The sequence below is a fragment of the Amycolatopsis sp. NPDC088138 genome (assembly GCF_044741685.1).
Classification (GTDB): Bacteria; Actinomycetota; Actinomycetes; order Mycobacteriales; family Pseudonocardiaceae; genus Amycolatopsis.
Genome location: NZ_JBIUTB010000002.1, coordinates 57,560 through 112,450 on the forward strand (window position 1 = coordinate 57,560; position 54,891 = coordinate 112,450).

Below are 54,891 nucleotides of genomic sequence, written 5' to 3' on the forward strand. Positions count from 1 at the left end.
GCCGGGGCGCGCGAGTGGTCCGTTCGCTTCGGATCGGGCGCGAGTGGCCCTTTCGTGCTGCCTCTGGGCCTCGGCGCGAGTGGCCCGCTGGTGTCTTATCTGGCGCGAACGGTCCGTTCGTGCCGCTGCGACCCCAGCGCGAGTGGTCCGTTCGTGCCTCGCCGGGGCGCGCGAGTGGTCCGTTCGCTTCGGATCGGGCGCGAGTGGCCCTTTCGTGCTGCCTCTGGGCCTCGGCGCGAGTGGCCCGCTGGTGTCTCATCGGGCGCGAGTGGTCCGTTCGTGCCGCTGCGACCCCAGCGCGAGCGGTCCCTTCCTGCCCGGTCAGGCGCGAGTGGCCCGCCGGTGTCTCCTCCGGCGCGAACGGTCCGTTCGTGCCTCTCCGACCCCAGCGCGAGCGGTCCGTTCGCGCCCCCGTCAGGCCCGAACGGCCCGTTCGCGCCACCCCGACCCCGGCACGAACGGCCCGTTCGCGCCGCCCCAGCCGCAGTCCCAACCCCAAGCGACCCAGCCCCGACATCACCGATCCGTGGACCACCACCCCGGCGCGCCGCCTTGCAAGATCGCTCATGGTTTCCCGTGGAACCACAAAAACGCTGTCATACAAGGAAAATGCACGAAAGTCGACCATCCGGTAGCCCCCGCCCGGGTGAATGATCAGCCGACGTCTTATTGACAAGTTGTCTAACATGACGGAATGCCTCACACGTGGGTGACAGCCAGCGACGGTGTCCGCCTCTCGGTCGAGATCGACGGCCGCGATGACGGCCCCACGGTCGTGCTCGTGCACGGCTATCCCGACAACAGCTCGATGTGGGACGGCGTCAAAGCCGAGCTGCGCGGCAAACACCGTGTCGTCACCTACGACGTTCGCGGGGCCGGACAGTCGGGCAAGCCGTCAGGACGCTCGTCCTATCGGCTGGACCAGCTGGCCGATGACCTCAAGGCGGTCGTCGACGAGGTCCAGCCGGCCGGCAAGGTGCACCTGCTCGCCCACGACTGGGGCTCCATCCAGACCTGGCACGCCGTCACCGGCGATGGCCTGCGCGGGCGCGTCGCGTCCTTCACGTCGATCTCCGGGCCGAGCCTCGACCACGCCGGGGCCTGGTTCCGAGCGCAGCTGACCCGCCCGTCGCCGAAAAAAATCAAGAACGCGCTCACCCAGTTCCTGCACTCCTGGTACATCCTCGCGTTCCAGCTCCCGTTCCTCCCGCCGCTGCTCTGGCGCACCGGGATCATGCCCGCGCAGATCGCCCGGATGGACCCCGGCGCCGCGAAGCCGAGCACCAAGGACGGCGTCAACGGCCTCGAGCTGTACCGCGCGAACATGTTCACCCGGCTGAGCCGCCCGGCCCCCCGCGGAGCCGACGTCCCGGTGCAGGTGCTGGCCCCGACCGGCGACGCCTTCGTCACGACGCCGCTGCAGACCGAGATCGCCGAATGGGTCCCCGACCTGCGGGTTCGCCGGATCGTCGGGACGCACTGGGTGACCCGGGCCAAGCCCAAGGTCGTCGCCGACGCCGCCGCCGAGCTGATCGAGTACACCGAGGGCGGCGCGGAGAGCCGCGCCCTCCGGAGGGCGAAAGCCGGAAACCGAAGGTTCGCGCACCAGCTGGTCGTCGTCACCGGCGCGGGCAGCGGCATCGGCCGCGCCACCGCGCTCGCCTTCGCCGACGAAGGCGCCGACGTCGTCATCACCGACATCGATCCGGACGCGGCCGCGGAGACCGTCAAACTCCTGCAGGAAAAGGGGGTCGACGCCGCCGAGTACACAGTGGACTCCAGTGACGGCCCCGCCGTGCACCGGTTCGCCGAGCAGGTCAAGGCCGAGCACGGTGTGCCGGACATCGTCGTCAACAACGCCGGGATCGGCATGTCCGGGTCGTTCCTCGACACGTCCGTCGAGGACTGGGAACGCGTCATCGACGTCAACCTCTGGGGTGTCATCCACGGCTGCCGCGCGTTCGCGCCGATGCTCATCGAACGGGCCGAAGGCGGGCAGATCGTCAACCTGGCGTCCGCCGCGGCCTACCTGCCGTCGAAGATCCTTTCCGCTTACGCCACAACGAAATCCGCTGTGCTGACACTGAGCGTCTGCCTGCGTGCCGAGCTGGCCGCGGACCACATCGGCGTCACGGCCGTGTGCCCGGGCATCGTCAAGACCAACATCACCAACACCACGCGGTTCGTCGGAGTGTCCGAAGAGGAGCAACAGCGGCGGCAGAAGGAAAGCTCGAAGCTCTACGCGCGCCGCGGCTTCGGGCCGGAGGGCGTCGCGAAGGACATCCTTCGGGCGGTGGAGAAGGACACGGCGATCGCACCGTCCACTCCGGAGTCGAAGGTCGCACTGGTCCTTTCGCGACTGACGCCGGGCTTGCTGCGAGCGGCGGCGAAGCTGGACGTCACCCCTTGACCGTCCGCCGGCCGCGGCGGATGTCGCCGCAGGCCCGCCGCGACGACCTGATCCGCGCCGCGCTCGACCTCTTCGGGTCACGGCCGCCGGAACTGGTGACAGTGGACGACATCGTCGCGGCGGCCGAGGTGTCGCGGCCGTTGTTCTACCGGTACTTCCCCAACCTGCGCGAGCTGCAGGTCGAGGCGCTGCGCACGGTCACCGACGGCTTGATCGACGGCCTCGCCGGGCTCGACGAGGGCCCGCCGGAGGTGCGGCTGCGCGCGGCCGTCCGCGGCCTGATCGACGTCGCGGACAACTACCGCGCGGGCTACATCGCGTTGCTGCGCAGTGGATCCGTGATCGCGACGTCCGAAACGGACGCCGCGGTCGACGCCGTCCGCAACCGCGCGGTCGCCCTGATCCTCGACGCGCTCGACGTCACGGATCCGTCGCCGTTGCTGCTGCTGACCCTGCGCTGCTGGACGGCCGTCGTCGAAGGCGCACTGCTGAGCTGGCTGCAGGAACGCACCGTCGCCCGCGAAGACCTCGACGGCTGGCTCGTCGACCAGCTCACCGCGATGCTCGCCGCCACCGCTGCCCACGAAGGGAGCGGCACTTTCACGTGAAAGTGCCGCCCCCAGGTGGTCGTTAAAGTGACGCGTCAGTGCTTGGTGACCAGTTCCCAGCCTTCGACGTCTTCCGGCGTGCGCGGCGCCGGGCCGACGTACTTGGCCGACGGCCGCACCAGGCGTCCGGTCCGCTTCTGCTCCAGGATGTGCGCGGCCCAGCCGGCGGTGCGCGCCGAGCTGAACATCGACGGCATCATGTGCGGCGGGACCTGCGCGAAGTCCAGGATCACGGCGGCCCAGAACTCGACGTTCGTCTCGATCGGGTGATCCGGGCGCCGCTCGCGCAGCTCCTTCAGCGCGGCCAGCTCCAGCGCCGCGGCGACCTCGTAGCGCTCGGCACCCAGCTCCTGGCAGGTGCGCCGCAGCACGCGGGCCCGCGGGTCCTCCGCGCGGTAGACGCGGTGGCCGAAGCCCATCAGCCGTTCCTTGCGGTCGAGGATGCCCTTGACCAGGCCGGCGGCGTCACCGGTCCGTTCGACCTCTTCGATCATCGGCAGCACGCGGGCCGGGGCGCCGCCGTGCAGCGGGCCGGACATCGCGCCGATGGCGCCCGACATGGCCGCCGCGACGTCGGCACCGGTCGAGGCGATGACGCGGGCGGTGAAGGTCGACGCGTTGAGGCCGTGCTCGGCGGCCGACACCCAGTAGGCGTCCAGCGCCCGGACGTGGGCCGGGTCCGGCTCGCCGCGCCAGCGGACCAGGAAGCGCTCGGTGATCGACCGGGCCTCGTCGACGCGGGCCTGCGGGACGGCGGGCTGGCCGATGCCGCGAGCCGACTGCGCGACGTACGACAGCGCCATCACGGAGGCGCGGGCCAGCTGCTCACGGGCCTCTTCGTCGGTGATGTCGAGCAGCGGGCGGTAGCCCCAGATCGGCGCCAGCATGGCCAGCGCGGCCTGGACGTCGACCCGGACGTCACCGGTGTGCACCGGCAGCGGGAACGGCTCGGCGGGCGGGAGGCCGTGGCCGAACCGGCCGTCCACGAGAAGGCCCCACACGTCCCCGAAGGTCACCTTTCCGGCGAGGTCTTCGATGTCGACGCCGCGGTAGCGCAGCGCACCGCCGTCCCGGTCGGGTTCGGCGATTTCGGTGTGGAAGGCGACAACGCCCTCCAGACCCGGTCGGAAGCCGTCGTCGGGTTGGCCGGACGGCTGTGGCTTGCTGATCGTGGAGGTAGTCACTGTTTCGCGAAACCTTTCGGTGCGCTTTTTTCCCCGGCTGGTCGCGCTGACGGGATACGCACGGAAAGCGCGCGCACCATCGCACGGATGGATAGACCTTGCTCCCTCGATCGCCGGGGGGCAATCGAAAGATGTGGTGGTTTCGGTCACGATTACGAGAACGATTCAGTCACGCAGGACGTCCGGCCGGAGAATTTTCGCCACCGACTGTGACGAAGCCCAGGTAAATCCTGTGTTTCCGAACCGGGCGCCGCCGTGGTCCGGGTGATAGACCTAGCTGATGCACCTCAGCCCTCAGGAGCGCGACAAGCTGCTGATCCACGTGGCGGCGGACGTCGCGCGGAAGCGGCTGGACCGCGGGGTCCGGCTCAACTACCCGGAGGCGGTCGCGCTGATCACCGATCACGTCCTCGAAGGCGCCCGCGACGGCCGCACGGTCAGCGAGCTCGTCGCCAGCGGCCGGACCGTGCTCGGCCGGGCCCAGGTCCTCGACGGCGTGCCCGAGATGGTCGACTCCGTGCAGGTCGAGGCCACTTTCCCGGACGGCACGAAGCTCGTCACCGTGCACGACCCGATCGTCTGAGGGGGAGCTCGATGCGTCCAGGCGAGATCATCCCCGGCGACGAGCCGGTGGAGCTGAACCCGGGCCGCGAACGCGTCCGGCTGCTCGTGCGCAACCTCGGCGACCGGCCGGTGCAGGTCGGCTCGCACTACCACTTCGCGGCCGTGAACCCGGGCCTCGAGTTCGACCGTGACGCCGCCCGCGGGCACCGCCTGGACGTCCCGGCCGGCACGTCGGTGCGGTTCGAGCCGGGCGTCGAACGTGAGGTCGATCTCGTTCCGCTCGCCGGGGCCCGCCGCGTGCCGGGCCTGCGGTCCGAATTTTCGGGAGAGTTCTGAATGCCGCAGATCGACCGCGAGCGCTACGCGGAACTGTTCGGGCCGACCACCGGTGACCGGATCCGGCTCGCCGACACCGACCTGTTGATCGAGGTCACCGAAGACCGCTCGATGGGCCCGGGTGGCTCCGGCGACGAGGTCCTCTTCGGCGGTGGCAAGGTCATCCGCGAGTCGATGGGCCAGGGGATGGCGACGCGCGCCGAGGGCGCGCCGGACCTGATCATCACCGGCGCCGTCATCCTCGATCACTGGGGCGTCGTCAAGGCGGACGTCGGCGTGCGTGACGGCCGGATCGTCGGGATCGGCAAGGCCGGCAACCCGGACACGATGGACGGCGTCGACCCGGCGCTCGTCATCGGCCCGGCGACGGAAGTGCTGTCCGGCAACGGGAAGATCCTCACCGCGGGCGGCATCGACTGCCACGTCCACTTCATTTGCCCGCAGCTCGTCGACACGGCGCTGGCGGCCGGACTGACCACTTTGGTCGGTGGCGGCACCGGGCCGAACGAGGGCACGAAGGCCACGACCGTGACGCCCGGCGCGTGGAACCTCGGCCGGATGCTGTCCGCCATGGACGGTTACCCGGTCAACGTCCTGTTGCTGGGCAAGGGGAACACCGTCCGGCACGAGGCGCTGCGCGAGCAGCTGGCCGCCGGTGCCGGTGGGTTCAAGCTGCACGAGGACTGGGGTACGACACCGGCCGCGATTGACGCCTGCCTGACCGTGGCCGACGAATCCGGCGTCCAGGTGGCCATCCACACGGACACCCTGAACGAGGCCGGCTTCCTGGAGTCCACTGTGGACGCCATCGGTGGACGTTCGATCAACGCGTACCACACCGAAGGTGCCGGTGGCGGACACGCGCCGGACATCATCCAGGTCGTCTCGCTGCCGAACATCCTGCCGTCGTCGACCAACCCGACCCGCCCGCACACCGCGAACACCCTCGACGAGCACCTCGACATGCTGGTGGTCTGCCACCACCTCAACCCGTCGGTGCCCGAGGACCTCGCGTTCGCCGAGAGCCGGATCCGGCCGACGACCATCGCGGCCGAGGACGTCCTGCACGACCTGGGCGCGATCTCGATGATGAGCTCGGACTCGCAGGCGATGGGCCGGATCGGCGAGGTGATCATCCGGACCTGGCAGACCGCGCACGTGATGAAACGGCGCCGCGGCGCCCTTCCCGGCGACGGCGCGGCCGACAACCTGCGCGCCCGTCGTTATGTCGCCAAGTACACGATCAACCCGGCCATCGCGCACGGCATGGAAACCGAGATCGGCTCGGTCGAGGTCGGCAAGCTGGCCGACCTGGTGCTGTGGGAGCCGAAGTTCTTCGGGGTCCGGCCGCACGTGGTCCTGAAGGGCGGTTTCCCGGCGTGGGCGGCGATGGGTGACGCGAACGCGTCCATCCCGACGCCGCAGCCGGTCATGGCCCGGCCGATGTTCGGCGCCAACATCGGTGCCGCGCTGAGCCTGCACTTCGTCGCACCTTCCGCTTTGGACAGTGGGTTGCGGGAGACCTTCCGCATCACGCGACCTCTGGTTGCCGTGTCGAACACGCGCGCGCGGACCAAGGCGGACATGGTGCTCAACGACGCCACGCCGGACGTCCGGGTCGAGCCGGACAGCTTCGCGGTGCACGTCGACGGCGAGCTGGTCGAGCCGCAGCCGGTGACCGAACTGCCGATGGCCCAACGGTACTTCTTGTTCTGATGGACCTCTCGGCACTCATCCTCGCGGACTCGCGCTTCCCCGGCGGCGGGCACGTCCACAGTGGCGGGCTCGAAGAAGCCGTCTCGCGTCGCCTCATCACTTCCGAGCGCGACCTGCCGGGATTCCTTTCCGGACGGTTGCGTACAGCGGGCTTGCTGGCGGCGGTTTTCGCGGCGGCGTCGGCACATGCGGCCGCGCGGTCCGTCGCGAGTGGACACTGGTCCCGGTTGGACGCTGAACTGGACGCGCGGACGCCGTCGCTCGCGCAGCGCGAGGCGTCGCGGGCGCAGGGCCGGGGGACCGCGCGGGCCGGGAAAATCTCCTGGCCGTCACCGGTGCTTTCCTTGCTGCTGAAGGAAACTCCTCGGCCGCATCATCCGATCGTGCTGGGTGCGCTGGTCGGCGTCGCGGGTGGTTCGCCGCACGACGCCGCGATGGCTGTCGCCTACCTGGCGGTGAGTGGGCCGGCCAGCGCAGCGGTGCGGTTGCTGGGGCTGGACCCGTTCGCCGTCAACGCCGTCGTCGCGCGGCTCGACCTGCGGTCGGTGTGCGAGACCGCGGCCGCGGTCGCCGGCGACGATCCCGCGTCGCTGCCGTCACCCGGATCGCCCGGGTTGGATCTGTTCGCCGAGGCGCACGCCCGGCATCACCAGGAAGAGGTGCGTCTCTTTGCCAGCTGAAGGTCACGGCCACGGGCACTTTCACGAAGTCAACTTCGACCCGACGGCCGCCGAGCCCGACCACTACGACGCCGCGCCGACGGCCGGGCGCGCGTACCGGATCGGCATCGGCGGCCCGGTCGGCTCGGGCAAGACGGCGCTGACCGCGGCGCTGTGCCGCGCGCTGGGTGACGAGGTCAACCTCGCCGTCGTCACCAACGACATCTACACGACCGAGGACGCGGATTTCCTGCGCCGCGCGGGTGTTCTCGACCCGGAGCGGATCGAGGCGGTGCAGACCGGCGCGTGCCCGCACACGGCGATCCGCGACGACATCACCGCGAACCTCGACGCCGTCGAGCGCCTGGAAGAGAAGTTCCCCGGGCTGGACCTGGTGATCATCGAAAGCGGCGGCGACAACCTGACCGCGGTGTTCAGCCGCGGCCTGGCCGACAGCCAGGTGTTCGTGGTCGACGTCGCCGGCGGCGACAAGGTGCCGCGCAAGGGTGGCCCCGGCGTCACGACGGCGGACCTGCTGGTGATCAACAAGATCGACATCGCCCACCTGGTCGGCGCGGACATGGACGTGATGACGTCGGACGCCCACCGGATGCGCGGCGAGCTGCCGGTGATCACGCAGTCCCTTGTGGACACTCCGGACGCGCCGGCGGTGGCGGACTGGGTCCGGTCGCTGCTGCCGGTCCGCGCCGGGTGAAGGCCCACGCCCGGCTGACCGCGTGCTTCGACGGCTCGCGCACGGTGTTGCGGGAGCTGCGCTCGATGGCCCCGCTGACGCTGTTCCCGCGCCGTGGCGGCGGCCGGACGGCGGTGGTCCACCTGGTCAACTCGGCGACGTCCCCCCTGGGCGGCGACGACCTCCTGCTGACGATCCACGTCGGCCCGGGAGCGTCGCTGCGCCTCTCGGGTGTCGCGGCTACTTTGGCGCTGCCCGGCCTACATGGCGAAGGTTCGTTGTCCACAGTGGACATATCGGTAGCGGAGGGCGGTTCGCTGGAGTACCTCCCGGAGCCGACGGTCATCACGGCCCGGGCCCGGCACACGGCCGTCTTCCGGGCGTCGCTGGCGGACGACGCCTACCTGCACACGCGCGAGGTCCTGGTGCTGGGCCGCGCGAACGAGAAGCCGGGCACGCTCACGACGTCCCAGCAGGTCACGCGCGGCGCGGTGCCGGTACTGCGCCAGACGCTGACGATCGGCGACCCGGCGCTGGACGCCGGCCTGGCCCACCTGGCGGGCCGCCGGGTCCTGGCCACGGACCTGGTGATCGGCGGCCCGGCCCTCCCGGCGGCCTCGGGTGAGTGGTGGTCCCGCACGCCCCTCGCCGCGGGCGGCACGCTCACGACTTCACTGGCTCCGGACGTGGTCACGGCGATGGCGCCCCTGTCGTGAGGGGCACCCTCAGGGACTTAAAGGCCATGAGGGTGCCCCTCACGGCTTTCGGAGACTCGGGTGCCGCGTGTCGGGCCCCCTGCGGGCCCGGCGATCGCCAGCGTGGAGCCTGCGGTGCGGAAGTTCTTGGGCGCGGCGGGCCTCGGCTGTGGTTGCGCCGGTCGTGAGGGGCACCTTCAGGGACTTAAAAGCCATGAGGGTGCCCCTCACGACCAGCAGAACCCCGGTTGCCGCCGTGCTGGGGTCCGGGTGGACGCGTCGATCGCGAGCGTGGAGCCTGCGGTGCGGAAGTTCCTGGGTGCGGCGGGCCTCGGCAGTGGTCGCCGCTGTCGTGAGGGGCACCTTCAGGGACTTAAAAGCCATGAGGGTGCCCCTCACGACCGGTGGAAGTCGACGTGCCGCCGCTCGCCGGGGAAGGCCCCCTGCGCCGTCCCCGGCGAGCGGAAGTTGTCGAACGTCAACACGCGAAAGCGTTTGCGTGAGCGGGATGCGCTTGTTCTCGATACCGTGCGCCGGCGGGTTCGACGAGCGAATCCCGCGGAGCCTCTGGTAATGAAGATTTTCACAATTTACTCACCCGGGTAGGATCTGGCAATCCCTCGGAAGGAGGAGAGAATCGGTGGCTCGCACGTACGGCGGGGTCGCGCCCGAGCAACGTCGTGCCGACCGTCGCCAGCGGCTGCTCATGGCCGGCCTCGAGCTGTTCACCTCCACCGGTTTCCGGCACACCAAGATCACCGAGATGTGCGCGCGGGCGGGGGTGTCGACGCGGAACTTCTACGAAGAGTTCACGAGCAAGGAGGACGTGCTCCGCACCCTCCACGACCAGATCAACAGCCTGGCGCTCGCGCACGTCACGGCGGAGCTCGACAAGGTCGCCGACGCCGACGCGCTCACCCGCATCTCGACGCTGCTCGACGTCTTCATCGCGACGGTCACCGTGGATCCCCGGATGCCGCGCCTCAACTACGTCGAGGCGGTCGGCGTCAGCCCCGAACTGGAGGAGCAGCACCAGGTCTGGGTCGATCGCTGGGCGAACTTCATCGCCGCCGAGGCGAGCCGCGCGGCGGAGCACGGCGTCGCGCCCGTGCGGGACTACCGGCTGACGGCGATCGCGCTGGTCGGGGCGGGTACCGGGCTGCTGCGCGAATGGCAGGCGCACGACCCGCCGCTGCCGGTCGAGCAGATCGGCGCGGAGTTCCGCGCGATGATGTGGTCGGCCATCATGCGGCCGGAAAAGATCTTGGACATCGAGGGCAACCGCGGCGCGACGTCCGACGTTGAAGAGTCGAGCCGGGAGGGGGGTCCGGGGGGAACCCGGCCAACGTGAAGGCCCGCTCACCGCTGCGGACGCGGTGAGCGGGCCTTCTCGGACCTTACGCCTGGCGCGGCGTCGGCATCCCCAGCGAAACGGGGCCCGTCTCCTGGCACAGGTCGTGGCAGCTGTTGTCGAGAGTGCAGCACAGCGAACAGATCGGCCCGCTCTGCTTGGCGCAGTCGGCGACGTCCGGCAGTTCGTACGGATCGCCGCAGACCGAGCAGGTGTAGGTCGCCAGCAGGTCGACGTCCTGATCCGGGCCGGCCACGGTGTTCGGCCGGGCCAGGTAGTACTTCCCGTGCGTCACCACCGCCAGCGTCGGCACCAGCACGATCGCGATGACCAGCGCCAGCAACGGGCTGAACGCGGCCAGGAACTGCCCGAGGGCCCCGAAGTACGCCGCGATCGACACCACCGAGGCGACGAGCATCGAGCCGAACCCGACCGGGTTGATCTTGTGCAGGTAGGCCCGCTTGAACTCGATGTACTTCGGCGAGAGCCCGAGCGGCTTCGCGATCACCAGGTCCGCGCACACCGCGCCGATCCAGGCGATCGCGACGTTCGAGTAGAAGCCCAGGATCTTGTTCAGGAACCCGAACGCGCCGAACTCCATCAGCGCGAGCGCGATCCCGCAGTTCACCAGCACGTACCAGACGCGGCCCGGATGCTTGTGCAGCACGCGGGAGAAGAAGTTCGCGAACGACAGCGAGCCCGAGTACGCGTTGGTCGTGTTGATCTTGATCTGTGAGACGACGACGAACAGCGCGGCGAACGTCAGTGCGACCGGGCCGAGGGCCGGTTTCACCGCCTCGACGTACGGCGCGATCGGTTCCAGCGCGGCCGTCTTGCCGACGACGCCGAGCGCGAGGAACGCCAGCAGCGCCCCGCCGATCTGCTTCGCGGCCCCGAGGATCACCCAGCCGGGCCCGGCGGCGAGCACCGCGGTCCACCAGGACCGCTTGTTCTCCGCCGTTTTCTCCGGCATGAACCGCAGGTAGTCGGCCTGCTCGCCGATCTGCCCGATCAGCGACAGCGCGACTCCCATGCCGAAGCCGAACCCGATCGCGGAGAATCCGGATCCGGCGCCTTCCGTGCCGCCGAAGGCCGCGAAGTCGGCGAAGCGGCCCGGCTCGCGGACGAGCACGACGATGAACGGCAGCACTAGCCCGGCGAGCCACAGGGGCTGCGTCCAGGTCTGCATCTTGGCCACCGCGCCCATGCCGTAGAGCGCGAACGGCAGGACGATCAGCGTGGCCAGGAGGTAGCCGACGGCCAGCGGGATGCCGAGGGCGAGCTCGAAGGCCTGGCCCATGATCGAGCCTTCGAGCGAGAAGAAGATGACCGTGAAGCTCGCGTAGACGAGCGAGGTGAGCGTCGACCCGAAGTAGCCGAAGCCGGCTCCGCGGGTCAGGAGGTCCATGTCCACTCCGGACTTCGCGCAGGCGGCCGCGATGGGCACGCCGGTCGTGAAGATGACGACGGCGGCGGCGAGGATCGCCAGCACCCCGGAGGTGAAGCCGTAGGAGAGCACGATGCTGGCGCCGATCGCGAAGTCGGCGAGGTAGGCGATGCCGCCCAGCGCCGTCGTCGCGACCACGAACGGTGACCATTTCCGGAACGAATGAGCGGCGAAGCGCAGTGAGTAGTCCTCGCGGTTCTCGTTCGCCGCGAGTGGTGCGTACTGGCGTTGCGGTGGGACCGTTTCTTCGGCGTTCGACAGGATCTCGGTCATGCCTGCCTCCGGGGGTGGTGGGGAACGGGCCGAAAGATAGACGCGTCCTTTATCGATCCCGGTCCGGGAGGTAACGCGGGCGTAAACGCTTGCTGACGGGCGGTTACGTGACGATGGCGGCGAAGTCGTGTCGGGAGTCACCGTTCAGTGGGTTCCGCTGCAGCTCGCGAGGCCCTAACGTCACCTGGACCCAAGTGTCAGGGCCCCGACCGGGTACGGAGGTTTGGCGATGATGCCGGAGATCGAGGACAAGGTGGAAGACGCCGTAGTACGCCTGCCCGGGATGCGCGTCGCCTACGACGGCGCCGCGTTCGACGAGTCGGCGCTGGCGGCCACGTGGACCGACCAGTTGCAGGGCTGGCTGAACCAGGCCGTCGCCGCCGGGATCGCCGAACCCAACGCGATGGTGCTCGCGACCGCGGACGCCGAAGGCCGCCCGTCGTCGCGCACCGTGCTGTGCAAGGGCCTCGACGAGCGGGGTGTCGTGTTCTACACGAACTACACCTCGTCGAAGAGCCACGACCTGACGGCGACGCGCTACGCGTCGGTGACGTTCCCCTGGTACGCGCTGCACCGCCAGGTGCACGTCCGCGGCGAGGTCGAGAAGGTCGGCGTCAAGGAGACGGCGGAGTACTGGGCGCAGCGGCCGCGCGGCTCGCAGCTCGGCGCCTGGGCGTCACCGCAGTCCCGCGTCGTCGACGGGCGCCGCGCCCTGGACACCGCGCTGAACGGCATCGAGCGGCGCTTCGCCGACGTCGAGCAGATCCCGGCCCCGCCGCACTGGGGCGGCTGGCGGATCCGGCCCGACCTCGTCGAGTTCTGGCAGGGCCGTGAGGACCGCATGCACGACCGCCTCCGCTACATGCGCCACGAGGACGGCTGGAACATCGAGCGCGTCGCCCCCTGACCGGGTTGTCCACAGCCGGGCCGTGATGTGGACAACGCGGCCCGGCTGTGGTCTTTCCGGACTTCCGGTCGGCCGGCCCCGATAAACTGGGTGCGGGGCCGAACCCCCGGAGAGGGCGGGGGGTGCTCGCCGGCCGCGGCGACGAAAATCACGCGCCCCGGGATAGTTAGCCGAGCTAAGCTCGTTGGTTGTGAGTGATCAACCGGGGACGTTGCCGCCCCGCACGGGCATCCGCGGGCTCCTCGGTCGCATCATCGTCGATACCCGGCCGCTGAAGATCCCGGCCTTCCGCCGGCTCTGGCTGTCCACTGTGGTCACCGCGGTCGGCACCCAGCTGACCGCCGTGGCCGTGCCCAAGCAGGTCTTCGACATCACGGGCTCGTCGGCGTACGTCGGCCTCAGCGGCCTCGTCGCGCTCGTCCCGCTGCTGGTCTTCGGGCTCTGGGGCGGCGCCATCGCCGACGCCGTCGACCGGCGGAAACTCCTGTTCGTCACGAACGTCGGGGTCGCGATCACGTCCGCGCTGCTCTGGCTGCAGGCGTTCATGAACTTCGGCTCGGTGTGGCTGGTGCTCGGCCTGCTGGCCGTCAACCAGGCGTTCTTCGCGATCAACATGCCGACGCGCGGTGCCGTCGTCGCCCGGCTCGTGCCGGCCGAGCTGCTGCCGTCGGCGAACGCGCTGAGCACCACGATGTCGACGTTCGGTGCCGTGTTCGGCCCGCTGCTGGCCGGGGCGCTGATCCCCGTCCTCGGCCTCTCGACGCTCTACCTGATCGACGTCGTCGCCCTGACGATCACGCTCTTCGCGGTCTGGCGGCTGCCGTCGATCCCGCCGCTGAACGGGCCGTCGCGGCGCGCCGGCGTCCGCGACGTCGTCGACGGCTTCCGGTACCTCGCCGGGCAGAAGATCCTGCTGGCCTCGTTCGTCGCCGACATCATCGCGATGGTCTTCGGGATGCCGCGGGCGCTGATCCCGGAGATGGCCGAGCGCACGTTCGGCGACCCGCCGGGCGGCGGCCCCGCGCTCGGCTGGCTCTACGCCGCGCTGCCCGCGGGCGCGATGCTGATCGGGCTGTTCTCCGGCTGGCTGACGCGCATCCACCGCCAGGGCGTCGCGGTCGTCATCTCGATCTGCGCGTGGGGCGCCGCGGTCGCCGCGTTCGGGCTCGCGCACTCGCTGTGGCTCGCGGTCGTCTTCATGGCGGCGGCCGGCGCCGCGGACATGGTCAGCGCCGTCTACCGGATGGCGATCCTGCAGACCGCGACCACCGACGAGATGCGCGGCCGGCTCCAGGGGGTGTTCACCGTGGTCGTCGCCGGCGGGCCGCGGATCGCCGACCTCACCCACGGCTGGGGCGCCGCCGCGTTCGGCACCGCGGCCACGGCGACCGTCGGCGGGCTGCTGGTGATCGTGCTGGTCCTGGCCTCGATGCTGGTGCTCCCGGCGTTCTGGCGGTACCGGGCGCCGACCGCTTAGGCCGTTCGGACTAAGGTGCGGGAATGCGTAAGCTCGCCGTCGTTTTGGTCGCTTTTGCCACTTTGACCGCCTGCTCCTCCGGGGACCAGCCGGCGGCTCCGGCGCCCAGCTCGTCGAAGCCAAAGCCGACGCCGACGCCCAGCCCGAACGCCACGGCCGCGTCGCTCGACCCGTGCAAGATCCTGCCCGCCGACGCGGTCTCGAAGGCGCTGTTCCTGGACAACCTCACCGCGGTCGCGGGCCCGTCGCAGGACAACGCGGCCAACGGCGGCAAGTCGCGCAGCTGCGAGTACAAGCTCGGCGACAAGGCCGCCGGCGCGCTCGCCGTGACGCGGTTCGAAGGCCGGGAGGGGAAGCCGGCCGACATGGTCGCGTCGATCAAGAAGGGCAAGGCGGGCGCGCAGGACGTCGCCGGCTTCGCCGACGGCGCGGTCTACTACGTCGACGAGCAGAAGACGGCGACCCTCGCTTCGGCGAAGGTGGTGTCCGGGACGCCCGTGCTGATCAACTACACCGGCCCGGCGAAGATGACGCCGGAGCAGATGGCCCCGCTGGTCAAGACCGCCCTCGCGGCGAGCTGATCAGGCCCAGCCGACCAGCTGCAGGCCGCCCTCCGGGAGCTGCTTCAACGCGGGCCGCGTGATCGCGCCGGGTGTGACTGGTGAGTCGAACCACTCGCCCCGCGTCGACTGGTAGAGCACGGTGGCCCGGTCCGGCGCGGCGGCCGCCTTGCCGATCCGCGGCTCGGACCGCGCGACGAGCTTGGTGAGCTGCGCGGCCCCGCCGTCGAGCTTCAGCCGCGCGAGCACGCCGTGTGCGTCGGTGCCGGTGACGGCGGACATCAGCGCGGTCGTGGCGTCGAGGGCCGTGACCAGGTAGTAGCGGGTGCCCGCGTCGTCGTAGGTCGCGTAGGCGATCGCGCCCGCGGAGTCGGTCAGATAGGCCGCGGCGCCGGTGCGGTGGACGCTCTTCCAGGTGAGCACCCCACCCTCCGGGTCGGGCCACCAGGCCTGGACGCGCTGATCGTCCGGCGGCACGACATCGGCTTCCTTCGTGTTCTGGCCGGGCCGGGTGTAGTCGGTGGAGTAGACGGCCTTGCCGTCGTCGAAGTACAGCTTGGTCCCGGCCGGGCCGAACCGCGGGTTCCGGAAACCCGGCACGGCGCCGGTGCGTTCGTAGCGCCGATCGCGCTTGTTCAGCTTGAAGACGTCGACCTCGCCGCCGGTCTCGAGGGTGGCGTAGCGCCCGTCGGGGGAGACGAGGTCGAGCTTGGTGGCCGGCCCGTCGAACCGGGACGGCGAGGTGTCGTGCCCGGGCAGCGGGAGGGTGGTCTTCACGACGCCGGTGGCGGGATCGGCGAAGACGACGTCGTCGTGCCCGGTCCCGCGCTGGAGCAGCACCACCCCGGACAGGTCGAGCGGCACCGGGTCCGGCGCGGCGGCGGGAGCGGGCGGTGTGCCGCTTCCGCACGCCGTCACCAGGAGCGCGAGCAGCACCACGCCCCACCGAGTCCTCGCCGCCATCGGCTCTCCCGTCGTCCGCGGCTCAGATGCGGCGGGAGATCGTCCGGTTCCCTCGGGGTCAGAGGTGGTGCCACGCGTGGTGGCAGGTGCCGCCCTGCAGGTCCGGCCGCCCGGCCCGCAGGAGCACCGCCGCGGTGTCGCCGGTCTTGATCCCGGCGCGCGCGATCGCTTCGTCGCGGTCTTCTTCGGCCGCTCTCGCCTGGCCGGCGTAGAAGGCCAGTTCATCCAGGACGGCCCGGCGCTCCGCGGGGTTCTGCTGCTCGAACCAGCGGGTCCCGTCGTCGAGCGACCGGCTGCCCCGGGCCAGCTCGTTCAGCCGCGCCGAGTGCTCGCCGGCGATCATCGGCGCAGGGCGGCCAGTTCCACCGGGCTGTGGGCCGAGAACACCGTCACCTCGTCCTGGTGGTCCTTCACCAGCTCCTGCAGCCGCGCCAGGTTCTCCAGGCGGGCTTCGCGCTTCGTCTGGACGAGGTTCTGGAACGCCGTCATGCCCGGCGGGCAGTGCGGGGCGACCGGGTCGAGCTGGCCGTGGAAGAAGTACGCGTCACCCGCGTGCAGGAGCCAGCCGTCGCCGGTGTCGATCGCGACGCCGGTGTGGCCGAGCGTGTGGCCGGTCAACGGGACCAGCAGGATCTCCTCCGGCAGGCCCTTCAGCGACCGGACCGCCTCGAAGCCGAACCACGGCTCGCCCGTCTCGTCGTAGGTGCTCCACAGTGGACGGTGGGCGAACTGGGCCGCGCGGTAGCGGTTCTTCTCGGCGGCGTTCGACGGGGCCGTCGCCGCCCGGTGCTCCTCCGTGCGGACGTGCACCACCGCGTTCGGGAAGTCCGCCAGCCCGCCCGCGTGGTCGACGTCCAGGTGGGTCGGCACGATGTGGCGGACGTCGGCCGGGTCGAGGCCGAGCGCCTCGATCTGCGCGACCGCTGTCTCGGCCTTCTCGAGCCGGGCGCCGACCATCGCCATGAACGGGCGGCCCAGCCACTTGCCGGGCTGGGCGACCCCCTGGGTGCCGAACCCGGTGTCGACCAGCACCAGGCCGTCGCCGGTCTCGATCAGCAGGCAGTGGGCGACGAGCTCCGCCCGGCGCAGCAGCCCGGCCTCGCCGTCGAGCAGCTTGCCGCCCGCCGGGCGCATCGTGCCGCAGTTGAAGTGGTGCACCTTCATACGCTGCTCCTGGTGCTCAGCCGGAGGAACTGGGTCTCGTCGTGCGCGGCGAACACGCTCACCTCGTCGCCGTGCTCCTGAACAAGCTGTCGCAGGCGGGCGTGATTGTCCAGCCGGGCGCCCTTGACCGTCTCCATCCGGCCCTCGAACCACTTCAGGCCGGGCGGGCAGTGCGGCGCGGCCGGGTCGACCTGGCCGTGGAAGAAGAACGAGTCACCCGCGTTGAGCAGCCACCCGCTGCCGGTGTCGACGGCGACCCCGGCGTGCCCGCGCGTGTGCCCGCCGAGCGGGATCAGCAGGATCTCCTCCGGCAGGCCGTCCAGCCGCCGGACGGCGCCGAAGCCGAACCACGGTTCCCCGGTGTCCGCATAGGACGTCCACTGTGGACCATGACTGAACTGGATCGCCCGGTAGCGGCCGCGTTCCGCGGCGTCACGCGGTGACCGCAGGGCTCGCAGCTCCTCGGCGTAGACGTGCACGCGGGCCCACGGGAAGTCGATGAGCCCGCCGGCGTGGTCGAGGTCGAGGTGGGTCAGCACGATGTCCCGGACGTCCGCGGGGTCGAAGCCGAGCGCCCGGATCTGCGTGATCGCGGGCAGTGCGGCGTCCGCGACCGGGTTCGACTGCCGGACGAACCCGGCGCCGAGCCAGGCCTCGCGGTCGACGGCGGCCGGCGTGCCGGTGCCGGTCTCGACCAGCACCAGCCCGGTGGCCGTCTCCAGGAGCAGGCAGTGGCAGACCATGGTGGCGCGGCGGAACAGGCCCGGCCGGCCGTCGACCAGCCGGCCGCCGAGGGGGCGCATGGTCCCGCAGTTCAGGTGGTGGACGCGCATCAGGAGAACTCCCGCTCGAGGGTGGTGTGCAGGTGGGCGGCGACGGCCCGCAGCGGGGCGACGTCACGGCGGGTGCGGGCCAGCAGCAGCCCGCCTTCGACGGCGGCGAGCACGATGGTGCCCAGCTCGTCGGCGCGGTCCTCGCCGAGTCCTTGTGCGGCAAGGTAATCGGTGAGGATGTCGTGCCAGGCCGAGTAGCCGTCCGCGCAGGCCTCGCGGATCGGCTCGCTCTCGGCGGCGGCGTCCAGTGCGACCGTCGCAAGTGGACAGCCGCGCTGGAAGTCCGACTCTGTCAGGAAGTTCGCGAGTGCGTCGACGACCCGGTCGATCGCGGTCGCGACGTCCGGGGCGTCGATGACGACCGCGCGGAGCAGTTCGCCCGTGCGTTCGCTCGACAGCCGGACGGCCTCGGCGGCCAGTTGTTCCTTGCCGCCGGGGAAGTGGAAGTAGAGCGATCCCTTCGGCGCACCCCCGGCCGTCGTCAGCTGGGTGAGGCCGGTGGCGTGGTAGCCCTGCGAGTGGAACAGGTCGGCGGCGGTGTCGAGCATCCGCTGCCGCGTGTCGGTGCGGCGAACCATGGAAGGACCGTAACTCAAACTATGACGACCGGTCTAGTGAGTAACGCTGAAAATGCTGTCTGCGGCCATCCGGGTGAGGTTGCTGGTCTGACCGAGCGACAGAGCGCATCATCACTAAGCGTGAGCGAATCCGACTTCGTGGCACTGCCGGGTGGTGTTCGCCGAGAGCTGCCCAGGGCCGCCGTCACCTCGCGGCGGCGCATCACCGTGACGCTCGTGCTGCGTCGGCGTTCGTCAATCCCTGACCAGCTCATCGAGGGTCCGGACACTCTCGGACGAGAGCTGTTCGCCGAGCGGCACGGCGCCGATCCGGTCGACGTCGAGATCGTTCGCGCGTCCCTGCAGGGCCTCGGGCTGGAGGTCGGGGAGAGCGATCTGGGTACACGGAAAGTAGTCGTTTCGGCTCAGAGCGGGACCCTCGTGCGGGCCTTCGGGACCAAGCTGCACGTCGTCCACGACGGCGAGCGCGTCCGAACGGGTGAGCTGTGGATCCCCGCCGAGCTCGACGGGATCGTCGTCGCGGTGCTCGGCCTCGACGACGGGCCCGGCGATTTCCTGACCGCCCTGTCCGCCGCGGTGCACGCCGAGCCGACCCCGCCGGTGCTCGACCTCGGCGGCGCCCTCGCCGACGAGGACTGGGCCGGGCAGGAGCGCGCGGTGCTGGCCGACGTGCTGGCGGACGCGGCGGCGCTGGGCATCAAGGTCGTGCCGCCGCGTCGGTAAGGTCGTCCGCATGGGCAACCCGACCGGTCAGCAGTTCGAGATCACCCGCGGCAACGCGCGCGCCGTCGTCACCGAGATCGGTGCGGGCCTGCGCGCGTTCGAAGTCGGCGGAGTGCCGTACGTCGAGGAGTTCCCCGAAGACGCGAAGCCGCCGAAGGGCGCCGGGCAGGTGCTGCTGCCGTGGCCGAACCGGACCAAGGCCGGCAAGTGGACGTTCCAGGGGGAGGAACAGCAGCTCGAGATCACCGAGGAGGCGCGCGGCAACGCCATCCACGGCCTGACCCGCCACCTCGAGTGGGAGCTGCTGGAGCACGCCGAGTCGTCGATCACCCTGGCCGTCGACGTCGCGGTGCAGCCGGGCTGGCCGGTGCCGCTGCGCGCGACGATCACCTACGACCTCGCGCCGCGCGAGCTGACCATCACGCACGAGATCCGGAACGAGGGTGAGCAGGCGATCGGCGTCGGCGTCGGCACCCACCCGTACTTCCGGATCGGCGACGTCCCGACCGACGAGCTGACCCTCACCCTGCCCGCGAGCCGCGTCCGGCCCTACCTCGGCGACGAGCAGATGCCGTATTCGCCGGAGCAGGACGTCGAGGGCACCGAATACGACTTCCGCGGCGGGCGCGTTCTCGAAGGCGTCGACCTGGACACCGCGTTCGGTGGTCTTTCGACGGCCGAAGACGGACTGCACCACTTCGTCCTCGCGCACGGCGACCAGCAGCTGCTGGTCTGGACCGGCCCGGACTTCCACTGGGCGCAGGTCTTCACACCGGACGACCTGGTCGGCCGCGGCCGCGCGGTCGCGATCGAGCCGATGACCTGCCCGGCCGACGCCCTCAACACCGGCACCGACCTGGTCGAGCTGGAGCCGGCGGCGTCGTGGTCGGGCAGCTGGGGCATCCGGGTCAGGTGAAGCCGCTTCGCCTGGACGTCGCCGACGCGGGCGAAGTGCTGACGCTGCAACGCGCGGCGTACGTCACCGAAGCCCGCGCTCACGACGACTTCGACCTGCCGCCGCTGCTGGAGACCCTCGCGGAGACGCGCGCGGCGCTGCTGGGTCTTTCCTGGGGCATCCGGGACGCGGGCCGGCTGATCGCTTCGGTGCGCTTGACCGTGACGGACCACGTCGGGGTGATCGGCCGCCTGGTCGTGGCCCCGGACCGGCAGGGTTCCGGCCTCGGCGGCGGGCTGCTGCTGGCGGCCGAGGAGTTGGCCCCGCCGTCGGTGACGCTGTTCCGGCTGTTCACCGGGTCGAAGAGCGTCGGGCCGCTGGGTCTGTACGCGAAGCACGGCTACCGCGAGACGCACCGGACGCCGGAGAACAACCACGAATTGGTGCATCTGGAGAAGGCCCGGGTTCCGTAGGCTGCTCCGGTGCAGACGGTGTCGTTCTGGCAGGCCTTGGGGCTGTGGTTCGACGGCCGGTCCGTGTCGGGTTACCAGATGTGGGGCCTGCCGGTGCTGTGGTGGGGCCGGATCGGCAAGCTCGGCCAGTTCACCGGCGGGCTGGTGGCGATCATCGACATCGTGGGCGTCGCACGGATCACGGCGTGGGGCGAGCGGCTGCGGGCGAGGCCGATCGAAGGGCAGCGGCGGACGCTCACCGAGACCTGGCGCCGCAGCCGCGCGATCTTCCGCGCCGCCTACCGCGACCTGCTGGCCGACTTCATCCGCTCGAAGCAGATGAAGGAGCGGCGCATCGAAGGGCGGCCCGGCGAGCCGAAGCGAGAGCCGCTCGACGCGGAGACCCGCCGAGTGAAGCGCATTCTGTTCGTCGTCCTGCTCGTCTGGGGTGGGCTGGCGTTCACGGTGCTCATCTGGGCCCGCTCGACCTGGGACGGTCGGGCCGTCGAGGCGGAAGTGCCCTGGTACTGGGCTGTGCCGCTCCTGCTTGTCGCGCTGACGATTCCGTTCTCGCTGTGGGCCGTGTTCACCGGCATCTCGCTCGGCTTGAACCTGCTGGCCCGCGCGTTCCCGCTGGTCGTCTACGGCTTGTTCGTCCGGCCGCCGCTCGTGCTGCTTCGCGGCCCGCAGCCCGATCGGTCGCTGCGCGTCATCGGCGTCTTGCTGGTCGTCGCGGGATTCGGGCTCGATCTGCTGGCGAGCTGAGCCCCGCGTCGCGGCGCGCCGGCCAGTTCGTTAGCGTGGCGAACTATGGCGAAGGCAATTGTCGGGGGCTACGTCGTCCCCATCGACGGTGATCCCATCGACGGCGGCACGGTCCTGATCGACGACGGCAGGATCGTCGCCGTCGGCACCGAGGCCGACGTCGACATCCCGGAGGACGCCGAGCTGGTCGACGCGGCCGGCACCTGGGTGCTGCCCGGCTTCATCGACGCCCACGCGCACCTCGGCGTCCACGAGGACGGCGAAGGCTGGTCGGGCAACGACACCAACGAGATGACCGACCCGAACGGCGCCCGCTTCCGCGCCGTCGACGGCATCGACCCGTACGAGCCCGGTTTCGACGACGCGCTCGCCGGCGGGGTCACGAGCGTCGTCATCAAGCCCGGGTCGGGCAACCCGATCGGCGGCCAGACGATCGGCGTCAAGACCTGGGGCCGCAGCATCCTCGACATGATCTTCGCGGAGCACGTCAGCGTGAAGAGCGCCCTCGGCGAGAACCCGAAGCGCGTCTACGGCGAGAAGAAGCAGACGCCGTCGACGCGGCTGGGGGTCGCCGCGATCCTGCGCGAGGCGTTCACGAAGGCCCGCAACTACCAGGCGAAGCGCGACCACGCGGCGTCCGAGGGCAAGCCGCACGACGTCGACCTGACGCTGGAGACGCTGTCGAAGGTCCTCGACGGCGAGCTGTACTGGGACCAGCACGTGCACCGCGCGGACGACATCGTGACGGCCATCCGGCTCGCCGACGAGTTCGGCTACAAGCTGGTGATCAACCACGGCACCGAAGGCCACCTGATCGCCGACCTGCTGGCCTCGCGGAACGTCCCGGTCATCCTCGGGCCGCTGTTCACCACGAAGTCCAAGGTCGAGCTGCGCAACCGCACGCTCCGGTCCGCCGGCATCCTGGCCCGCGCGGGCGTCAAGATCGCGATCACCACCGACCACCCGGTGATCCCGATCAACTTCCTGGTCTACCAGGCGGCACTGGCGGTCAAGGACGGCCTCGACCCGCACACGGCCCTGCGTTCGCTGACGGTCAACCCGGCTGAGATGCTGGGACTGGACAGTCAGATCGGCTCGCTGAAGCCGGGCCTGGACGCGGACGTCGTCCTCTGGTCCGGCGACCCGCTGGACGTGATGAACCGCGCCCTGCGGGTCTTCGTCCGCGGCGCCGAGGTGTACCACTTCGACGAGCAGCTGGGCGAAGGCGTATCGGCGGACCGCCGCTACCGCGAGTCCCGCTGACCGTCCCCCTGAGCGGACGGACGACACGCCGGTTACCGGGCGGTTCCGGCGTGTCGTCCGTCTATTTCGTTCACGACAGCAGTGCGTCGAGGTCGAGTTTGACGGGGAACGGGACGTCGGTCGTGAAGGTCCCGGTGACCGCGGCGGCGTCCATGTAGCCGAATTCCCCGGCCTGGTGACAGACGACCAGGGAGACCGGCTCGGTGATGTCGACGATCCAGTAGTGCGGGATGCCGGCATCGGCGTACTCGTCGTGCTTCACCTGGTAGTCGGTGCGCTTCGACCCCGGCGAGACGATTTCGACCACCACGGCTACGTCGTCGGCGCGGAGCATGCTTCTGTCTTTCCGCACGCGGGCAAGCGCATCCTTCTCGACAACCAGCAGGTCGGGCCGTCGAGAATGGCCGGGTCTACCAGGTGGTGTCAGACCGAGATTCACATCGGTGTCGGGGACAACCTTGAGATGACCCGGAATCTGCGGAACAAGCTGTTGTGCCAGCTCGAGCATCACGATGTTGTGGTCCGGGACGGGGCTCGGGGACATTACGACGCGGCCTTCCACGAGTTCGGTGAAACCTGAGTCGGTTTCACCGAGCGCCGCGTATTCCTCGATCGTCAGCAGGTGATCGGGGATCTCCCACCGGCGGGCAGGCTCCGGCTGGGGAAGTGCAGTCACAGCTTCTCCTCACGTCGCCGGAATTGTCTCACGGCTCAAGTGCAACCATGAGTAACCGTATCTGTACTCTTCGTGAGACACCGTTCCCTCGACCGGGTCAAGATTCACGACAGCAGTGCGTCGAGGTCGAGTTTGACGGGGAACGGGACGTCGGTCGTGAAGGTTCCGGTGACCGCGGCGGCGTCCATGTAGCCCTGGCACGCGACCAGCGAGACCGGTTCGTCCAGGTCGACGATCCAGTAGTGCGGGATCCCCGCGTCGGCGTATTCGTCGTGCTTCACGCGGTAGTCGGTGCGGCGGGAGTCTGGTGACACGATCTCGATGACCACCGCCACCTCGTCGGCGCGGATCATCGTGTCGTCCTTGTCGATGCGGGGGATCGCGGAGCGGCTGAAGATCTGCAGGTCGGGTCGGCGGGAGAAGCCTGGTTCGTTGCGAGGTGCCAAGCGCAGGTCCACGTCGCAGCCGTAGACGAAATCGAGGTCGGGCGGCATCTGGGGATCGAGTTGGCGGGCCAGCTGGAAGGCAGCCAAGTTGTGCACCACGCCGGGGCCAGGCGTCGTTATCAGCCGGCCTTCCACGAGTTCGGTGTAACCGGCCTGGGTTTCTCCCAGCGCTACGTAGTCCTCGATGGTCAGCAGACGATTCACGACAGCAGTGCGTCCAGGTCGAGCTTGACCGGGAACGGGACGTCCGCCGTGAAGGTCCCGGTCACCGCCGCCGCGTTCTCGTAGCCGCGGCACGCGACCAGCGAGACCGGCTCACCCAGGTCGACGATCCAGTAGTGCGGGATCCCCGCATCCGCGTACTCGTCGTGCTTCACGCGGTAGTCGGTCCGCCGCGAGCCCGGTGTCACGATCTCGATGACCACCGCCACCTCGTCGGCGCGGATCATGTCGTCTCGGGTGATCGCGGCCCTGGTGAAGACCAGCAGGTCCGGGCGGCGGGCGAAGCCGGGTTCACCGCGAGGGGAAAGACCCAGGTCCAGGTCATTGCCGAGGACGAAGGCGAGCTCGCGCGGCAACTGCCGTTCGAGCTGGGCGGCCAGCCGGCACGCGGCCATGTTGTGCCGCCGGCCGGCGCCGGGCGACGGCACTACGCGGCCTTCCACGAGTTCGGTGAAACCGCGGTCGGTGTCACCGAGCGCCGCGTACTCCTCGACGGTCAGCAGATGGCCGGGCATGGAAAAACCGTATCCGTACCCGGCATGCGACACCCTTAATCAGGTCAGGCGCTCTTCAGCTCCCGGGCGATGACCATGCGCTGGATCTGGTTCGTCCCCTCGAAGATCTGCGGCACCTTCGCCTCCCGCATGTACCGCTCCACCGGGAAGTCGCGCGTGTACCCGGCCCCGCCGAGGACCTGGACCGCGTCCGTCGTCACCTTCATCGCGCCGTCCGTGGCCACCAGCTTGGCGATCGACGCCTGGCGCTGGAACGGCATGCCGCGGTCGCGCCGCCGGGCCGCGTCCAGGTACGTCGCCCGGGACGACTCGACCGTGGCGGCCATGTCGGCCAGCAGGAACTCGACGCCCTGGAAGTCGATGATCGGGCGGCCGAACTGGGACCGGCCCTTCGCGTAGGCAACGGCCTCGTCCAGCGCCGCCTGCGCCAGGCCCACTGCGCACGCCGCGATACCGAGACGGCCGGAACTGAGGGACGACAAAGCGATTTTCAGCCCCTGACCCTCCGCGCCGATGAGCCGGGAAGCGGGCACCACGGCGTTGTCGAAGTTCAGCTGCGCCGTCGGGGAGCCCGTGAGGCCCATCTTGCGCTCGCGCGGCGCCGCCGAGAGGCCGGGCGTCGAGCCGTCGACGAGCAGGCAGGAGATCTCCTGCTCGCTCGTGCGGACCATCGTCGTGTAGAAGTCCGCCACGCCCGCGTGCGTGATCCACGCCTTCGTGCCGTTGACGACGTAGTCCGAACCGTCCCGGCGCGCGCGTGTCGACAAAGCGGCCGCGTCCGAGCCCGCCTGGGTCTCCGACAGGGCGTACGCGCCGAGCAGACCGCCTTCAAGCATGTCCGGCAGCCACTCGTCGCGCTGCTCGTCGGTGCCCCAGTTGGCCAGGCCGTAGCAGGACATCGTGTGCACCGAGAGGCCGACGCCGACCGTCATCCACGCGGCCGCGATCTCCTCGAGCACCTGCAGGTACACCTCGTACGGCACGTCGCCGCCGCCCCAGCGCTCCGCGTACGGCAGGCCCAGCAGCCCGGACTTGCCGAGCAGCCGGAACTGCTCACGCGGGAACCGCTCGGCCTCCTCGGCCTCGGCCGCCCGCGGGGCGAGCTCGTCGCGGGCGATCTCGGTCGCCAGCGCGACCAGGTCCTCGGCGTCCGAATCGGGCAGCAGGCGTTCGGCGGGCATTGCGTCCTCCCAGACAACGGTACTGAAAACAGTACTGTGGGTCGGTCTAGAGTACAGTACGACAAGCCCGGGGTGGCCGGAAGACGTAGGAGATAGTGGTCCGATGGAAGCCAGTCGCAGGCCCACCGCGAGGCAGCGCGCCCTGCTCGCCGACCTCGAGGCGCTCTTCCTCGCCGAGGGCTTCGCCGCGTTCACCCTGGACGACATCGCCGCCCGCCTGCGCTGCTCGAAGTCGACGCTCTACGCCCTCGCGCCCAGCAAGGAACAGCTCGCCGTCAAGGTCGTGGCCCAGTTCTTCCGGGGCGCCGCGGAGCGGATCGAGGAGCGGATCGCCGGGATCGACGACGCGCCCAAGCTCATCGGGGAGTACCTGGCCGGCGTCGCCGAGCACCTCAACCGGGCGTCGGCGACGTTCATGCGCGACATCGCCGAGTTCGCCCCGGCGCGCGAGACCTACCAGGTCAACAGCCGGTTCGCGGCGCAGCGGATCCGCGCGTTCATCGACAAGGGCGTCGCCGACGGCGTCTTCCGCGACGTCCACGCCCGGCTCATCGCGGAGATGACCGGGCTGATCGTCGAGGGCATCCAGACCGGCGTGCTCGCCCAGCGCACCGAGGTGTCCGACGCCGAGGCGTTCACCGCTCTGGGTGAGCTGCTGCTCGGTGGGCTGAACAAATAGCGGACAGGAATTGTCACGACGTTCTCCCTTAAACTCGCCCGGTGATCGTCGTAGGCGGAGAAGCGCTCGTTGACCTCGTCCCGGGTGACCCCTTGGACTCCACTGTGGACGGTGGGCTGCGCGCGCTGCTGCCGCGCCTGGGCGGCGGGCCGTACAACGTCGCGCTGGCCGCGGGCCGGCTCGGCGTCCCGACGGCCTTCCTTTCGCGGGTGTCCACGGACCGCTTCGGCGACGCGATGGTCGACCGGCTGCACGCTTCGGACGTCGACACGTCGCTGCTGCAGCGCGGGGACGAGCCGACGACGCTGGCCGTCGTCGCGCTCGACGCCAAGGGCGCCGCGCGCTACACGTTCTACGTCGAGGGCACGGCGGACAGGCTCGTCGCCGACCCCGGCCCGCTGCCGGACGAGACGACCGCGCTCTCGCTCGGCACTCTCGGCATGGTCCTCGAACCCGGCGCGTCGGCGTACGAGGCGATGCTGCGGCGCGAGGCCGCGCGCGGGGTGCTGACCGTCCTCGACCCCAACATCCGCGAGGCCCTGATCACCGATCCGGCCGCCTACCGCGCCCGGTTCGCGTCGTGGCTCCCGGACGTCCGGCTGCTGAAGATCTCCGACGACGACGCCGCGTGGCTCACCGGAGGCGCCGACCCGGTCGCCGCCGCGAAGACGTGGGTCGAGTCCGGTGTGGACGCCGTGGTGCTCACCCGGGGCGCCGACGGCGTCGCGGTGATCACCGACGCAGGTGAGCTGGCCCACGTGCCGTCGCGGCGGGTCGAGGTCGTCGACACCATCGGCGCCGGCGACACCGTGCAGGGCGCGCTGCTGGCCTGGCTGACCACCCACGAGGTCTCGGACCTGGCTTCTCTCGACGCGGACGCGTGGCGCGAAGCGCTCACCTTCGCGGCGAAAGCCGCCTCGATCACGGTGTCGCGCAGCGGCGCGGAGCCGCCCACATCGGCCGATATGGCATCCACCGTGTGAACCTGGTCCCAAAGCGGGTACCAGGGGCAACGTCACCGCTGCGCGGTGCGGGGTTTCTCGACTAGCGTAGAGGGGCATTCTTCATACCCCAGCGGGGCGGTGTGCAGCGAGGCGCCAGTGTTTCCTCGCGTGAACACGTGGCTACCTGTGGAACCTACAGGCGCCGCCGTCCCGTGCCCAACGTGAGAGGGACTTGCATGTCCGACGCGACGACTGCGGGGCAGTCCGGCGGCGAAACCGCGAAGCTGAGCCTTCCGAATGGTGAACACGAGTTCAAGATCGTCCACCCGGTCGAGGGCGCGCCCGGGATCGAACTCGGGAAGCTGCTGGCGCAGACGGGGTACATCACCTACGACCCCGGGTTCGTCAACACCGGCGCCGCTTCGTCGGCGATCGCCTACATCGACGGCGACGCCGGCATCCTCCGCTACCGGGGTTACCCGATCGAGCAGCTGGCCGAGAAGTCGACCTTCGTCGAGGTCTCCTACCTGCTGATCTACGGCGAGCTGCCGACCGAGGCCCAGCTGGCCGACTTCACCGAGAAGATCCAGCGCCACACGCTGCTGCACGAAGACCTCAAGGAGTTCTTCGGCGGCTTCCCGCGGGACGCGCACCCGATGCCGGTGCTCTCCAGCGCCGTCTCCGCGCTTTCGACCTTCTACCAGGACTCGCTCGACCCGTTCGACGAACCGAACGTGGAGCTGTCCACCATAAGGCTCCTCGCCAAGGTGCCGACCCTGGCCGCGTACGCGTACAAGAAGTCCGTGGGCCAGCCGCTGCTGTACCCGGACAACTCGCTCGGCCTGGTCGAGAACTTCCTGCGCATGACGTTCGGCTTCCCGGCCGAGCCGTACGAGGTCGACCCGGACGTCGCGAAGGCGCTCGACCTGCTGTTCATCCTGCACGCCGACCACGAGCAGAACTGCTCGACCTCGACCGTGCGCCTGGTCGGCTCGTCCGAGGCGAACCTGTTCGCGTCGATTTCGGCCGGTATCAACGCGCTGTTCGGCCCGCTGCACGGCGGCGCGAACGCCGCGGTGCTCGACATGCTCGAGGGCATCAAGAACGACGGCGGCGACGTCGCCAAGTTCGTCGAGCGGGTGAAGAACAAGGAAAAGGGCGTGAAGCTGATGGGCTTCGGGCACCGGGTCTACAAGAACTACGACCCGCGCGCGAAGATCATCAAGAACACGGCCGACGAGATCCTCGGCAAGCTGAAGGGCGGCGACCAGCTGCTCGACATCGCCAAGAAGCTCGAAGAAACCGCGCTTTCGGACGATTACTTCATCGAGCGCAAGCTGTACCCGAACGTGGACTTCTACACCGGCCTGATCTACCGGGCGCTGGGCTTCCCGACGAAGTTCTTCACGGTGCTGTTCGCGCTCGGCCGCCTGCCGGGCTGGATCGCGCACTGGCGCGAGATGATCAACGACCCGGCCACCAAGATCGGCCGCCCGCGGCAGATCTACACCGGCCACGCTTCGCGGGACTACACCCCGATGTCGGAGCGCTGAGCGGTCTGACCCCGACAAGCGCCCCGTCGTGCACTGGCACGGCGGGGCGCTTATCGTTGTCCGGCGTGACCAGAGAAGCTCCCGTCGTCCTGTGGTTCCGCCGCGACCTGCGCCTCGGTGACCACGCCGCGCTGCTCGAGGCGTCGAAGCACAGCAAGCACGTCCTCGCGCTGTACGTGCTCGACGAGGCGCTGCTCAAGCCGTCCGGCGACGCGCGGACGGCGTTCCTCTACGGCTGCCTGGAGAAGCTCGACGAGCAGCTCGGCGGGCGGTTGATGCTCGTGCGCGGCGAACCGGCGGCCGAGGTCGTGAAGGCCGCGAAGAAGATCGGCGCGTCCGCGGTGCACGTCAGCGCCGACACCGGCCCGTACGGCCGCCGGCGCGACGCCGAGGTCGCGAAGGCGTTGGCGGACAACAACATCGACTGGGTAGAGACGGGTTCGCCGTACGCGATCATGCCCGGGCGTGTCACCAAGCCGGACGGCGACCCGTACCGCGTCTTCACACCGTTCCACCGCGCCTGGATGGCGCACGGCTGGCGCGCGCCCGCCGACACCGGACCGTCCCTTGTGGACTGGGTGGAGCCGCCGAAGTCCTTGAAGATCCCCAAGCCGCCGCGCGTTGCCGCGACCCTCCCCGAACCGGGCGAGCAGGCCGCGCTGGACGTCTGGCACGCCTTCCTCGACGACGCACTCGAGACGTACGACTCCGACCGCGATCGGCCCGATCGTGAAGGCACCACGCGGATTTCGCCGTACCTGCGCTGGGGTTGCGTCCACCCGCGGACGCTGCTCGCGGACCTCGCCGGGAACGACGGCGTCGGTGCGAAGTCGATGCGGGGCGAGCTGTGCTGGCGCGAGTTCCACGCCGACGTCCTGTGGCACCGCCCGGAAACCGCGCGCAAGAACTACGACCGCCGGTTCGACAAGATGAAGCACGACAGCGACAACGAGGCCTTCGAGCGGTGGTGTGCCGGGAAAACCGGCTACCCGATCGTCGACGCCGGGATGCGGCAGCTGCTCGCCGAGGGCTGGATGCACAACCGCGTCCGGATGGTCGTCGCGAGCTTCCTGGTGAAGGACCTGCACCTGCCGTGGTGGCAGGGCGCACGGCACTTCATGAACCACCTCGTCGACGGCGACCTCGCGTCGAACCAGCTGAACTGGCAGTGGGTCGCGGGCAGTGGCACCGACGCGGCGCCGTACTTCCGGATCTTCAACCCGACGACGCAGGGGGAGAAGTTCGACCCGAACGGCGACTACGTCCGCAAGTACGTGCCGGAACTGCGTTCGGTGCCGGGGAAAGCGGTCCACAAGCTGAAGGACCGCCCCAAGGAGTACCCGGAGCCGATGGTCGACCACGCCCACGAGCGCCAGGTGTCCTTGGAGCGGTACGGCCAGATCACGTCGTGATCAGCCGCGCAGGGCCTCCGACAGCTTGATGCGGCTGCCGATGCGCAGCACGCTGTTGCCGTAGATCCGGCCGCCCAGCCAGGTCAGCAGCGCGACCAGCGCGACGGTCAGGCCGAGGGACAACCCGATCTCCCAGCCGGTCGCGGCGCCGGTCGCGATGCGGGCCGGCATCAGGACCGGTGAGAGCAGCGGGATCAGCGAGAGGACCTTGGTCCCCGTGCCGGACGGGTCCTGCAGCAGCAGGTTGAACCCGGCGACGAACCCGATGACCAGCACGATGTTGATCGGCCCGACCACCGACTGCGTGTCCTCCTGCCGGGAGACGAGCGAGCCCAGCGCGCCGTAGATCGTGGCGTACAACAGGAAACCGAGCAGGTACCAGAGCAGGCCCCACAGCAACGCGCCGCCGGCGAACCCGGACAGGCTGAACACCCCGCTGAGCGTCGCCGCGATCAGCCCGGCCGTGGCGAGGATGACCAGCTGGACCAGGCCGACCAGGCCGAGCCCGATCACCTTGCCCAGCAACAGCTGCCACGGCCGGACGCTGGCGAGCAGGATCTCCACGACCCGGCTCGACTTCTCCTCGACGACCCCCTGGGCGACCATCGTCCCGTAGGTGATGATGCTGATGTAGAGCAGGAACGCGACGATCAGGCCGACGACCAGCCGTTCGGTGTGGTCGGCCGGCTCCGGCGAAAGCGCGTCGTCCTGCACGTGGGTGCCGTTGACCTGCGCCATCACGTCGGCGGGTTCGAGCTGGGCGGCCGACAGCACGCCGTCGAGCACCTGCTGCTGCGCCACCTGATCGAGCACGGTGCGCAGCTGGCTGTCCAAAGAGGACTTGTACGTCGCGGTCAGCTTCGCCGCACTGCCCGAGACGAGGGCGTCGAGGTCGCCGTCCTCGACCTTCTGCCGTCCCTCGGCCGGGTCGGTGATCGTGACGGTCGAGATCTCCTGGCCCGCCTGCGCCGCTTTCGTCTGCAGCTGCTGGGCGATCCCGGTCGCCTGCCCGGTCAGGCCCACCGTGCTCTTGTCGGCCGACCCGGCCAGCGCGGCCTGGAACCCGACGTAACCCAGCAGCAGCACCAGCATCACGACGGTGCCGATCACGAACGAGCGCGTCCGCAGCCGGGTGTTCAGCTCGCGCTTCATCACGAGCCAGACGGCTCGCCGCCCACTCAGCGTCCTCATCGCGGTTCCCCCTTTTCGGCGGCGCCGTTCTGGGAGACGGCGTCGCGGAACAGCTCGGTCAGCGTCCGGCGGCGGTGGCTGAACTCCGTCACCGGCCCGGTCGACAGCGCCGCGGCGAGCACGGCCTGGTCGTCGGCGCTCGGTTCGAGACCGAGCACGGTGGTCGTGCCGTGTTCCTCCAGCACGCGCACGCCGGGCAGGCTCGCGGCCCAGCCGGGACGCGCGCCCGGCGCCGTCACCACGAGCTTGCTGCCGGCTTCGGCGGTCAGCTCACCGACCGTGCCGACGGCGACCATCCGGCCGTTGCGGATGATCCCGACCCGGTCGCAGAGCCGTTCGACGAGGTCGAGCTGGTGGCTGGAGAACACGACCGGCACCCCGGCGGCGGCCTTCTCGCGCAGCACCGCGCTCATCACGTCGACGGCGAGCGGGTCGAGGCCGGAGAACGGCTCGTCGAGCACCAGCACGGCCGGGTCGTGCACCAGCGCCGCGGCCAGCTGGACGCGCTGCTGGTTGCCGAGGCTGAGTTTCTGCACCTCGTCCTTGCGGCGCTCGGCCAGGCCGAGCCGGGTGATCCAGGTTTCGGCGTTGCGGTGCGCTTCGTTCGCGGTCAGGCCGTGGAGCTCGGCGAGGTAGACAAGCTGGTCCAGTACCTTCATCTTCGGGTACAGCCCGCGTTCCTCCGGCATGTAACCGATGTGCGTGCGGGTCTCGTGCGTGATCTTTTCGCCGTTGAACCGGACTTCCCCGCCGTCGGCGGCCAGCACCCCCAGCGCGATCCGCATCGTCGTGGTCTTGCCTGCGCCGTTGCTGCCGACGAAGCCGAACAGCTCACCGGCGCGGACGTCGAACGAGACGCCGTCCAGCGCGACTTTCGCGCCGTAGCGCTTGGAGATCCCGTCGATCTCCAGGTTCCCCTCACCCATGTGTTTCCCCCTCGTCGAAATCCTCGGGATCGTCGTCCGGCAGCGACCAGCCGAGCACGATCGGCGGGACCGTGGTGCCGGCGACCAGCAGCGCGGACATCATCATCACGCCGCGGAACGCGCCCTCGGCCTGCCCGGCGACGACCAGGGTGTAGAACATCGCGACCAGCATCAGCCCGACGAGCGCCAGGTAGCCGACGTAGGTGACGCGGTGGCGCCACTCGCGTTCGCGCTCGTCCAGCAGCCGCGAGAAGCTCCCGCTCATCCGGCCGGTCAGGATCTTCAGCAGGGTGAAGGAGGCGCCGCCGGTGAGCAGCGCGCCCATCCAGAGGCCGAAGTACAGCCACGGCGAGACCAAGGTGAAGACGGCCGCGCTGCCGACGAGCACGAGATCGGCGGCCGCCAGGACGACGGCCAGCGCGCGCCGGTGCCGCCGGTCGCGCCAGCCGGGCAACCGCTTGGCGTGCCGCAGTTCGCGTTCGTCCATCCTGTCGAGCTGACGTTCCCAGTAAGCCGCGAGCCGGCTCTGCTGCTCGGTCATCGTCATGCTCCCCCCTCGCGGTAGACCTGGGTGGACAGCGGCATGAACGGTTCGCGGCTGAACACCGCTTCGACCGGCAGGTCGAACACCGAACAGATCCGGAACGCCAGGTCCAGGCTCGGATAGTGGTCGCCGCGCTCGAGCGCCCCGATGGTCTGCGGGTTCACTTCGACGGCGTTGGCGAGCGCGGCCCTGCTCATCCCACGCTCGGCTCGCAACACGGCCAGCCGATTGTGGATCGGCAGCTCCTTGCCGCGTCTGACCGGACTCATGGAACATACTGTTGCAAAAACCCAACGACCCGTCAACCTAAGAGAACATCAAGCCTCAGTTGTTCGGACCCACGTGCGGCGGCCGCGGCGCGAGGTGCGGGAGCGAGGTCCACGCGACCGGGGGTGAGCGTGGTCGCTGGGTGACTTCACATGGTCGCGTCCTCGTGCTTCCATTTGTTGATGGAACCTTACGAGGCGCTGGCGGCGTATGGGGTCGAACAAGGCGGAGCAATCGAAGCTCGTCTGCACTCTGTCAGCAGTCCGTCGGATTCCGAGAGCGCTGACCGGCCGCACGAGCTTCTCGGCGCTCTTATGAACGGTGTGGTCCAGGGTGATGTGTTGCCGAATCTCGAAGTATTCAGGAGCAACTGGCACACCGCCGGTTTCATGGTCTACTACCTCGGCGTGCACGGGAGGTTCGGCAGTTTGCGCCTCCATGTTTGGCCAAGGGGGCTGAGAAGGATTCAGGTGCTCGGGGACGACCCGACGAAGGGCGGAATACACGACCACTCCTGGAAGGTTAACGGTTACTGCATAGAAAACTACAAGGACGAGGTGTACGAAGTCGCCCGCCAGGAAATCGGCGCGGACCGCCGTTTCGACCAGGCAAAACTCAGGGTGTCCGAGGTGGTTTACAGTCCTGACGGGCGAGACAGCATTCGCATGGGAGACGAGTGCGTCTCGGCCACCGTTCGGGAGGCGCGATCGATGCGACCGGGGCGAATCCACGTCATCGAGCCTGGCGTCTACCACTGTCCGACCGTGCCGGAGAACGAGTTCGCGGCAACCTTGGTGATGAATTCGCAACGAAAACTGAGGGGAGGTCCGCACGTATTGCTGAGCGGTCCGGTCGAGTCCTTTACGGTGATTCGTCGCGAGATCGACAGTGATGAGATCCAGTTGGCAAAAAGCCAACTGAAGGAGAAGTTGTAGTCATGGGTGCCGCGACTTGGCGGTGAGTAAGCTGCTGATATTCCTGGCGGCGTCAAAGCGCCCCTGCTTCTCGTAAAGTTTGCCAGCTTCTTTCCAGGCTTCATGTGCCTTTGTGTGCTGCTTAGACGCTGCGTGGGTGTGGCCGATCTGTTCCAAGGTATATGCTTCGGAATATGTGTAGCCGAGTTCGTGGAACAAGAAATGAGCGGCCTCGAAGTGCTGCAACGCCAATGTGTGGTCACCCAGTTGCCGGCTAATGATTCCCAGTCCTTCCAGGGCTGCCGCCTCGCCATCCGGATCATTGTGGCCACGATGCAGGTCAAGGGCCATGTGGCAATGGACCATTGCCTCCTCGGGCCTGCCCAGCTGGGCGGTCAGCAGACCGACGGTGTTGAGTGCGTCAGCCTCCAGGAGGCGGTTGTCCAGACTCCGGTACAGGGTCAGGGCCATGGTGGCGTGCTCGAGGGCCTCGTTGGCACGCTGGTCCTGGGTCGCGAGTACCAGGAGGCGGTGCGCCCGAGCTTGGTCGGGCAGGTCCCGAGTTTCCTCGGCCAAGGCCAATGCCCGGCCCAACTGGGTTCGCGCATCGTCGAACTTGCCGATCCGTGCATATGCTGCGCCGAGGTTCCGATGTGCCCGCGTGAGAGTCGCCACGTTTCCGAGTCGTTGAGCTGCCTGTAGTCCTGCTTCGCAGGCGACGACGTTGTCGTGGATATATCCTCGTTTCCAGCGATATACTGCCAAACTCCAGGCGAGCAGACAGGCCCTCTCGTGCCAGTTTTGCCGAACTGCCACGTCTTGCGCGGCCTGAAGGCAGGCGTACTCGGCATTGAACCACTCCATCGCATGAGCTTGATCCTTCAGCTCAATCGCGTGCGATGCCGGCGAAGTTGCTTTGAGTTCGCATGGCGTCGTCGCGTGCGGGTCCAGTAGCTGGTCGGCGTCGTTCGCGGTATGAAGGTAGAAGTCTAGTACTCGTCGCTGAGCTTCGACCGCTTCCCTTCGAAAGTTGTCGTCGTTACCGCGTTCTCTGGCGTAAAGGCGGATCAGGTCGTGCATTCCATACCGTCCAGAGGGTGCGTGGTTAAGCAGCGAGATGTGTGCGAGCCGGCGCAGTACCGCTTTGCTTGTTCGCTCGGGAAGACCGGTCAAATTTGCAGCCGTTGTGACACTGATATCGGGTCCGGGCGCGATTCCGACCAGCCTGAACACCCTTGCCTCTTGTGTCGAAAGAGATGAATAGGACCAGGACAGCACGTCAGGCAAACTCGAGATCGAATCGTCTTCCTCGAATTCGGCGAGCAGGTTGGAGGTGTCGCGCAGTTCGATGGCCAGGTCTGCGAGGGACATGGAGGAACGCATCTGTATGCGCCCGGCCACAATGCTCAGTGCCAGGGGGTATCCGGCACAGTGCTCGAGTAGCTCGTCCAAGGCTTCAGGTTCGGTCGCCACCCGTCTCGTCCCCAGCCTGTGGTTCATCAGGTTTCGCGCCTCGGTGGTCGTGAGCATGCCGACATCGACGTGTTGGGCTCCGTAGTTGTTGACCAGCCCTGGAAGCTGGGTACGGCTGGTGACGACCACCACGCAGTCCGAGCCACCGGGGAGAAGGGGAACAACTTGAGCTGCGTCGCTCGCGTTGTCCAGGATCATGAGTATTCGTTTCCGTTGAAGGAGGCTGCGCAGTAAGCCCGACTGTGCTTGCAGATCGACCGGAACAGTGGACGGCTCCACTCCGAGTGCGTCGAGAAAGCCGCGTATTGCGGCGGCGGGAGAAATCGGGTTCTCGGTAGGGGAAAATCCTTGAAGGTCGACGAACAGCTGTCCGTCCGGAAAATGGCCGAGATGTGCGAAAGCCCAATGGAGCGCCAGCCAGGTCTTCCCGGCTCCTCCCGGGCCGACCAAGGCGAACACGGTCACGCGTGGCTGTGCTTCCCCGTGTGTGCCGAGCGGGAAAGAGAGAAGGCTCAACTGCTGTTCTCGGCCGACAAACGATTGTGGTGCCAGTGGCAACTGGTGTGGCACCACGAGTCTGGGTGATCCGGTGCCGATGTAGATGTCCCCGGTGATCGACCCGGCCTGCACGACGTGTCCGGTCGACGGTCCGCTTTGTTGATTACTGACTGCCGGGCCCGGATGTCTGAGGTGTTCTTGTTCTGTCGTCACCAAATCACCGACTCTCGAACGTTGTGCCGAACCGTTTAGTCTCAGGGTGTATTTGGTCCCAGGCAACCGCCATTCGGTTAACTTGCCGCCTACGCTGCGTGGTTTGCGAAGGAACGAATCGAACGTTATCGTCTGCCTCGCAGAGTGGCTTGCGCGTATGTGGAGGATTGATGGCCGCATCAAAACTCACCATGGAAGATGTGGGCGAAAAGGCCTTTTTGTTTGATTTACTGAAAAAGCTTCCCGCGCACGAAGGCCTGATCACCGGTTTTGGAAACGACGCGGGCGTCCTGCGTGTTCCAGATGGTAACGAGCTAGTCTTCTTCAACACGGACCGTGCGGCGGCGCCGATGGCGGCCCGCAAGGGCTGGGTAGACCATCGAGTCTGGGGCCGCCTCGCTGTTACGTCCAGCTGTAGTGACATTCTGGCTTCTGGTGGTGCTCCAGCGGCGGTGATGATAGCGATGGTCGTCCCGCGGGACTGGCCGGTCGAGGTTGCTGAGCAAATTGTGATCGGTTGTTCCGAAGAGTGCGTTGCAAATCGGGTGGTCTTCGCCGGTGGTGACACGAAGGAAGGAATGAATGCGGAGCTGATCGGATCTTCGATCGGATTCGGGTCGAGTGCGGGAATGCTGAGCAGGAAGGGGGCCAGGCCTGGGGACAGCATAGTTGTCGCTGGTAAGACAGGCGGATTCGTCGGCGCCTACCTGCAGCTTGTCGAAAGCTATCAGGGCAATGGTCCCACGCCTCGTGAGGTGGACGACTGGCTGAGCTATGTCTCGCATCCGAAGGCGCGTTGGCGCGAATGCCGAAAAATGCGCGAGATTGGTGTGGCGACCGCGGCGATGGACGCCAGTGACGGATTGTACGATGCGATCTCGACTCTTGCCGGAGAATATGGTGCGGACGTGGATTTAGAGCTGATTCCTTATCATGAATTCGCGCTGACGTGTGCGGATCGACTGGGTGTGCCGTTGTTCAACCTGGCGACCGGCATCGCCGACTGGAATGTCGTGTTCGTGGTAGATTCCGAGCGATGGTCCACGGTGAGCGCGGCTGTGCTGAGCGATGATCTGGCGTTGGTGTCGGTCGGGCGTATCAGTGAAGAGCCTGGAGTTCGCTGGCATAACGACCGCGGAAGAGTTTTCAGTTGCCGACCGGCCAGGAACGAGCATTTCGCGGGAAGGTTGGAGGACGAGGCAAGTTTTCTCGACCGTATTCGGTTCGAGTCGCAGCTGGTTGAGCTGGGGAACCAGGGCGGGTGAGATCTTGTTGAAGAACTTCACCTGAAGCGTCAGGCCAGGCCGGCCAGTGCCTTGTCGACCAGCTCGGTCACTCGCGGAGTCGCCGCGGCGGCATCCGCGGGGATCAGCGCCAGCCGTGTGCGGCGTTCCAGCACGTCCTCGACGTCCAGCGCGCCCTCGTTGCGGACCGCCCAGACGATCTCCGCCGCCGTGATCTCCGTGTTCGGAGACACCGGGGCCGCGAACTCGGTGTCCAGCTCGCCCAGTGCCGCCACCCGGGGCGCCTCCGTGCCGTACTTGGCCACCAACCGGGCGGGTGCGTCCACAAGGGACAGATCCTCGCGGCGGGCCGCGCCCAGCAGGGGTAGCCGGGACGTCCGGCAGGGCGTGGACGGTAGCCCGGCCAGGCGCACCGCCGCGTCGACCGCGTCCTCGGCCATGCGACGGTACGTGGTGAGCTTGCCGCCGACCACCGTCAGCAGGCCGTCGGAGCCCGCGAGGACGGCGTGCTTGCGGGACAAGTCCGCCGAACGGCCCCCCGTGCCCTCGATCAGCGGCCGCAGTCCGGCGTACGAGCCCGCGATGTCCTCGCGGGTCAGCGGACGCGACAGAACTGACGAAGCCAGTGACAGCAAGAAGTCCACATCGGACGACGGAACCGTTGGCACGTCGGGCAGGTCACCTGAGACGGGCTCGTCCGTCAGTCCCAAGTAGACCCGGCCGTCCGGCTGGGGGAGCAGGAAGACGAACCGGTTGGTCTCGCCCGGCACGCCGATGTTGACCGACGTCGTGCCCATCGGCACCGTCCCCGGGGCGAGCACCAGGTGCGAACCACGCGACGGCCGCAGCTTCACCGAGCCGGTCAACGTCCCGGCCCAGACGCCGGTCGCGTTGACGACCTGACGGGCGAACAAGTCCAGCTCGTCGCCCGAGACGCCGTCGCGGACGCGAACTCGGTCGGCCGTCACGGAAACCGCCGACAGGCGGGTCAGGATCCGGGCGCCGAACGCCGCGGCCGTGCGCGCCAGGCTGATGACCAGGCGTGCGTCATCGACGAGAGCGCCGTCGTAGGCCAGCAATGCACCGCGCAGCCCGTGCGGCGACAACCCCGGCGCCAGCGCGAGGGCCTCCGCCGCCGGGATGGTGCGCGGCCGCGGCAGCACCGACGACGGCGTGCGTGCCGCCCGGCGCAGGGCGTCACCCGCCCGCAGGCCCCCCGCGACCAAGGCCTGCTGCGCCCGGGACGTGCTGGGGTACAACGGGAACAGCTGCGGCATGGCGCGCGTGAGGTGCGGTGCCGTGCGTGTCATCAGGACGCCGCGCTCGACAGCGCTTTCGTGCGCCAGGCCCAGCTCGCCGTGCGCCAGGTACCGCAGGCCGCCGTGGACGAGCTTCGACGACCAGCGTGACGTCCCGAAGGCGAGGTCACGCGCCTCGACGAGCGCCACCGACAGCCCACGGGACGCCGCGTCGAGCGCGATCCCGGTGCCGGTGACGCCGCCGCCGACCACGATGACGTCCACGCGTTCGCCCGACGCCAGTTCCGCGAGCTCGCGTTCGCGGCGCCGCGCGTTGAGCGAACCGGACGTCATGGCTTCAGGGCCGCGTCGAGCACGTGGGTGAACTCCGCCATCAGCGCCGCTTCGTCGACGTCCACCGTCGCCGGCCGCAGCGAAAACGCGAAGGACTGGACCAGCAGCAGCACCGCACGTGACTGGGCCGCCACCGGCGCGCGCCGGATCGAACCGTCGTGGTGGCCGGCCGCCAGCAGCTGGTGAAGCGCTTGCTCGGCGAACTTCTGGGTCGCGCCGAGCCGCTGCACGATGTACGGCAGCACCAGCTCGGGGTCGACGTCGAGCAGCGTGCGGAACAGCGGGTCGGTCGACAGCGCGCGGATCCCGGCCGAGGCGATGAGCACCAGCCGCTCACGGCTGTTCGCCGCGTCCGCACCGCGTTCGCTCGCGGTGCGCAGCAAACCGCTGAACTCCCGCGTCATCAACGCGGCGAGCACGCTGCGCACGTCCGGGAACCGGCGGTAGACCGTCATCCGGCTGACGCGCGCGGTGCGGGCGATCTCGGCGAGTGTGGTGCGGCGCACACCGACCGCTAGCACGCAGGTGCGCGCGGCGTCGAGCAGCACGTCATCGGCCACGCGCGTCGCCGTCTGGCGGTTGCGGGTGTCCGCGAGCGCGGACGATGCCGCGCTCTGCATGGTGTGACGTTTAACGTCCATATGTCACACTGTAGTCGTGAACGAGCTGATTGACCACCGTCTCCGACGGTCTTGGACCGCGGAAGCCGCCGACGCCGCCCAGCTTCCCGCGCGAGCGGCCAAGTGGCTTGAACAGCGTATAGGCCAGATGGCTCCCAGCGCTGCACCATCGGCAGAATTGACGGTGAAAATACCGTCGTCGAACCTGGCCGAGTCTGCTGTCACGGCGCTGTCGGAGGTCGTCGGATCGGCGAACGTGCTGGTCGACGACGCGGCGCGGCTCGCGCGGGCCACCGGCCTGTCGTACCTGGACCTGCTGCGCCGCCGCACGGCCGAAGCCGGGTTCCCGGTGCCCGACGCGGTGGTGCTGCCCGCGGACCCGGACGAGGTCCAGGCCGTGCTCGACGCCTGCGTCAAGCACGATGTCGGAGTTGTCCCGTTCGGCGGCGGCACCTCGGTGGTCGGCGGGGTCGCCGCGCTCAGCGGTGAGAAGACGTCGGTGATCGCGCTAGACCTGGTCCGGCTCGACGCGCTGGTCTCGATCGACACCGAATCACGCATCGCCGTGCTGCAGGCCGGCGTCCGCGGTCCCGAAGCCGAACGGCTCCTCGGCGAGCGCGGCCTGACGCTCGGGCACATCCCGCAGTCGTTCGAGCGCGCCACGATCGGCGGCTTCGCGGCGACGCGCTCGGCCGGGCAGGCGTCGTCGGGTTACGGCCGGTTCGAGGACATGGTCACCGGCGTCCGGCTGGCCACCCCGCGCGGCGAGTGGAAGCTCGGTGTCGCCCCGGCGTCCGCGGCCGGGCCGGACCTGCGCCAGCTCGCCGTCGGCAGCGAAGGCGCACTCGGGGTCATCACGGAGGTTTCGCTGCGCGTCCGGCCGGCGCCGCCGGTCAAGCGGTACGAGGGTTACGCGCTGCCCGGCTGGGAAGCCGGCGCGGCGGCCGTGCGCGACCTGGCTCAGAACCACGTGCTCGCCGACGTCACCCGGCTGTCCGATGTGGACGAAACCGAGGTGTCGCTCGCGCTGAACGCCGGGCTCAAGACGACCGCGCTGCGCAAGTACCTGGCCGCGCGCGGGGTGCGGCGGCCGTGTTTCCTCATCGTCGGCTGGGAAGGCACCGCGCACGACGTCGCGGTGCGGCGCCGCGAGACGACGCGCCGGCTCAAGGCGCTGGGCGCGGTGCGCGTCGGCAAGGCCCTCGGCGAGTCCTGGCGGCACGGCCGGTTCGGCGGCCCGCGCCAGCGCGACATGCTGATGGACCGTGGCGTCTGCGTCGAGACGCTGGAGACGGCGACCTACTGGTCCACTGTGGACGAACTGCGCGACGACGTCCGGGCCGCGCTCACGGCGTCACTGGGCCGTGCGATCGTCATGTGCCACATTTCGCACGCGTACGAAACGGGCGCGTCGCTGTACTTCACGGTGCTGACCGCGCGCGACGAGGCCGACCCGGTCGGCCAGTGGCAGCGCGCGAAGGCCGCGGCCAGCGAGGCGATCAGCGGCCTGGGCACGATTTCGCACCACCACGCCGTCGGTGTCGACCACGCGCCCTACCTGAGCGCGGAGATCGGCAAGCTCGGTGTCGAAGTGCTGCGCGCGGCGAAGTCGGCCGTCGACCCGACCGGTATCCTCAACCCGGGCAAGCTGATCTAGGGGAAGGTGTGCCCGTCCGGCGGCGCGACGACCTCGCACGCGATGCCCGGGCCGTCCGCTTCCTCGCCCTGCAGCTCGATGGCCTGCGCCTGCGGGACGTCGGCCGTGCGCACCGGCTTGCCGTCGACCAGCAGGGGGAAGCGGATCGGTATCGCGCCGATGTAGGCCAGGACGTCGGTGACCGCGCTGCCGTCTTCGAGCGTGATGTCCGGGTCGGTCAGCCGGACCAGGTGGTAGCGGTTGCCGCGGCCTTCGCAGACGTCCAGCACCGCGAGCTGGTCGGGCGTCACGAACCAGACGGCGTGCTCCTCGACGCCCGGCAGCGCGGTGAGCGTCGCCGGGCGCTGGCCGTCGCGGTAGCGCAGGCCGGCCGCCCAGACCGCGGCGAGGCCGTCGCAGCGGGCGTGCGCAACGACGACCGGGCCTTGGAGGCCCAGTTCGGCGCGCATCCAGCTGATCTTCGACGGGTTCGCGTTGGAGCCGTACGCCAGGACGGCTTGGCGCTCCCGCCAGCCTTCCGGCGCGGTGTCCAGCGGGTGCCCGGCGCCGTCGGTGTGCACGAAGGAGAAGCCCGGCCGGGTCCCCGGGTAGGGGTCGGCCGGGTAGTCCTCGTCGACGAAGAGCGTCAGAACGTCACCACGCTGCGCAGGACGTCACCGTGGTGCATGCGCTCGAAGGCCTGCTCGACGCCGTCGACGCCGATCCGCTCGGTGACGAACTTGTCGAGCGGCAGCCGTCCCTGCAGGTAGAGGTCCACCAGCATCGGGAAGTCGCGGCTCGGCAGGCAATCGCCGTACCAGGACGACTTGAGCGAGCCGCCGCGCGAGAAGAAGTCGATCAGCGGCAGGTCGTTGAGGCGCATCTCCGGCGTCGGCACGCCGACCAGCACGACGGTGCCGGCGAGGTCGCGGCCGTAGAACGCCTGCCGCCAGGTCTCCGGCCGGCCGACGGCGTCGATCACGACGTCCGGGCCGAAGCTGTTGGTGACGTCCTGCATGGCCTCGACCACGGCTTCTTCGGACAGGCCCTTGCTGTTGACGGTGTGCGTCGCGCCGAAGTCCTTGGCCCACTCCAGCTTCCGGTCGTCCATGTCGATCGCGACGATCGTGGTGGCGCCGGCCAGCTTCGCGCCCGCGATGGCCGCGTCGCCGACGCCGCCGCAGCCGATGACCGCGACCGAGTCGCCGCGGGTGACGGCGCCGGTGTTGATCGCCGCGCCCAGCCCGGCCATCACGCCACAGCCGAGCAGCCCGGCGACGGCCGGTTCGGCGTCACGGCTGACTTTCGTGCACTGTCCGCTGTGGACGAGCGTCTTCTCGAGGAACGCGCCGACGCCGAGCGCGGCCGACAGCTTGGTGCCGTCGGCGAGCGTCATCGGCTGGGTGGCGTTGAACGTCGAGAAGCAGTACCACGGCTTGCCGCGCTTGCAGGCCCGGCAGGTGCCGCAGACCGCGCGCCAGTTGAGGATGACGTAGTCGCCGGGCTCGAGGTCGGTGACGCCCTCGCCGACGGCTTCGACGACCCCGGCGGCCTCGTGGCCGAGCAGGAACGGGAAGTCGTCGTTGATCCCGCCCTCGCGGTAGTGCAGGTCGGTGTGGCAGACCCCGCAGGCCTGCACGTTGACGACGGCCTCGCCGGGTCCGGGATCGGGCACCAGGACCGTCTCCAGCGAGACCGGCTCGCCCTTCGCCCGCGAAACGACCCCCTGGACCTCGTACGGCATGCGAATCCACCTTCCCGGCTGCACTGCTGGTTCGTCCGCAGCTTGCCACGGATGATGCGGAGATGGCGACATCCGCATGAGTGAGGTTCGGTGATGAAGGCGCAACAGGTTGCGCTTCACGCAACTTCGGTCAGCCACTCGGCGATGACCCCGAGGTCAGCGGTGGTGATCCCGGCGCTCGCCGAGACGGTGTGGAGCAGCGCCGGGCCGGGATGGTGTTCGGCGACCCAGGCCCGGTCGGCGTCGGTGGTTTCGTCGTCGATCCAGGCGAAGGCGCGTCCCGCGGCCCGCTCGACGATCGGCCGGGTCTTCCAGTGCGGGCCGGGACCGGTGGCGTCGTCGTCGGGGAAGTCGAGCACCGGGAGCTGCGGCAGGCCCGCCAGCGGGGCCACGCATTCGTTGGCGTCTTCCATCCAGGTGGTGGCCCAGACGAGGTTGCACCCGAGGGCGAGCAGCCGCGGGCCGAGCCCCGGGTCGATCCGGGACAGCAGCGGGTGGCCGAGGTCGGCGTCCGTGAACGTTTTGTACTCGCCGGAAGTCCGCCCGAACGGGATCAGCGGACCGTCGACGTCGAGGAACAACAGGGGCGCGGCATGGCTCCGGCAGTCTGGCACGTGCCTCCGGCCGGCACCGACAGCAATCCGCCCTTTCCGGACAGAGCGGATGTGGCTAGGTTCCTCGCATGGCGTTTGTGATCGGGCTTCCGTGTGTCGACGTCAAGGACCGCGCGTGCGTGGACGAGTGTCCGCTGGACTGCATCTACGAGGGCGCCCGGAGCTTCTACATCCATCCGGACGAGTGCTTCGAGTGCGGCGCCTGCGAGGCGGTCTGCCCGGTGGAAGCGGTCTCCTTCGTGGAAGATCTCTCGTCCGCGCCGGACAACGGCCGGTTCTTCACCGAGATCCTCCCCGGGCGCGACGCGCCACTGGGTTCTCCCAGCGGTGCGGCCGCGGTCGGCCCGCTGAACGCCGACACGGTGATGGTCGCGGCCCTGCCGCCGCAGAGTCCGCTCCCGCGCAAGAAACCCCGCAACGGCGGCGGCTGCGCCTGCGATTCCCAGGGCGACCAGCACGACTGAAGCACGTGCCTCCGGCCCCCGGGTTCCACGCTACCGGGGAGCACTGACAGTCTCGGGTGGCTCCGGCAGCTCCATCGACGCCAGCCGCGCCGGGTCGGCCACCGCCGCGATGCTCGCGACCAAGCCGCCCACCACCGTGAACGCCACCACCGACAGCGGGCTGCCGTCCTCGCGCCACGCCACGACGCCCGGCAGACCGCCGACCAGCACCGCGCGTCCGCCTGAGGCCGCGCCGAAGCGGGCGCCCGCCGCGACGCTCGTCGCGCCGAGGACCACGACCACGCCGCCCGGTGTGTCGACCGTCAGCTGGACCTCGGGGTCGAGCACGCGCAGCAGTCCCTCGAAGTCGCCGTCGCGCGCCGCCGTCAGGAATGCCTGGACGACCTTGCGCTGCTCGGGTCCGGCCGTCGCCGGACGGGACGCCTCCCGGACCTTGCGGCGGGCCCGGCTGCCGAGCATCTTCGCCGCGCCCGGGGTCTTGCCGAGGATGTGGCCGATCTCGTCGAACGGCACGGCGAACAGGTCGTGCAGCGCGAACGCCACGCGCTCGCCCGGCCCGAGCGACTCCAGGACGACCAGCAGCGCGAGCCCGACCGAGTCGGCGAGAGCGACGTCGTCCTCGGGGCCTTCGAGAGCCACGACGACCTCGTCGTAGGGCGACTCGGGACGTGACCTGCGCGAGCGCAGGACGTCCAGGCTGATCCGGCCGACCACCGTCGTCAGCCAGCCGTCGAGGTTGTGGATCGTCGCCGCGTCCTGGCGCGAAAGGCGCAGCCACGCCTCCTGGACGACGTCCTCGGCGTCGGCGTGCGAGCCGAGCACCCGGTGGGCGACCGCGCGCAGCCGGTCGCGCTGGGCCTCGAACGCCTCGGCCTGGCTCAAGAGTTCGAGCAGCCCTGAAGTGGTCGGAGCGATCCAGCAGCTGTTCAAGGCGGTGCACGCCGGCGGGGTCGATCCGCTGCTGCTCGAGCTGGTTCACCTGCGGGCCAGTGAGGTCAACGGCTGCAGCCCGTGCGTGTTCGCCGGCGTCCAGTCCGCGAAGAAGCAGGGCGAGACCGACGAGCGGCTGCACAACGTCGTCGCCTGGCGCGAGACGCCGTTCTTCACCGAGCCGGAACGGGCGGCGCTCGCGCTGACCGAAGCCGCGACCCGGATCCAGGACGGCGAGCCGGGCGTGACCGACGAGATCTGGGACGCGGCCGCCGCCTGCTTCGACGAGAAGCAGCTGTCGGCGATCACCCTGAACATCGCGCTGACGAACTTCTTCAACCGGATCAACCGCACGACCCGGCAGCAGGCCGGCCAGGCCTGGTGAAAGGACGTGAAGGCCACCTTGAGGGACTCAGAGTCCCTCAAGGTGGCCTTCACGGCTCAAGCGGGGGTGACGATGTAGACGATCCCGCCCGGGCCGCTCGCCACGGTGCCGTCCGCGCGGTAGCGCTTCGTGCGCTGCCAGATCTTCTCGAACTGGTCCCGCTTGTAGACGTTGCGCACCCGGTCGTTGCTGCTCGACGCCGGGTCGTTGACGATCACGTCGCCGTCCTTCGTGAAGCCGACCACCACCATGATGTGGCCCGCCGTGCCGTAACCCGCGCCGTCCAGCTCCTCGGCCAGGAACGACTGCGACGTGATCACCGGGATGCCACGGGCGATGTAGGTCTCCAGCTCGTTCAGCGAGTGCAGCCGCGTGATGTGCCCGCGCAGGCCGCGTGACGCCGCATAAGCCGTGTTGAACGGCCAGTTGCCGGTGCCGTCGTAGGCGTGGTCGTAGGTGTAGCGCGCCGCGAACGCGACCGACGGGTCGACGTAGTCCGACGGGATCCACGACATCTCCGCCGCCGACGGCTTCTTGCCCCAGTACTCGGCCACCATCTCCGTCGACGTCGGGCTGCACCAGGCTTCGCCGCCCCCGCCGTACTGCGGGAACTGTCCCTTGTGGAGGTTCTGGGCGTACGCGGGCACCTTCAGCTCGATCCCGGTCGCGCGGCCCGGCTTCGTCGTCTGGACGTCGAAGCGGTCCGGCACGGCCGAGGTCATCGCGCCCAGCGACGTCACCGACGGGGTCGCGTTCGAGCCCTTCTCCCGGTAGAGGCTGATCCGCAGCTTGTACGACTTGAGCGTGACGCCCGCCTTCGTGACCAGTGTGTCGACGTCGACCAGGGCGTTCGCGTCGTCCTGGCCGTCGACGCTGGTGCGCAGGATGTCGGCGTCGCCGCTGGCCCAGCGGCCCATCACGTACCAGGCCGTCTCCGCGCCCGCCGACGTTCTGCCCTGCGCCTCGACCTGCAGCCAGGTCTTCGCCGGCGTCAGCGCGTTCCACGACGAGACGAGCTGCGTCGCGCCGAAGCCCTGGCGGTACGACGGCGACGTCCACTGGGCGTATTCGTACGTCTTCGTCGTGCCCAGCTCGGGCTCGGTGTGCTCGACCGTGCCGATCGGGCGCGTGATGCGCAGGCCGTCGCGGGTCAGCGCGAGCCCGGCGAAGCTGCCCTCGTGCAGGCGGCCGCCGGCCCACTCGTGGTAGTCGATCGACTCGTCGTCACCCGGCCGGCCAGGCGACGCCTCGGCGACCTGCGCGGTCACCGCCGTCAGCATCACCACGGACAATATGGAGAACAAACTGCGCACCCGCATCCCGGCTCCCACCGTCGACCCACCAGTAGCCAGGGATTTTCGCCGTTCCGGCCGGGTATGTAAACAGGTACCTAGAGCACGGCCTGCGTCTGTGTCACTTTCGCGACCAACTTGCCGTCGTCGTCGTGGACCTCGGTCTCCACCACGACGAACTTGCGGCCCGCGTGCAGTGGTCTGGACGACGCAGTCGCGTAGCCCGAACGCACCGCGCGCAGGAAGTTCGTCTTCGACTCGACGGTCGTCGTGCCCTGCCCGCCCTCGGGCAGGTTGAGGAACGCGCACACGGCGCCGGTCGAGTCGGCCAGCGCCATGAGCGCGCCCCCGTGCAGCGCGCCGCCGAGCGTGCAGAGGCTCTCGTCCCACTCCAGCCGGCTGCGCACGAGCGCGGGCCCGTGTTCCAGCACCTCGACGCCGAGGCGTTCGGAGAACGGCATGGAGCGGTGGAAGAGCTGCGTGCCCTCGGGATCGGTCATGCCCCGCAGCTTGCCGGACGCCGGCGCCGCGGGGCGATTACCACCGGGGTAATCAGCTGAGCGGGTTGACCAGCAGCAGTTCCGTGTTGTGGTCCACGGCCTCGCCGACCCGGCCGAGGTCGACGTGGATGTCGTTGTACGACAGCTCCCGGTAGAGGGACGCAAGCGCTTGCGGCGTCCGGGCGTCGTAGTCCACGGCATACGGCGCTTCGGCCTCGATCAGCGTCGTGAACAGCGACAACGTGCCGTCGGCGTTGTCCGCGACCTCGACGATCCGGGCCTGCTGCGGGAAGTCGACGTGCGACGCGGTGTTGATCTCCCAGAAGCTCTGCTTCGGCGTGCCGCCGGCGTGCGCGGTGATCTTGTTGAGGTGGGTGTGGCCGTTGACCCAGGCCAGGACGTTCGGGAAACGCTTGAGCAGCGCGACGAACGCGTTGCCGTCGAGGCGCGGGTCGAGCAGGTGGCGCGAGTCCGGCAGCAGGTTGCCCATCGAGCCGCTGGTGTGGTGGCTGAACAGGAGGAACAGCTCGTCGGTGACGCCGTGGGTGACCCGGCGGCCGAAGAAGTCGTAGTACGCCGAGCTGCCGCGCTTGAGCGTCGACTCGACCCAGTTGTACTGCGCGAGGCCGATCGAGCCGTCGGCGAACCCGGCGTCGGTCGTCGTGTCGAGGCTGATGCCGGTGATGCCGGGTGCGATCCGGAACGTGTAGTAGACGGCCTTGCCGTCGGCGTTGTCGGCACCGAAGCCGTGCCCGACCGGGCCGGGGCCGGTGTTGGCGGTGTCCAGGTGCGCGCGCACGAACTCGCCGGTGCTGAACGGGCGGCGGCGCGCGTCCGGCGTGATCTCGCGGATCGTGCCCCCGCCGCCGAACAACTCGGCGACCGGCACGCTCGAGCCGGGCTTCTTGATGGCCGCGGCGAGCTTCTTCGCGGTGCTCTCGTCCTTGCCGATCACCTTGTACTTGCTGGTGTACCAGGCGTCGATGCCGGGGATCTGGGCCGGCAGCGAGCCGACGATGCTGTCGTCGTGGTTGCCGAAGGTGCAGAACCACGGGACGTCGAGACCCGGCGCGGTGAACGTCCCGATGCCCGCTTCGAGCAAGCCGGGCAGCTGCGGGAAGCCCTTGGCGGAGTAGGCGTCGCCGCCCGGGGTGGCCGGGTTCCAGAACGCGCTGTTGCCCGAGCTCTGGACGCCCTCGTAGGCGTTGGGGTCGCCGGAGTTCGGCGTGACGCTGCCGCCGTTGAGCACCTTGAGGAACCAGTCGAGCTCGATCAGCTCGTGGTTGTCGGTGTTGTCGCCGGTGGTGACCATGAGGTCGAACGGCCGTCCGGTGAACGGCCCCTGCCGCACGCTGTTGACGCGTTCGACGAGCGCGCTGGTCGCGACGGTGCCGAGCGCTTCCTGCGGCCGGTGCGCGGAGCCGATGTAGGGGTGCAGGTACTCGAAGCGCGCGGGGCTCTCGGTGTCGGTGATGTGCAGGTCGGTGAACTGCACGAACGCGCTGAGCGCGCGGCGCCGGTCGTCGCGTCCGGCCTGCGGGGCGGCGAGGTCACCGCGGACGACGAGCGGCCAGCCGGGCCCGGCGCTCAGCCGGGAGTAGGTCGCGGTGCCGCCGCCGGTCGCGACCTGCTCGAGGGTCGTCCCGGCGGTGCTGACCGAGCGGGTGGAGGTGAGCCGCAGCGCCCGGTCGAGCGCGTTCGCGGTGGGTGTGCAGAGCAGCAGCCCGAGACCGGCGGCGCCGGCCGTGGCGAAGGTGCGCCGGGTGAGTTCGGCCATGTGTTTCGCTCCCCAGGTGTCTCGGTTGCCCAGCACCGTGCCGGACGACGTTGTCCACACGGTGAACATGAAAAATATTCACCGTGACACTTGGGTTCACCTTGTCACAGGCCTTGGGCGGGGTGTACCGCCGAAGGTCGTGGTCATTTCCGCCCGGACCGAGGTTCGAGAGGCCTTCGGCGCCGAGCGTGAAGAGGTCGTCGGCGGTGTCTTCGGCCGGTGAACCCGCCTAGGCAAGGACGCGGGCGGTTGGCTTGAGCTGGGCGAGCCGGGTGCTCGACTCGGCGAGGCCGCCTTCGTCAGCAGGCGATCCCGCACGCGGTGCCCGCGGCGGCGAACAAGCCGAAGAAGAACAGCATGATGACCAGGGCCGGGATGACCGCGATGATGCCGCAGAGCAAGCCCGCGATCGCCATGCCCTTGCCGGTGTAGCCGGGCCGGTCGCCCTGGATCATGCCGGCCCACGACAGGCCGATCGCCAGGAAACCGAGCAGCAGGTCGAGGAACGGAACCCAGAACAGGACCAGCGCCACGATGCCGATCACCATGCCGGCGACGGCCGTGCCGCTGGTGCGCAGCATCGGGTACGCCGCCGCCGCGTACGGCTGGCCGGCGTACTGCGGGCCCGGGTACGGCTGCACGGGGTACGGCTGGCTCCCGTAGGGCTGCAGCGCCGACGACGGGACCGGGTACGGCTGCGTCCCGTAGGGCTGCACCGGGGACGGCCCCGAGGGCGGGTACTGCTGCCACGCCGGCTCGGCCGGGTCGGGCTGCTGCTGGTAGGGGTCGTAACTCGTCACACCGCACCTGCTTCTGTCTGTACACACCGAAGTCGCTTCAGCGTCGTCGCACGTTACTCAGCCTTTCAGGCCCGATTCGGTCACCCCGCGCACCAGGTAGCGCTGCAGGAACGCGAACAGCAGCACGATCGGCAGGATCGACACCGCCGCCGCCAGGAACAGCAGGTTCAGCTGCGGGTTCTGCGCCGTCAGCAGGCCCGACAACGCCACCTGGACCGTCCACGAATCCGGGGACTGGGCGATGATCAGCGGCCACAGGAACGCGTTCCAGCTGCCGATCACCGTGATCACGGCGATCGCCGCGAAGAACCCTCGCGAGTTCGGGACGACGATGCGCCAGAAAACACCCCATCGGGTGAGGCCGTCCACCCGGCCCGCTTCCTCCAGCTCGCGCGGGAAGTCCAGGAAGTACTGCCGGAAGAGGAAGACGCTGAACGCGCTGAACAGCCCCGGGATCACCAGGCCGCGGAAGTCCGACAGCCAGCCGAGCGTCGAGACCACCACGAAGCTCGGCACGAACGTCACCGACGTCGGGATCATCAGCGTTCCCAGCACCGCGTAGAAGACCAAGCGAGAATGGCGGTACGGGATGCGCGCCAGGCCGTAGCCCGCCAGCGAGCACAGCACCAGCAGGCCGACCGTCTGCAGCACCGCCACGATCGCCGAGTTCAGCAGGCTTCGGGCGAAGGGGACGTCGTCCAGCGAGAACAGCTTGGCGAAGTTCTCCCAGTGCACTGTGGACGGGAAGAACGTCCACTGTGGAGCGGTGATCTCCGCGCGGGACGCCAGGCCGTTGCGCAGCAGCAGGTAGAACGGCAGCAGGAACAGCACTGCCGCGACGATCAGCGCCGTCCAGCGGAGGAACGCTCTCATGACGCACGTCCGAACCGGAGGACGCGACCCTGCAGGAGCGTCACCAGCGCGATGATCAGCGCCAGGATCACCGCGCCCGCGCTGCCGCGGCCGAGGTCCTGGCCGCCGGAACCCAGGGAGGTGTAATACAGGTAGACCAACGGTGGCCGGGCGAACGGCGGGTAGCCGCGGGCGTCACCCATGATGTTGTAGAACTCGTCGAACGCCTGGTACGCGTTGATCAGGTTCAACAGCAGTACCGCCACGGCCGTCGCGCGCAGCTGGGGCAGGGTCACGTAGCGGAAGACCTGCCAGCCCGGCTTCGCGCCGTCGAGCCACGCGGCCTCGTACAGGTGTATGGGGATCCGTTGCAGGGCCGCGATGAACAGGATCATGTAGAACCCGAGCTGCAGCCACAGCCGCGCCGTCACCAGGACGACCCAGTACAGCGGCGGGTGGACCGTGCCCGTCCAGGCGACCGGGTCGGCGCCGAAGAGCGCCAGCACCGAGTTCGCCAGTCCATATCGGACACCCGAGAACAGGGAAGTCTTCCAGATCAGCGACGCCACGACGTACGAGCACGCGAACGGCAGGAAGAACACCGACCGGAAGAACGCCCTCGCGAACCGCAGCTGGTTGACGCCGAGCGCCAACGCCAGTGACAGCACGAACGTCAGCGGCACGATGAACAGCGCGAACACGCTGAACGTGCCGAGACTGGACAGGAACGGCTCGTCGGTGAGCATGTGCCCGTAGTTGTCCAGCCCGACGAACTCCGTGGGCGTGACGGTGTTGCGCGCGTCGAAGAACGACAGGTACGCGCTCCAGCCGATCGGCAGGTACGCGAACACCGCCAGCCCCAGCAGGAACGGCCCGACGAACAGCCAGAACGCGCGTGCATCGCGCCGCTTCATCCGAACAGGCGCTTGAGTTCGGCCTGCGCGACCCCGACCGCCGTCTTGACCTGCGCGGCCGGGTCCGCCCCCTCCTTCGCGATCTTCGCGACGGCGTCGGACAGGGCCGTGTTCGACGGCTGCGTCCACACCGGACCGCCGACCAGGTGGCTGTTCTCCTTGACGAACTTGGCGGCGTCGGCCGCCGGGCCGGTCTTGAGACTGTCCGCGCGGTCGATCAGGCTCTGGCGCGCCGGGACGTGGAAGCCGAACTTCGTCGCGAACTCCAGCTGGTCCTGCGTCTGGTCGACCCACAGCCACTTCACGAACGCCTTCGCCTCGGCGACGTGCGCGCTCTTGGCGTTGACCATCGCGCCGTACGCGCCGACCGGCACCGACGGCGCGCCACTCGCGTCGAGCTTGGGGAAGGGCAGCACGCCGAAGTCGTCGTCGAAGGCGTCGCGGATCTTCGGCACGTTCCACAGCCCGGTCCACTGCATCGCGGCCAGGCCGTCGATGAACGCGCCGGGGTCCGACCAGTCGGCGGGCGCGCCGAGCAGCAGCGAACCGTTGGTGTTGAGCGTGTGCAGCTTGGCCAGGGCGGTCGCGGCGCGCGGGTCGTCGAAGCCGACCTCGCGGTTGCCGTTCTTCAGGTAGTCGAGGCCGGCCGACCACAGCAGCGGGCCGGTGAGCACGCCGACACCGCCGTCGTTGCCCGCGAAGAGGCCCTTCACGCCGTCCTTCGTGAGCTTCGACGCCGCGTCGATCAGCTCGTCGATGCTCTGCGGCGGCTGCACGCCGGCCGCCTGCAGCAGGCTCTTGCGGTAGAAGAGCACCTGCGTGTCGGTGGCCTGCGGGATGCCGTAGACCTTGCCCTCGACGGTCTGCGCGGCCAGCACCGCCGGGCTGAAGTCACCCTTGACCGGCCCGATGACGTCGTCGAGCGCGACGACCTGGTTCTGCCGCACCCAGTCGATCTTCACCTGGGCCTCGAAGACGTCCGGCACCTTGCTGTTCTGCAGCGCGGTGACGATCTTCGAGTCGTAGTCGCCCGGGTTCCACTGCACGGTTACGGCGGCACCGGGGTACGTCGCGGCGTAGCGCTTGACGGCTTCCTGGACGCCGTCCTCGCCGTAGGCGTGGTACCACTGCTGGAGCGCGACCTTCGGCGCGTCCGTGGGCGGCGGCCCGGCCGAGTACGCCGTCGACGGCGGCGGGTCACCCTGCCGTCCGGTGTTCGACCCGCACGCGGCGACCAGCGCCCCGACTCCCGCGAGCGCGAGAAAACTCCGCCTGTTCTGCATCCCCAGTACTCCTCCGTGAATGTCCGTGAAGGCCACCTTCAGGGACATAGAGTCCCTCAAGGTGGCCTTCACGGAACTAAAGGCACGCCGGAGATTTACCCGTTAGAGCTGTGAGATGTCGAGCTTTCCCTCGGAGTAGGACGCGCGGATCCGTTTCTTGTCGAACTTGCCGACGCTCGTCTTGGGCACTTCGTCCACGAAGGTCCAGTTTTCCGGCAGCTGCCACTTGGCGACCTTGTCGCTGAGGAACTCGCGCAGCTCCTCGGGGGTGGCGCTCTGGCCCTCCTTGAGCACGACGGCGACCAGCGGCCGCTCGTCCCACTTCTCGTCCGGGATGCCGACGACCGCGGCCTCGGCCACCGCCGGGTGACCCATGACCTGGTTCTCCAGGTCGACCGAGGAGATCCACTCGCCGCCGGACTTGATGACGTCCTTGGCGCGGTCGGTCAGCGTCAGGTAGCCGTCCGAGCTGATCTTGCCGACGTCGCCGGTGCGCAGCCAGCCGTCGTGGAACTTGTCCGGGTCGATGTCGGCTCCGCCGTAGTACGCCCCGGCGATCCACGGTCCGCGGACCTCCAGCTCGCCGACGGCTTCGTTGTCCCAGGGCAGTTCCTCACCCGAGTCGCCGATCAGCCGGGCCGTCACGGAAGCCGGGAAGCGGCCCTGCGTGTAGCGGTAGCGCCAAGCTTCGTCGCCGGTCGCGGACGCCGGCGGGCGCGCGACGCTGCCCAGCGGCGACGTCTCCGTCATGCCCCAGGCGTGCAGGATCCGGACGTTGTGCCGCTCCTCGAACGCGTGCATCAGCGACGGCGGCACCGCCGAGCCGCCGACGACGACCTCACGCAGGTGCGAGATGTCCTGCGGGTTCGACTCGAGGTGCGCGAGCAGGCCCTGCCAGACGGTCGGGACCGCGCCCGCGAACGTCGGCTCGACGTCGGCCAGCAGTGCGGCCAGCGGGGCGGGCTGGAGGAACCGGTCCGGCATCACCAGCGACGCGCCGACCATCAGTGCCGCGTACGGCAGGCCCCACGCCATCGCGTGGAACATCGGCACGATGGCCAGCGCCTTGTCGTGCTGGGCGAGGTTCATGCTGTCGCTCATGCAGACCTGCATCGAGTGCAGCCAGATCGACCGGTGCGAGTAGACGACACCCTTGGGGTCACCCGTCGTGCCCGAGGTGTAACACATCGCGGCCGCGGAGCGCTCGTCGATCTCCGGCCAGTCGAACGTGTCGGGCTGGCCGGCCAGCAGCTCGGCGTAGGAGTGCACCTGGATGCCGTCGGGCGCCTGCAGCGACGCCGCGTCGCCGTTGGCCACGATGACGTGCCGGACCGTCTTGAACTCCGGCAGCTGCTTGGCCAGCAGCGGGACGAGGGTGCCGTCGACGATGACGACCTGGTCCTCGGCGTGGTTGGCCACGAAGACCAGCTGCTCGGGGAACAGGCGGATGTTCAGGGTGTGGAGCACGGCGCCCATCGCCGGGACGGCGAGGTAGGCCGCGAGGTGCTCGGCGTTGTTCCACATGAACGTGCCGACGCGCTGGTCGCCGGTGATGCCGAGGCTCCGGAGCGCGTTCGCGAGGCGGGCGGCGTTGCGGCCGAGCTCGCCGTAGGTCTCGCGACGGGCTTCTGAACCGGTCCAGGTGACGACTTCGCTCGCCGAGTGCACCGACGTGCCGTGGCGGAGCAGGTTCGCCAGCGACAGCTGGCCGTCCTGCATGGTGCTCAACATGGTCACTCCCGGGGGTGTTCGCCGGTGAACGGGGGTTGGGCCGACTCTAGTGCGGATCGGGTGAAGCGGGCATGGTCAACAATGGCTCCGTTCGGTCACGGTCGTCGCCCGATCGCGCGACGACCGAACGGTGATCATGATCATCAATTCTTGCGGTTTTCCTGGCATATAAGGAAATGCGCGCGGTATCAGCCTGTAGTGGAGGCTGCACTTCCGGGTGAGAGAGGCCACTTGGGGCCCTCCCTGGGAGCGTTTCCGCAGGCCGGAGCGGGTTGCCCGGCATCACCTCCAGGGGTAATAAGTGCGTGTCGGTTGCACGGCGGAGAACCCGGTGGCGTTTAC

Annotated in this window: 57 protein-coding genes; 27 read left to right on the top strand and 30 right to left on the bottom strand. The window is 69.3% G+C overall.

Annotation, left to right across the window (positions count from 1 at the left end; all coding sequences use genetic code 11):
• Positions 1–709: 709 nt before the first annotated feature.
• Positions 710–2,410 (top strand): SDR family oxidoreductase, encoded by a 1,701-nt coding sequence (locus ACIOD2_RS07705; RefSeq protein WP_400537931.1) that lies wholly within the window; start codon positions 710–712, stop codon positions 2,408–2,410.
• 20 nt (positions 2,411–2,430) lie between these two features.
• The gene (locus ACIOD2_RS07710) at positions 2,431–3,018 is read left to right on the top strand and encodes a TetR/AcrR family transcriptional regulator (protein WP_400537933.1); all 588 of its coding nucleotides are present in this window, start codon (positions 2,431–2,433) and stop codon (positions 3,016–3,018) included.
• 35 nt (positions 3,019–3,053) lie between these two features.
• On the opposite strand, the gene ACIOD2_RS07715 is transcribed toward ACIOD2_RS07710, so the two are convergent.
• Positions 3,054–4,202 (bottom strand): citrate synthase 2, encoded by a 1,149-nt coding sequence (locus tag ACIOD2_RS07715; RefSeq protein WP_400535534.1) that lies wholly within the window; start codon positions 4,200–4,202, stop codon positions 3,054–3,056.
• A 280-nt stretch (positions 4,203–4,482) separates the two neighbouring features.
• On the opposite strand from ACIOD2_RS07715, the gene ACIOD2_RS07720 reads away from it, so the two are divergent.
• The 7 genes from ACIOD2_RS07720 to ACIOD2_RS07750 all read left to right on the top strand — a co-directional run bounded on the left by ACIOD2_RS07720 (position 4,483) and on the right by ACIOD2_RS07750 (position 10,217).
• Complete coding sequence (locus ACIOD2_RS07720; RefSeq protein WP_328448361.1) at positions 4,483–4,785, top strand: urease subunit gamma; 303 nt, start codon at positions 4,483–4,485, stop codon at positions 4,783–4,785.
• An 11-nt stretch (positions 4,786–4,796) separates the two neighbouring features.
• Positions 4,797–5,102, top strand: coding sequence for an urease subunit beta (locus ACIOD2_RS07725; protein WP_323324152.1), 306 nt, complete (start codon positions 4,797–4,799; stop codon positions 5,100–5,102).
• On the top strand, positions 5,103–6,818 hold the full coding sequence (locus ACIOD2_RS07730) for an urease subunit alpha (protein ID WP_400535537.1): 1,716 nt from the start codon (positions 5,103–5,105) through the stop codon (positions 6,816–6,818). It begins immediately after the preceding gene.
• On the top strand, positions 6,818–7,498 hold the full coding sequence (locus tag ACIOD2_RS07735) for an urease accessory protein UreF (protein ID WP_400535539.1): 681 nt from the start codon (positions 6,818–6,820) through the stop codon (positions 7,496–7,498). Before ACIOD2_RS07730 ends, ACIOD2_RS07735 begins: the two co-directional genes overlap by 1 nt.
• Positions 7,488–8,192 carry an urease accessory protein UreG gene (gene ureG, locus ACIOD2_RS07740; protein ID WP_400535541.1) on the top strand — a complete coding sequence of 235 codons (705 nt, stop codon included), beginning with the start codon at positions 7,488–7,490 and terminating at the stop codon, positions 8,190–8,192. The genes ACIOD2_RS07735 and ureG overlap by 11 nt, the downstream gene beginning before the upstream one ends.
• Positions 8,189–8,887, top strand: a complete 699-nt coding sequence (locus ACIOD2_RS07745; protein ID WP_400535542.1) for an urease accessory protein UreD — start codon at positions 8,189–8,191, stop codon at positions 8,885–8,887. Before ureG ends, ACIOD2_RS07745 begins: the two co-directional genes overlap by 4 nt.
• A 619-nt stretch (positions 8,888–9,506) precedes the next feature.
• The gene (locus ACIOD2_RS07750) at positions 9,507–10,217 is read left to right on the top strand and encodes a TetR/AcrR family transcriptional regulator (protein WP_400535544.1); all 711 of its coding nucleotides are present in this window, start codon (positions 9,507–9,509) and stop codon (positions 10,215–10,217) included.
• Between the two features lie 46 nt (positions 10,218–10,263).
• Here the strand turns inward: ACIOD2_RS07750 and ACIOD2_RS07755 are convergent, their stop codons facing one another.
• A complete protein-coding gene (locus ACIOD2_RS07755) occupies positions 10,264–11,937 on the bottom strand; it encodes a purine-cytosine permease family protein (protein WP_400535546.1) in 1,674 nt (557 codons plus the stop codon).
• A 229-nt stretch (positions 11,938–12,166) separates the two neighbouring features.
• On the opposite strand from ACIOD2_RS07755, the gene pdxH reads away from it, so the two are divergent.
• The 3 genes from pdxH to ACIOD2_RS07770 all read left to right on the top strand — a co-directional run bounded on the left by pdxH (position 12,167) and on the right by ACIOD2_RS07770 (position 14,902).
• Positions 12,167–12,844 carry a pyridoxamine 5'-phosphate oxidase gene (pdxH, locus tag ACIOD2_RS07760; RefSeq protein WP_323324138.1) on the top strand — a complete coding sequence of 226 codons (678 nt, stop codon included), beginning with the start codon at positions 12,167–12,169 and terminating at the stop codon, positions 12,842–12,844.
• 211 nt (positions 12,845–13,055) lie between these two features.
• Positions 13,056–14,321, top strand: coding sequence for an MFS transporter (locus ACIOD2_RS07765; protein ID WP_400537935.1), 1,266 nt, complete (start codon positions 13,056–13,058; stop codon positions 14,319–14,321).
• A 23-nt stretch (positions 14,322–14,344) separates the two neighbouring features.
• Positions 14,345–14,902, top strand: a complete 558-nt coding sequence (locus ACIOD2_RS07770) for a DUF3558 family protein (protein ID WP_400535549.1) — start codon at positions 14,345–14,347, stop codon at positions 14,900–14,902.
• On the opposite strand, the gene ACIOD2_RS07775 is transcribed toward ACIOD2_RS07770, so the two are convergent.
• From ACIOD2_RS07775 to ACIOD2_RS07795, 5 genes are read right to left on the bottom strand one after another with little or no spacing between them, the layout of a single operon-like run.
• A complete protein-coding gene (locus tag ACIOD2_RS07775) occupies positions 14,903–15,844 on the bottom strand; it encodes a hypothetical protein (RefSeq protein ID WP_400535551.1) in 942 nt (313 codons plus the stop codon).
• Positions 15,845–15,902: 58 nt separating this feature from the next.
• Complete coding sequence (locus tag ACIOD2_RS07780) at positions 15,903–16,187, bottom strand: DUF5958 family protein (RefSeq protein WP_400535554.1); 285 nt, start codon at positions 16,185–16,187, stop codon at positions 15,903–15,905.
• Positions 16,184–17,008: an MBL fold metallo-hydrolase gene (locus tag ACIOD2_RS07785; protein ID WP_400535557.1), complete on the bottom strand. Its 825-nt coding sequence runs from the start codon at positions 17,006–17,008 to the stop codon at positions 16,184–16,186. The genes ACIOD2_RS07780 and ACIOD2_RS07785 overlap by 4 nt, the downstream gene beginning before the upstream one ends.
• Positions 17,005–17,841, bottom strand: a complete 837-nt coding sequence (locus ACIOD2_RS07790; RefSeq protein ID WP_400535560.1) for an MBL fold metallo-hydrolase — start codon at positions 17,839–17,841, stop codon at positions 17,005–17,007. The genes ACIOD2_RS07785 and ACIOD2_RS07790 overlap by 4 nt, the downstream gene beginning before the upstream one ends.
• On the bottom strand, positions 17,841–18,419 hold the full coding sequence (locus tag ACIOD2_RS07795; RefSeq protein WP_400535563.1) for a TetR/AcrR family transcriptional regulator: 579 nt from the start codon (positions 18,417–18,419) through the stop codon (positions 17,841–17,843). The genes ACIOD2_RS07790 and ACIOD2_RS07795 overlap by 1 nt, the downstream gene beginning before the upstream one ends.
• Positions 18,420–18,539: 120 nt before the next feature.
• Here ACIOD2_RS07795 and ACIOD2_RS07800 point away from each other — a divergent pair, with 120 nt between their 5' ends.
• From ACIOD2_RS07800 to ACIOD2_RS07820, 5 genes are read left to right on the top strand one after another with little or no spacing between them, the layout of a single operon-like run.
• On the top strand, positions 18,540–19,142 hold the full coding sequence (locus tag ACIOD2_RS07800) for a protease pro-enzyme activation domain-containing protein (RefSeq protein WP_400535565.1): 603 nt from the start codon (positions 18,540–18,542) through the stop codon (positions 19,140–19,142).
• Between the two features lie 10 nt (positions 19,143–19,152).
• The gene (locus ACIOD2_RS07805; protein ID WP_400535567.1) at positions 19,153–20,058 is read left to right on the top strand and encodes an aldose 1-epimerase family protein; all 906 of its coding nucleotides are present in this window, start codon (positions 19,153–19,155) and stop codon (positions 20,056–20,058) included.
• Entirely contained in the window at positions 20,025–20,510 is a 486-nt protein-coding gene (locus tag ACIOD2_RS07810; protein WP_400535570.1) for a GNAT family N-acetyltransferase, read from the top strand. The genes ACIOD2_RS07805 and ACIOD2_RS07810 overlap by 34 nt, the downstream gene beginning before the upstream one ends.
• A 9-nt stretch (positions 20,511–20,519) precedes the next feature.
• Positions 20,520–21,254, top strand: coding sequence for a hypothetical protein (locus ACIOD2_RS07815; protein WP_400535572.1), 735 nt, complete (start codon positions 20,520–20,522; stop codon positions 21,252–21,254).
• Positions 21,255–21,299: 45 nt separating this feature from the next.
• Positions 21,300–22,517 carry an amidohydrolase gene (locus tag ACIOD2_RS07820; RefSeq protein WP_400535574.1) on the top strand — a complete coding sequence of 406 codons (1,218 nt, stop codon included), beginning with the start codon at positions 21,300–21,302 and terminating at the stop codon, positions 22,515–22,517.
• 70 nt (positions 22,518–22,587) lie between these two features.
• Here ACIOD2_RS07820 and ACIOD2_RS07825 read toward each other — a convergent pair whose 3' ends face one another.
• The 4 genes from ACIOD2_RS07825 to ACIOD2_RS07840 form a co-directional block, all read right to left on the bottom strand.
• Positions 22,588–23,193, bottom strand: coding sequence for a Uma2 family endonuclease (locus ACIOD2_RS07825; protein ID WP_400535576.1), 606 nt, complete (start codon positions 23,191–23,193; stop codon positions 22,588–22,590).
• A 104-nt stretch (positions 23,194–23,297) separates the two neighbouring features.
• Positions 23,298–23,843: a Uma2 family endonuclease gene (locus tag ACIOD2_RS07830; protein ID WP_400535579.1), complete on the bottom strand. Its 546-nt coding sequence runs from the start codon at positions 23,841–23,843 to the stop codon at positions 23,298–23,300.
• The gene (locus tag ACIOD2_RS07835) at positions 23,840–24,376 is read right to left on the bottom strand and encodes a Uma2 family endonuclease (RefSeq protein ID WP_400535582.1); all 537 of its coding nucleotides are present in this window, start codon (positions 24,374–24,376) and stop codon (positions 23,840–23,842) included. Before ACIOD2_RS07835 ends, ACIOD2_RS07830 begins: the two co-directional genes overlap by 4 nt.
• Before the next feature lie 44 nt (positions 24,377–24,420).
• Positions 24,421–25,557 carry an acyl-CoA dehydrogenase family protein gene (locus ACIOD2_RS07840; RefSeq protein WP_400535585.1) on the bottom strand — a complete coding sequence of 379 codons (1,137 nt, stop codon included), beginning with the start codon at positions 25,555–25,557 and terminating at the stop codon, positions 24,421–24,423.
• A 103-nt stretch (positions 25,558–25,660) separates the two neighbouring features.
• Here ACIOD2_RS07840 and ACIOD2_RS07845 point away from each other — a divergent pair, with 103 nt between their 5' ends.
• From ACIOD2_RS07845 to ACIOD2_RS07860, 4 genes are all read left to right on the top strand, one after another.
• Entirely contained in the window at positions 25,661–26,236 is a 576-nt protein-coding gene (locus ACIOD2_RS07845; RefSeq protein WP_400535588.1) for a TetR/AcrR family transcriptional regulator, read from the top strand.
• 41 nt (positions 26,237–26,277) lie between these two features.
• On the top strand, positions 26,278–27,219 hold the full coding sequence (locus ACIOD2_RS07850) for a carbohydrate kinase (RefSeq protein ID WP_400535591.1): 942 nt from the start codon (positions 26,278–26,280) through the stop codon (positions 27,217–27,219).
• A gap of 197 nt (positions 27,220–27,416) precedes the next feature.
• A complete protein-coding gene (locus tag ACIOD2_RS07855; protein ID WP_400535594.1) occupies positions 27,417–28,733 on the top strand; it encodes a citrate synthase in 1,317 nt (438 codons plus the stop codon).
• A gap of 65 nt (positions 28,734–28,798) precedes the next feature.
• A complete protein-coding gene (locus ACIOD2_RS07860) occupies positions 28,799–30,145 on the top strand; it encodes a cryptochrome/photolyase family protein (protein ID WP_400535597.1) in 1,347 nt (448 codons plus the stop codon).
• Here ACIOD2_RS07860 and ACIOD2_RS07865 read toward each other — a convergent pair whose 3' ends face one another.
• The 4 genes from ACIOD2_RS07865 to ACIOD2_RS07880 are packed head-to-tail and all read right to left on the bottom strand — an operon-like array spanning position 30,146 to position 33,075.
• Positions 30,146–31,336, bottom strand: a complete 1,191-nt coding sequence (locus ACIOD2_RS07865; protein ID WP_400535600.1) for an ABC transporter permease — start codon at positions 31,334–31,336, stop codon at positions 30,146–30,148. It abuts the gene before it with no gap.
• A complete protein-coding gene (locus ACIOD2_RS07870; RefSeq protein WP_400535603.1) occupies positions 31,333–32,262 on the bottom strand; it encodes an ABC transporter ATP-binding protein in 930 nt (309 codons plus the stop codon). The genes ACIOD2_RS07865 and ACIOD2_RS07870 overlap by 4 nt, the downstream gene beginning before the upstream one ends.
• On the bottom strand, positions 32,255–32,809 hold the full coding sequence (locus ACIOD2_RS07875) for a hypothetical protein (protein ID WP_400535606.1): 555 nt from the start codon (positions 32,807–32,809) through the stop codon (positions 32,255–32,257). Before ACIOD2_RS07875 ends, ACIOD2_RS07870 begins: the two co-directional genes overlap by 8 nt.
• The gene (locus ACIOD2_RS07880; protein WP_323324097.1) at positions 32,806–33,075 is read right to left on the bottom strand and encodes a helix-turn-helix transcriptional regulator; all 270 of its coding nucleotides are present in this window, start codon (positions 33,073–33,075) and stop codon (positions 32,806–32,808) included. Before ACIOD2_RS07880 ends, ACIOD2_RS07875 begins: the two co-directional genes overlap by 4 nt.
• Before the next feature lie 180 nt (positions 33,076–33,255).
• Here ACIOD2_RS07880 and ACIOD2_RS07885 point away from each other — a divergent pair, with 180 nt between their 5' ends.
• Positions 33,256–34,008 (top strand): hypothetical protein, encoded by a 753-nt coding sequence (locus ACIOD2_RS07885; protein ID WP_400535608.1) that lies wholly within the window; start codon positions 33,256–33,258, stop codon positions 34,006–34,008.
• Here the strand turns inward: ACIOD2_RS07885 and ACIOD2_RS07890 are convergent, their stop codons facing one another.
• On the bottom strand, positions 34,009–36,171 hold the full coding sequence (locus ACIOD2_RS07890) for an ATP-binding protein (protein ID WP_400535611.1): 2,163 nt from the start codon (positions 36,169–36,171) through the stop codon (positions 34,009–34,011).
• A 170-nt stretch (positions 36,172–36,341) separates the two neighbouring features.
• Between ACIOD2_RS07890 and ACIOD2_RS07895 the strand changes: the two genes are divergently transcribed.
• Entirely contained in the window at positions 36,342–37,436 is a 1,095-nt protein-coding gene (locus tag ACIOD2_RS07895; RefSeq protein ID WP_400535613.1) for a thiamine-monophosphate kinase, read from the top strand.
• A 29-nt stretch (positions 37,437–37,465) separates the two neighbouring features.
• On the opposite strand, the gene ACIOD2_RS07900 is transcribed toward ACIOD2_RS07895, so the two are convergent.
• Positions 37,466–39,007, bottom strand: coding sequence for a glycerol-3-phosphate dehydrogenase/oxidase (locus ACIOD2_RS07900; RefSeq protein WP_400535615.1), 1,542 nt, complete (start codon positions 39,005–39,007; stop codon positions 37,466–37,468).
• Positions 39,004–39,567, bottom strand: a complete 564-nt coding sequence (locus ACIOD2_RS07905; protein ID WP_400537937.1) for a TetR/AcrR family transcriptional regulator — start codon at positions 39,565–39,567, stop codon at positions 39,004–39,006. The genes ACIOD2_RS07900 and ACIOD2_RS07905 overlap by 4 nt, the downstream gene beginning before the upstream one ends.
• A 97-nt stretch (positions 39,568–39,664) precedes the next feature.
• On the opposite strand from ACIOD2_RS07905, the gene ACIOD2_RS07910 reads away from it, so the two are divergent.
• Positions 39,665–41,284, top strand: coding sequence for an FAD-binding oxidoreductase (locus ACIOD2_RS07910; RefSeq protein WP_400535618.1), 1,620 nt, complete (start codon positions 39,665–39,667; stop codon positions 41,282–41,284).
• Here the strand turns inward: ACIOD2_RS07910 and ACIOD2_RS07915 are convergent.
• From ACIOD2_RS07915 to ACIOD2_RS07925, 3 genes are all read right to left on the bottom strand, one after another.
• Positions 41,281–41,844: a gamma-glutamylcyclotransferase family protein gene (locus ACIOD2_RS07915; protein WP_400535621.1), complete on the bottom strand. Its 564-nt coding sequence runs from the start codon at positions 41,842–41,844 to the stop codon at positions 41,281–41,283. The two genes, ACIOD2_RS07910 and ACIOD2_RS07915, sit on opposite strands and share 4 nt — an antisense overlap.
• 65 nt (positions 41,845–41,909) lie before the next feature.
• A complete protein-coding gene (locus ACIOD2_RS07920; protein ID WP_400535624.1) occupies positions 41,910–43,007 on the bottom strand; it encodes an S-(hydroxymethyl)mycothiol dehydrogenase in 1,098 nt (365 codons plus the stop codon).
• 116 nt (positions 43,008–43,123) lie between these two features.
• Entirely contained in the window at positions 43,124–43,621 is a 498-nt protein-coding gene (locus tag ACIOD2_RS07925) for an HAD domain-containing protein (RefSeq protein ID WP_400535627.1), read from the bottom strand.
• A gap of 68 nt (positions 43,622–43,689) precedes the next feature.
• Here ACIOD2_RS07925 and fdxA point away from each other — a divergent pair, with 68 nt between their 5' ends.
• Positions 43,690–44,085, top strand: coding sequence for a ferredoxin (gene fdxA, locus ACIOD2_RS07930; protein WP_400535630.1), 396 nt, complete (start codon positions 43,690–43,692; stop codon positions 44,083–44,085).
• A 30-nt stretch (positions 44,086–44,115) separates the two neighbouring features.
• Here the strand turns inward: fdxA and ACIOD2_RS07935 are convergent, their stop codons facing one another.
• Entirely contained in the window at positions 44,116–44,967 is an 852-nt protein-coding gene (locus ACIOD2_RS07935) for a sigma-70 family RNA polymerase sigma factor (RefSeq protein ID WP_400535633.1), read from the bottom strand.
• A 19-nt stretch (positions 44,968–44,986) separates the two neighbouring features.
• Between ACIOD2_RS07935 and ACIOD2_RS07940 the strand changes: the two genes are divergently transcribed.
• The gene (locus tag ACIOD2_RS07940) at positions 44,987–45,400 is read left to right on the top strand and encodes a carboxymuconolactone decarboxylase family protein (protein ID WP_400535636.1); all 414 of its coding nucleotides are present in this window, start codon (positions 44,987–44,989) and stop codon (positions 45,398–45,400) included.
• Between the two features lie 56 nt (positions 45,401–45,456).
• Here the strand turns inward: ACIOD2_RS07940 and ACIOD2_RS07945 are convergent, their stop codons facing one another.
• The 3 genes from ACIOD2_RS07945 to ACIOD2_RS07955 all read right to left on the bottom strand — a co-directional run bounded on the left by ACIOD2_RS07945 (position 45,457) and on the right by ACIOD2_RS07955 (position 48,969).
• Positions 45,457–46,719, bottom strand: coding sequence for a peptidase C39 family protein (locus ACIOD2_RS07945; protein WP_400535637.1), 1,263 nt, complete (start codon positions 46,717–46,719; stop codon positions 45,457–45,459).
• A 71-nt stretch (positions 46,720–46,790) separates the two neighbouring features.
• On the bottom strand, positions 46,791–47,192 hold the full coding sequence (locus tag ACIOD2_RS07950) for a PaaI family thioesterase (protein WP_400535640.1): 402 nt from the start codon (positions 47,190–47,192) through the stop codon (positions 46,791–46,793).
• A 52-nt stretch (positions 47,193–47,244) separates the two neighbouring features.
• Positions 47,245–48,969 (bottom strand): TIGR03767 family metallophosphoesterase, encoded by a 1,725-nt coding sequence (locus ACIOD2_RS07955; protein WP_400535642.1) that lies wholly within the window; start codon positions 48,967–48,969, stop codon positions 47,245–47,247.
• A 25-nt stretch (positions 48,970–48,994) separates the two neighbouring features.
• Here ACIOD2_RS07955 and ACIOD2_RS07960 point away from each other — a divergent pair, with 25 nt between their 5' ends.
• Entirely contained in the window at positions 48,995–49,192 is a 198-nt protein-coding gene (locus ACIOD2_RS07960) for a hypothetical protein (RefSeq protein ID WP_400535645.1), read from the top strand.
• Between the two features lie 76 nt (positions 49,193–49,268).
• Here the strand turns inward: ACIOD2_RS07960 and ACIOD2_RS07965 are convergent, their stop codons facing one another.
• The 5 genes from ACIOD2_RS07965 to ACIOD2_RS07985 all read right to left on the bottom strand — a co-directional run bounded on the left by ACIOD2_RS07965 (position 49,269) and on the right by ACIOD2_RS07985 (position 54,549).
• Positions 49,269–49,769 carry a DUF4190 domain-containing protein gene (locus tag ACIOD2_RS07965; RefSeq protein ID WP_400535648.1) on the bottom strand — a complete coding sequence of 167 codons (501 nt, stop codon included), beginning with the start codon at positions 49,767–49,769 and terminating at the stop codon, positions 49,269–49,271.
• A gap of 57 nt (positions 49,770–49,826) precedes the next feature.
• Positions 49,827–50,642: a carbohydrate ABC transporter permease gene (locus ACIOD2_RS07970; RefSeq protein ID WP_400535650.1), complete on the bottom strand. Its 816-nt coding sequence runs from the start codon at positions 50,640–50,642 to the stop codon at positions 49,827–49,829.
• Positions 50,639–51,535: a carbohydrate ABC transporter permease gene (locus ACIOD2_RS07975; RefSeq protein ID WP_400535653.1), complete on the bottom strand. Its 897-nt coding sequence runs from the start codon at positions 51,533–51,535 to the stop codon at positions 50,639–50,641. Before ACIOD2_RS07975 ends, ACIOD2_RS07970 begins: the two co-directional genes overlap by 4 nt.
• On the bottom strand, positions 51,532–52,818 hold the full coding sequence (locus tag ACIOD2_RS07980; protein ID WP_400535656.1) for an ABC transporter substrate-binding protein: 1,287 nt from the start codon (positions 52,816–52,818) through the stop codon (positions 51,532–51,534). The genes ACIOD2_RS07975 and ACIOD2_RS07980 overlap by 4 nt, the downstream gene beginning before the upstream one ends.
• Before the next feature lie 102 nt (positions 52,819–52,920).
• Entirely contained in the window at positions 52,921–54,549 is a 1,629-nt protein-coding gene (locus ACIOD2_RS07985) for a long-chain fatty acid--CoA ligase (RefSeq protein ID WP_400535659.1), read from the bottom strand.
• Positions 54,550–54,891 lie beyond the last annotated feature (342 nt).

Bases quoted from the DNA above. Each gene is read 5' to 3' on its own strand.
- ACIOD2_RS07710 (WP_400537933.1), top strand. From the start codon at position 2,431: ATGTCGCCGCAGGCCCGCCGCGACGACCTGATCCGCGCCGCGCTCGAC.
- ACIOD2_RS07720 (WP_328448361.1), top strand. From the start codon at position 4,483: ATGCACCTCAGCCCTCAGGAGCGCGACAAGCTGCTGATCCACGTGGCG.
- ACIOD2_RS07725 (WP_323324152.1), top strand. From the start codon at position 4,797: ATGCGTCCAGGCGAGATCATCCCCGGCGACGAGCCGGTGGAGCTGAAC.
- ACIOD2_RS07730 (WP_400535537.1), top strand. From the start codon at position 5,103: ATGCCGCAGATCGACCGCGAGCGCTACGCGGAACTGTTCGGGCCGACC.
- ACIOD2_RS07735 (WP_400535539.1), top strand. From the start codon at position 6,818: ATGGACCTCTCGGCACTCATCCTCGCGGACTCGCGCTTCCCCGGCGGC.
- ACIOD2_RS07755 (WP_400535546.1), bottom strand. From the start codon at position 11,937: ATGACCGAGATCCTGTCGAACGCCGAAGAAACGGTCCCACCGCAACGC.
- pdxH (WP_323324138.1), top strand. From the start codon at position 12,167: ATGATGCCGGAGATCGAGGACAAGGTGGAAGACGCCGTAGTACGCCTG.
- ACIOD2_RS07770 (WP_400535549.1), top strand. From the start codon at position 14,345: ATGCGTAAGCTCGCCGTCGTTTTGGTCGCTTTTGCCACTTTGACCGCC.
- ACIOD2_RS07775 (WP_400535551.1), bottom strand. From the start codon at position 15,844: ATGGCGGCGAGGACTCGGTGGGGCGTGGTGCTGCTCGCGCTCCTGGTG.
- ACIOD2_RS07780 (WP_400535554.1), bottom strand. From the start codon at position 16,187: ATGATCGCCGGCGAGCACTCGGCGCGGCTGAACGAGCTGGCCCGGGGC.
- ACIOD2_RS07785 (WP_400535557.1), bottom strand. From the start codon at position 17,008: ATGAAGGTGCACCACTTCAACTGCGGCACGATGCGCCCGGCGGGCGGC.
- ACIOD2_RS07790 (WP_400535560.1), bottom strand. From the start codon at position 17,841: ATGCGCGTCCACCACCTGAACTGCGGGACCATGCGCCCCCTCGGCGGC.
- ACIOD2_RS07795 (WP_400535563.1), bottom strand. From the start codon at position 18,419: ATGGTTCGCCGCACCGACACGCGGCAGCGGATGCTCGACACCGCCGCC.
- ACIOD2_RS07805 (WP_400535567.1), top strand. From the start codon at position 19,153: ATGGGCAACCCGACCGGTCAGCAGTTCGAGATCACCCGCGGCAACGCG.
- ACIOD2_RS07820 (WP_400535574.1), top strand. From the start codon at position 21,300: ATGGCGAAGGCAATTGTCGGGGGCTACGTCGTCCCCATCGACGGTGAT.
- ACIOD2_RS07835 (WP_400535582.1), bottom strand. From the start codon at position 24,376: ATGCCCGGCCATCTGCTGACCGTCGAGGAGTACGCGGCGCTCGGTGAC.
- ACIOD2_RS07840 (WP_400535585.1), bottom strand. From the start codon at position 25,557: ATGCCCGCCGAACGCCTGCTGCCCGATTCGGACGCCGAGGACCTGGTC.
- ACIOD2_RS07845 (WP_400535588.1), top strand. From the start codon at position 25,661: ATGGAAGCCAGTCGCAGGCCCACCGCGAGGCAGCGCGCCCTGCTCGCC.
- ACIOD2_RS07855 (WP_400535594.1), top strand. From the start codon at position 27,417: ATGTCCGACGCGACGACTGCGGGGCAGTCCGGCGGCGAAACCGCGAAG.
- ACIOD2_RS07865 (WP_400535600.1), bottom strand. From the start codon at position 31,336: ATGAGGACGCTGAGTGGGCGGCGAGCCGTCTGGCTCGTGATGAAGCGC.
- ACIOD2_RS07870 (WP_400535603.1), bottom strand. From the start codon at position 32,262: ATGGGTGAGGGGAACCTGGAGATCGACGGGATCTCCAAGCGCTACGGC.
- ACIOD2_RS07875 (WP_400535606.1), bottom strand. From the start codon at position 32,809: ATGACGATGACCGAGCAGCAGAGCCGGCTCGCGGCTTACTGGGAACGT.
- ACIOD2_RS07880 (WP_323324097.1), bottom strand. From the start codon at position 33,075: ATGAGTCCGGTCAGACGCGGCAAGGAGCTGCCGATCCACAATCGGCTG.
- ACIOD2_RS07885 (WP_400535608.1), top strand. From the start codon at position 33,256: ATGGAACCTTACGAGGCGCTGGCGGCGTATGGGGTCGAACAAGGCGGA.
- ACIOD2_RS07895 (WP_400535613.1), top strand. From the start codon at position 36,342: ATGGCCGCATCAAAACTCACCATGGAAGATGTGGGCGAAAAGGCCTTT.
- ACIOD2_RS07900 (WP_400535615.1), bottom strand. From the start codon at position 39,007: ATGACGTCCGGTTCGCTCAACGCGCGGCGCCGCGAACGCGAGCTCGCG.
- ACIOD2_RS07920 (WP_400535624.1), bottom strand. From the start codon at position 43,007: ATGCCGTACGAGGTCCAGGGGGTCGTTTCGCGGGCGAAGGGCGAGCCG.
- fdxA (WP_400535630.1), top strand. From the start codon at position 43,690: ATGGCGTTTGTGATCGGGCTTCCGTGTGTCGACGTCAAGGACCGCGCG.
- ACIOD2_RS07945 (WP_400535637.1), bottom strand. From the start codon at position 46,719: ATGCGGGTGCGCAGTTTGTTCTCCATATTGTCCGTGGTGATGCTGACG.
- ACIOD2_RS07950 (WP_400535640.1), bottom strand. From the start codon at position 47,192: ATGACCGATCCCGAGGGCACGCAGCTCTTCCACCGCTCCATGCCGTTC.
- ACIOD2_RS07955 (WP_400535642.1), bottom strand. From the start codon at position 48,969: ATGGCCGAACTCACCCGGCGCACCTTCGCCACGGCCGGCGCCGCCGGT.
- ACIOD2_RS07970 (WP_400535650.1), bottom strand. From the start codon at position 50,642: ATGAGAGCGTTCCTCCGCTGGACGGCGCTGATCGTCGCGGCAGTGCTG.
- ACIOD2_RS07975 (WP_400535653.1), bottom strand. From the start codon at position 51,535: ATGAAGCGGCGCGATGCACGCGCGTTCTGGCTGTTCGTCGGGCCGTTC.
- ACIOD2_RS07980 (WP_400535656.1), bottom strand. From the start codon at position 52,818: ATGCAGAACAGGCGGAGTTTTCTCGCGCTCGCGGGAGTCGGGGCGCTG.
- ACIOD2_RS07985 (WP_400535659.1), bottom strand. From the start codon at position 54,549: ATGTTGAGCACCATGCAGGACGGCCAGCTGTCGCTGGCGAACCTGCTC.